Origin of the sequence: Mesorhizobium sp. M0011 (assembly GCF_040324155.1) — a bacterium.
In the GTDB taxonomy this organism is placed as follows: domain Bacteria; phylum Pseudomonadota; class Alphaproteobacteria; order Rhizobiales; family Rhizobiaceae; genus Mesorhizobium.
On sequence record NZ_JAMYVQ010000006.1, the window covers coordinates 1 to 55,132 of the forward strand.

The window sequence follows — 55,132 nt, forward strand, 5'->3', positions numbered from 1 at the left end:
CATCAACATGGACGACCTGCGCGAGCACAAGAAGCTCGCTCTACGCCAAGCCGCATGACCAGCTTCATGATCGCCCATTTTGCAGAACTTGACGCACACAACCTGTCAGAGCAATTTAGATGCCAGACTTTTTGACCCGTTATGGGGCACAGCCGTCGCCTTTGCAGTCGGTTCTACCCCGCCGTAGGAGGCACCGGCCCAGTAATGTTCCACCGGATGAACTCGACTTCCTTCCCGGTGACTTCCCGCAACGCGTTTAACAGCACCTCATGCAGGACGCGCGTCTGCCTGAATCCGATTCTGCCTGAATCCGATTCTGCCTGCCGATCACCGCGCGCAGTTCGGGTTCTCCCCCTCGCGCTTCACGGATTCGATGAACATCAGTTCGCCGAGCCCGTGATGCTCCAAATATTCCAAGTTTGCTGTCTTTTATGACACGCTCGCGACCTGGGTGGATGCCCCAACCCCGGTGAACGTGTTCCGGACCCTGACGGACTTGTAGACGTAGGCGACCCAGAGCCCTGTCAGCACAAACGAGACTATCGGGGCCACCAGCGCATCGCCTGCGAGCACCAGGCTCACCGGAACGCCCAGAACTGACGCAACCCAGATCGTGTCCAGGATGAAAACGACAGGAATCGCCAGCCACTGGAGCAGAAACAATTGCGGAAAGCGGTGGCTTCGCCGCAGCATCGAAACGAGCACAACCAGCTGAAGCGCCAGAAATGCCAGATTGAGAGCAAGTTCGCCATACACCGCCAGGGGTCCGTTCGGGAGGGTCATGAGTTGCTGGTAGCCGTCGGCCGAATTGGCGAAGTCGGCAAGTGTGCGCAACGGTGATAACGTCTGACCGATCGCCAGCAGCATTAACCAGCCGCCGAAGCCCACAAGAGCCTCGGGATTCTGCGACGGCTTCGCGGCTGATCGAACAGCAAAGAAAACAGGCACGCCGATCAACAGCAGCAAGATCGCCCAATGCCAGATAGAAAACGTCCCCATTTACCCCTCCCCCGTTTTTGCTCCTATAAGTTGTATCAGGTTTTAAATTCAACTCAAGAGCCGACATGCATCTGAAACCAGGTCTTATGCGGAAGCAACGCTTTCTCCTGCCCTTTCCTGCCACTCACACCGCAATCGCCGCCACCAGAATCCTGTTCTGCCTCCGTACCGCCGCCCGCAATTCCGCAATCCTAGCCGAATCGCGCTTCACGAATTCGATGAACATCATGTTCATGTTGTTGAAGATCAGTTCGCCGAGCGCTGCCCCGTCGATGTCCTGCCGCACAAGGCCGAGCGCTTGCAGGCGGACGATCAGGGCGCGGATCTGTTCGGTTAGAGCACGGTCGAGCGCGGTGTAGGCTTGGCCGAACGGGCTATCGGGCAGTTGCGTTGAGATCGCCATCGCCTGCCGCCACATCTCCTTGCTGAGATAGTGCAGCGAATGCTCGATATAGATGCCGATCAGCGTGTCCAGCGCGTCGCCGACATTGGCCGGCGGCCTGGCGACGACGCCCTGCCCGGCATTGAGCACCTCGTTGACCTCCAGCGAGACGATGGCGCCGAGGATGTCGCCCTTGTTCTGGTAGTAATTGTAGATCGTGCCGACCGAGACCTCGGCCTGCGCGGCGATCGCCTCGATCTTGGCGCCCTCATAGCCGGCCTCGCGAAACAGTTCCGCCGCCGCCTCGATGATGCGCCTGTGCCGGTCCGCCTTTTGCCTTGCCCGCAATCCGCTCATATCAGCCTCTTGCCATAAAAACAGAATTGACTCAATTTTAGAATTGGTTCAATTTTTTGCAAGAAGCCACAAAGGCAAGGGAGAACACTCGATGTCCGCTAAACCTACATCCAGGAATCCGCTTTCCATCCTGAAGAGCCATCTGCATGCAGCGTGCGCCGCCACGACGCTGCTGCTCGGAGCCTGCAGCGCCGCCCGGGCCGCCGACCTCAACGCGCTGATCTGGTGCGATCATGCCGATCCGGCATTGCTGCAGCCGTTCGAGGAGGCCAATGGCGTCAAGGTCAACGTCAAGGAATTCGAGGGCACCGGCGCCGGGTTGGCCATCGTCGAACAGTCGCAGCCGGGCGACTGGGACGTGATGGTGATCGACAGCATCGACATACCGCGCGGCGTCGAAAAGGGCCTGTTCGAGCCGCTGCCGGAAGACAAGCTGCCACTGGCCGACCTGTTTGCGCAGGTGAAGATGGACGGCTCCACCGTCGTCGGCGGCAAACGCTACGGCATTACCGAGAAATTCGGCTACAACACGATCGGCTACAACAAGACCAAGGTCGACCCGGCCGACATGCAGTCGATGGCCGCGCTCACCGGCGACAAGTACAAGGGCAAGGTCGCCATCTACGACTACTATCTGCCGGTCATCGGCATGGCCGCGCTGGCCATCGGCAAGAAGACGGCCGATCTCACCGAAGCCGACCTGCCCGCCCTCAAGGACGAGCTTTTGAAGATGAAGGCGAACGCCAAGCTGGTCGGCGAAGTGACCGCCAGCCAGACGGCGCTGGCGACCGGCGAGGTCGACATTCTGGTCGGCGGTGGCGAATGGGTGACGGCGGGCCTGGCCAAGGAGAACCCCGCGCTGGACTTCTCCATCCCCAAGGAGGGTGCGGTGCTGTGGTCGCAGTCGCTGGCCATGTTCAAGGATTCCAAGAACAAGGACATGGCGCTGAAGTTCATCCAGTACATTATGAGCCCGGAGGGCCAGGCGCGGCTTGCCACCTCGTCCTGCTATTGGGGCATGCCGGCGAACACCAAGGCAGCGCTCACCGACGACCAGAAGAAGGTCCTGCGTTTCGACGAGCAGCCGGGCTTCCTGGCGCGCGCCCAGGCCTATCCGGCGCCGAGTGCCGATCTCGACAAGAAGATGCAGGACATGTGGACCGAAATGCTGCAGGCGAAATGAGCCGATACCGCTCATGAGCAGCTCGGCAAATAACCCCCTGCCCCGGGCGGCCCTGCCCTGGGCGCTGGTCACGCCGGCGCTCGGCTGGACGCTGCTGTTCTTCGTGCTGCCCTTCATCGCCATGGGGTTTTCCAGCCTGACGGCGCATGAGGGCGGCGGTTTCACGGCGTCCAACTACAGCCAGTTCTTCACCAATCCGTCCTACTGGCAGGCGATGGTGAACTCGCTGCAGGTCACCGCCATCGTCACCGTGATCTCCGTGCTGCTCGCCTATCCCTTTGCCTGGATTCTCGCCGAACAGGTGCCGGAACGCTGGCAGCGGCTGGCGCTGATGCTGGCGGTGCTGCCGTTCTGGACCTCCTATGTCGTGCGCTCCTACTCCTGGCTGCTGGTGCTGGCGCAGAATGGCGTGCTCAACCGGGCGCTCACCGGCTCCGGCCTGTTCAGCGAGCCGCTGCAACTCGCCAACACTCGTTTCGCCACCGTCACCGGCTTCGTGCATTTCTTCGTCATGCTGTTGACGCTGACGATCTTCGCCAATGTCAAGCAACTCAGCCCGAGCTACCGCAAGGCAGCCGCCGATCTCGGCGCCGGGCCGGTGCGCACCTTCCTGCATGTCGTGCTGCCGCTGACCTTGCCCGGCATCATGGTCGGCGCCTTCCTGACCTTCGTGCTGTGCATCGGCGACTACATCACGCCGCAGATCCTGGGTGGCAACAACGAGCTGCTGATGCCGCAGCTGGTGATGATGCAGATCGGCCGGCGCGGCGACTTTCCGCTGGCCTCGGCGCTGTCGATCATCCTGATGGCGGTGGTCACTATTGCCTACCTCGCCTGCGCCCGCTGGCTGAAGATCGAGCGGGCCTGACCATGTCTCGGATTGTCCGCGTCATTTCCTGGCTCTACGCGATCGCCGTCTACGGCTTCATCTTCCTGCCGGTCGTCGTGCTGGTGCTATTTTCGCTGCCGGCGACGTCGTTTCCGATCCCGCCCTTCACCGGGCCATCGCTGCGCTGGTACGATGCGGTTCTTTCGGACACGCGGCTGACCTCGGCGCTGGTCAACTCGCTGCTGGTGGCGTCCATCTCCTCGCTCGCCGCCGCCACGCTCGGTTTCCTATCCGCCTGGGGCTTTGCCCGTTTCGTCCTGCCGGGCTCCGGCCTGCTGCGCGGGCTGATCACGCTGCCGCTGACGGTCAGCTATCTCATCATCGGCATGGGGCTGCTGGTGCTGTTCAACTGGGCCGGCTTGCCGAAATCGCTGCTTGCGGCAGGGATCGGCCATGTCGTGATCAACCTGCCGCTGTGCTTTGCCATCATCTACAGCCAGATGGGCGACCACCAGATCAACATCGAACGCGCCGCGCGCGACCTCGGCGCGCCGGAATGGAAGGTGCTGCTGTTGATCACCGTGCCGGTCATGGCGCCGGCCATCTTCGCCGGCTTCTTCCTGTCGATGACCTTCTCCTGGGACGAGTTCGTGATCTCCTTCCTGCTCACCCGCTTCGACACCACGCTGCCGGTCGAAATCTGGAACCTGCTGCGTTCCGGCCTCAACCCGAAGACCAACGCCGTCGGCTCGCTGGTTTTCGCCGTTTCCATCGTGCTGGTCGTGCTGTTCGAATTGACATTGCTGCGCAGGAGAAAGGCATGACTGCGCCTTTGGTCGATATTCGCTCCGTCTCGCATCGCTTCGGCCAGCATACGGTGCTGAAGGACGTTTCGCTGCAGATCGAGCCCGGCAGCTACACGATCCTCCTCGGGCCCTCGGGCTCCGGCAAGACGACGCTGCTGTCCATTCTGGGCGGCTTCGTCACGCCCAGCGAAGGCAAGGTGTTCATCCGCGGCGAGGACTGCACGTCCGTGCCGCCGGCCAAGCGCCCGACGACGACGGTGTTCCAGGACTATGCGCTGTTCCCGCATATGAGTGTCGGCAGCAATGTCGGCTTCGGCCTGCGCATGCAGGGGGTCGATGGCGCGACGCGGGCGGCAAAGGCGCGCGCGGCGCTGGCCCTGGTTGGTCTCGCCGCTGCTTTCGACAAGAAACCGCACCAGCTTTCCGGCGGCCAGCGGCAGCGCGTAGCTCTGGCGCGGGCGCTGGTGATCGAGCCGGCGGTGCTTCTGCTCGACGAGCCGCTCGGCGCGCTCGACCTCAAATTGCGCCGGCAGATGCAGGACGAGTTGAAAGCAATCCAGAAGCGCGTCGGCACCGCCTTCATCCACGTCACCCACGACCAGGAAGAAGCGATGGCGCTCGCCGACCATTGCGTGGTGATGAATGACGGGCGCATCGAGGACGAAGGCCCGCCCGAGCGCGTCTACGCACGGCCGGCGACACGCTTTTCGGCGACCTTCATGGGCGAAAGCACGATCCTTGCCGGCACGGTCACGGAGGCCGGGGACCGGACAGGCACTGTCGCGACGCCGGTCGGGCCGGTCTCGGTACCCGGCGCCTTGCCGGTGGGCTCTGGCGTTGTGCTGGCCATACGACCGGAGCATCTTGTGCTCGGCACGGCTGCAGGCAGCGTCAAACTCGGTACTGCCAGAGTGAGCGACATCGTTTTCCAGGGCAGCTTCAAACGCGTGCTCGCCGTCTCCGTCGAAGACCCCTCGCTTCACTTCATCGCCAGGCTGCCCGCGACAGCTACCGTCCGGCCGGGCGACACGGTTGCCGTTTCGTGCGATACCGACCAGATCATTCTGCTGACGGATTGAAATGGGCACGCTCGCGGTCATCGAGGCACCAGACTGGTACGAGACCATCCGCATGAGCGATGGCGTGACCTTGGTCCACGAGCCATGGATAAAACCGTTCTTCCGCTGCAACATGTGGCATGTGCGCGGTCGCGACCGCGATCTCCTCTTCGACACTGGGCTCGGCCATTTCAGCCTTCGGCGTCATGTGCCGCTGGTCAGCGAGCGCAAGCTGATTTGCGTCGCCAGCCATACGCATTTCGACCATATCGGCTGCCATCACGAATTTCCGGACCGCTGCGTACACGCCGCCGAGGCCGACATCCTCGCCGATCCGCGCAACGAATGGACGGCAGCCGGCACCTATGCGACCGACGAGATGTTCGATCGCATGCCGCAAGGCTGGGACACGGCGCGCTACGGCATTTTACCCGCACCCGCCGGCCGTCTGCTCGACCATGGCGATATCGTCGATCTCGGCGACCGGGCCTTCGAGGTGATCCACACGCCCGGCCATTCACCCGGCGGCATCGCGCTTTACGAAAACAGGACGGGCATCCTGTTATCCGGCGACATCATCTATGACGGCCCGCTGATCGACGACGTCTACCACTCGGTTGTCGGTGACTATGTCGCCACGCTGCTGTGTATGCGCGACCTCGATGTCTCGGTGGTGCATGGCGGCCATTTCCCCAGCTTCGGCAAGGTGCGCTACCGCCAGCTTGTCGACGAGTATCTGGAACAGAAGCGGCAGGCAGGCTGCCATCTGCGGCAGCCCTGAAAGCGGTTAGCGCATCAGTTCGAAATGCCGCGGAAACGCCTGATGCAGCAGGAGCAGCATGGTCTTGCGCAGCACGTTGGTGTCACGGCTGGACGGATTGAGATGATCCCAATACCAGGCGCCATGAACCAGATAATTCAGGCTCTCCGACAGCGTGTCGATGTCGACGCCGGTATAACCGCCGCTGCGCGAAATCTCGATCAGCAGCTCGCGCGCCTCGGCGGTGTAGGCGAGATCGCTCGGAAGGCCGATCTCGTCGTAGATCTGCATGCTCTTGCGGTCGCTGGAGAACACGACAAAGACCGAAACCCATTTCGGGTGCTGGCGGGCGAAACGTTGCGCGCAATCGACCGCGCCCAGGGCCCGCTCAACCGGAGACAGGCCGGGCGCCCGCACCAACGTCACCCACAGCTCGTCATAGCGATCGCTGAGATACTGCAGGACGGCGCGAAACAGGTTCTCCTTGCTGCGAAAATGGAAGACGACCAGGGCATTGGACGAGCCGACATGTTCGGCGATGCGCTGCATGGTGACGCTTGCCAGCCCCTCCTCCGCGATGAGCTCGATGGTGGCGTCGATGATCCGCTGCACGCTGGCTTCGCCGCGTTCGCGCCGACGGTCCTTGGGCGGCGCGGCATCGTTTGCCGAAACCCCGTCCTTGGCCATTGCGCCTTTGCGTTTTGCCGCCGCGGCCTTTTGTTGCGCCATCTTCGTCCAGTTCCTTTCGGACCTTCTGGCGGCGATCACCGGCCGCCACGGATCCGTCTATTCGAGATGTCCGGCGCCGGCTCACCACAACCGAGACCGCGGATCAAGCACCGGTGCGGCAAGGGCCGCAGCGCCCTGTTATAGCGACGGGCGCGTTTCGGCGTTTGTGTACCACTGCCCCTTGGCCGTCTCATAGGCCATGGCCGCGCGGAAAACATCGGCATCGCAATAGGTGCGGCCAACGATCTGGATGCCTGTCGGCACGCCGCTTGCCGCCCGGCCCGAAGGGATGGACAGAACCGGACAACGGCTCATCATGTTGAACGGCGTCGTCATCACCCAGCCAAGCGACGGGTTCACCTGCTTGCCGTTGATCTCGACCGTGCCCGTGGTCTGATCGAACTCCGCCGGCACGGAGGGAAGCGCGTTGGTCGGGCAGACCAGCACATCATAAGTCTCAAGCAGCGGCCCCAGCGTCTGGTACATCCTGGCCGCCACATCGAGGGTTCCGACAAAATCCGTGGCTTTGGACTTCTGCCCGTCCTCGGCGAATTGACGTGCATAGGTCGTCATGTCCTTGCCGTGCTCCTTGAGCAGCTGCGACAGCGAAGCGCCGAAGAGATGTTCGAGATAGGCCATGCCCGCCCTGAGCACGTCGTCGCCCCAGCCCAGATCGACTTCCTCGACCGTGGCGCCGAGCGAGCGGAACACGTCGCAGGCGGCAAGCGTGTTCTTGCGCACATCGGCGTCCACTTCGAAAGAACCGAGGTCCATCGAGAAAGCAATCTTCCAGCCCTTGATCGGCTTGTAGTCGCTGGGCAGGCGCAGTTTGGGGCGCAGCGTGGCGATGTCGAGCGGGCTTGGCCCGGCCATCACGTTCTGCAGCAGGATCGCATCCCCGACGTTTCGTGCCAAAGGTCCGGTGTGGCAGTAGAAATCGAGGTTGAACGGCGGCTCGTCCGGATTGCGCCCGTAAGGCGGCTTGAAGCCGACAAGACCGCAGGCCGACGCGGGAATGCGGATCGATCCGGCAATGTCCGAACCGGTGGCGATCGACGACGTGCCGGATGCCAGCGTCGCCGCGGCACCGCCCGACGAACCGCCGGGTGTGAAATCCGGGTTCCACGGATTGCGCGTCACGCCCCAGCGTTTCGACCAGGTATAGCCGGCGCAGCTGAATTCAGGCGTCGCTGTGCGGGCATGGACAATGCCTCCGGCCTTGATGATGCGCTCGTTCATCGTCGAGGTATGGCCGCCTATCGCATCCCCAGACAGCAGCGAGCCGTGCGAGGTCGGCTTGCCCTTGATGTAGCTCTCGTCCTTGATGCCGATCGGCAACCCCTCGAGCGCCCCGGTCCGGGCGCCCCTGGCGTATTTCGCCTCGGCCTTCCCAGCCAGGTCCATCGCCTCGTCGAAATGCGTGAAGGTGAAGCAGTTGATCGTCGCCTTGGTTGCCTCTGCGCGGCGGATGGTGGCCTGCATCAGTTCGACAGGCGAAAGCTTCTTCGCCTTGAACAGCCGCAGCGCCTCGCCGGCCGGCATGTAGCAAAGGTCGAGATCGGTCATGGGAAGTCTCCTGCGATCTGCGCATCGCGTTTGGCATGGACGGGAGATGACCGCGCCGCGTGCAGCGGCGCGGAAAACGCGGGTCAGGTCATTTCTGCAGGTCGGTCCAGATCTTCGTGTAGAGCGCCTGCACATCCGGCGGGCAGGCCTGCATGAACTGGCCCTTGGGGGCGAACTCAGCGGGGATGTTCACTTCCGGCGCGGTCTTCATGTCGTCGGGCATGAAGGCTTCCGAGCCCTTGATGCCGTTCGAATAACGCGCAAAGGCTGAGATCAGCGCCGCATTCTGCGGATCCATGATGAAGTTCTGGAACAGCTTGGCGTTGTCGATATTCTTGGCGTCCTTGAGGACAGCGACATTGTCCATCCAGATCGGATAGCCTTCCTTGGGATAGCCATAGACGATCTTGTCGTTCTCAAGCCGCTCGCGCAGCGATATGCCGTTCCAGTTGACGCCCGCGGCGATGTCGCCCCTGCCCAGGCCATCGACGGCCGCATAATCGAGCGAAAGCCATTTCGCCTTCGCCTCCACCAGCTTGTCATGCACCTTCTTCAGCATCTGCATGTCGCTGCTGCAATATTTGCCACCCTCGTAGGCGATGGCGAGGAACATGATGTCACCCATTTCGGGTACGACATTGATCTTGCCGACGAGTTCGGGGGGTGGGTCGAGGAAGATCGCCGATGTGTTCGGGTCGCCGGCATAAACCGACTTGTTCACCGAAATGCCGGTCGTGCCCCACTGCCATGGAACGGTATATTTACGGCCTGGATCGAATGGAACATCGACCCATCTGGGATCGACGTTTTTGAAGTTTTCCATCTTGTTGGGATCGGTCTCCAAGAGCAGACCTTCGCTGATCCAGACCGGCACGACGCTCGCCGAGGGCACGACGATGTCATAGCCGGAGGCGCCCTGCCGGACCTTGGCCAAGGCGGTGTCGTTGGAATCATAGTCGGTGACGGTGACCTTGACCTTGTAGGTCTCCTCGAACTTCTTGATCAGGTCGGGACTGGTGTAGTTGCCCCAATTGTAGATGTTGAGCTCGCCGTCGGCACGGGCCATGCCCGTGACAGTCAGCAGCGACAGGCCGATGGCCGTCGCGGTCAGTTTCCAGTTCATGCTGCATGCTCCCATTGTTGGGACCGGCGGCACTACGGCCCCAAGTCCGTTTCCTGCTGATGAAAAGATGGCCGCGACGATGCCGACCGACGGCACGAGAACGGCCGTCGACATCGCACTCGCGGCATGCGGCGCGCCGGCAACGGCAAGCCGCATCGCGGTCGAGATATTCCCCTCTTCATTGTGGCCATTCACCGGCTGGCGCCGACTGTCCAACTCAATTCTCGACCTCAGGAGTAACTATTACTAAACATACAGTCAATATCTTTCCGCGGATACGGCCATGGCTCGCCGATTGATGCGCCCGATGCGGTGGTGACTGAGTGGGTAGGTAGGAAAGAACCTGGCCGCGACGCCGGGCGCGTCACGTCGTTGGGGCCGAAATGCTCGCGGCCGCAATTCGCGGTGGCCGACCGGCCACTGCTTTTTAAGGAGAGAAACCGCCGCGCGATGTCGCGCATCGAAGCGGCCGCCGATGCTGCCCGTCATCGCGAAGATGATCAGGACATTTCAGCGCTACAGCGCCCTTTGCGGACATGGCGCTCCGGCTGCGTCACCACAGCGCGACGCCGTGGGCTGCGGCCGGAAGCTCGTTTCTTCGGACTGGCGCACCAGTTCGGCAAAGAGCAGCGCGAAGCTTCCCAGCATCAGAAAGACGATGATCAGGCGTGTTACCGGCAAATGTCGGCCTCGACTGGCTAGCCCCCACGCCACCCATCCACTGCCGGCTAACATGACCGATCCGGCTTTACGAGACTTTAAGGCCGGTCTTAACCATCACATTCGCGTAGCCTTTGACATGATACGCGAACGGCAAGTCCGCATCCGCCGTCCCGCGGTCGCCTTGCCATCCGGCATGGGTCGCATCCGGGATGACAGCTCCCTTTGCAGACGTACCCCGCCCATGCTACCCCGGCGCTGGCGCGGCCCTGCCGCTGCCAATCGGTCGTCATCGGGGAGCCATGAACAAAGCCGCCAGCCGCATCGCCTTCGTCTCGTCCGACACCGCTGACGCCAAGACGGCGCTGGAAAGCCTGTCGGCGCGCTATGGCCAGTCTTCCGTCGAGGAGGCCGGGATCGTCGTTGCCCTTGGGGGTGACGGCTTCCTGCTGCAGACCCTGCGCGACACGATGGGGACCGGCAAGAAGGTCTACGGCATGAACCGCGGCACCATCGGCTTCCTGATGAACGAGTATCGTTCCGGTGGCCTGACGGAGCGTCTCGAAGCCGCCGTCGCCGAGACGATCCGCCCGCTGGAGATGCTGGCCGTGACCTCGGAAGGCGAAACGATTTCGGCACTGGCGATCAACGAGGTGGCGCTGTGGCGTCAATCGTACCAGACGGCCAAGATCCGCATCACCGTCGACGAACAGGTACGGCTTGAGGAACTGAACTGCGACGGCGTCATGATCGCAACCCCGGCCGGGTCCACCGCCTACAATCTTTCGGCGCACGGACCGATCCTGCCGCTCGACGCGCCGCTGCTGGCGCTGACCCCGGTCAGCCCGTTTCGCCCGCGCCGCTGGCGCGGCGCGCTGCTCTCCAACAAGGCGACCGTACGCTTCGACATCCGCGAGCCGGAAAAGCGGCCGGTGAACGCCGCCGCCGACCATACCGAGGTCAAGGCGGTGACCTCGGTAACGGTGCGAGAATCACCCACGGCGACAGCAACGTTGTTGTTCGATCCCAATCATTCCTGGAACGAGCGTATTCTCGCCGAACAGTTCCGCTATTGAGCCGGCGCTGCGGCCGACAGGTCGATTAAGCATCCCGATTAAGGTTACAACTTCACAATCGTGCCATTGCTGCCCGTTTCTGTTGACAAATCGAGGGCTTGCTCCTAATTGCAATACCAATCTTGCAGGCGCGTGGCGCTTGCCGCGACAGACGCCATTAGACGCCGTTGCGCTTCCCCGAACCAGCCAAAGACAACAACACTTGTCCTCAGACACCACGACCGCTCAAGAAGCGTTGACCTTCGCAGACCTCGGCCTGTCGCCGAAGGTCCTTTCCGCAGTCACCGACGCCGGCTATACCCAGCCGACGCCGATCCAGGCTGGTGCGATCCCGCACGCCTTGCTCGGCAAGGACATTTTGGGCATCGCCCAGACCGGCACTGGCAAGACGGCTTCCTTCGTGCTGCCGATGCTGACCCGCCTCGAAAACGGCCGGGCCCGCGCCCGTATGCCGCGCACGCTGATCCTGGAGCCGACGCGCGAGCTCGCCGCGCAGGTCGAAGAGAATTTCATCCGCTACGGCAAGAACCACAAGCTCAACATCGCGCTCTTGATCGGCGGTGTCTCATTCGACGAACAGAACAAGAAGCTGGAGCGCGGCGTCGACGTGCTGATCGCGACGCCCGGCCGCCTGCTCGATCACCGCGAGCGCGGCAAGCTGTTGCTCAACGGCGTCGAGATCCTCGTCATCGACGAAGCGGACCGCATGCTCGACATGGGCTTCATCCCCGATATCGAGCGCATCTGCGAAATGATTCCGTTCACCAGGCAGACGCTGTTCTTCTCGGCGACGATGCCGCCGGAAATCACCAAGCTGACCGAGAAATTCCTGCACGCGCCGGTGCGCGTCGAGGTCTCGAAGGCAGCATCCGCCGCCACCAACATCATCCAGCGGCTGGTCAAGTCCGGCTCCAAGCCATGGGACAAGCGCGAGACGCTGCGCAATCTGATCAAGGCCGAAGACGCGGAGCTGAAGAACGCCATCATCTTCTGCAACCGCAAGGTTGAAGTGGCGGAGCTGTTCCGCTCGCTGCTGAAGTATGATTTCGACGCCGGCGCGCTGCACGGCGACATGGACCAGCGCGCGCGCATGCAGATGCTGGCCAATTTCCGCGACGGCAAGCTGCGCTACCTCGTCGCTTCCGACGTCGCCGCGCGCGGCTTGGACATCCCCGATGTCAGCCACGTCTTCAACTATGACGTGCCGATCCACGCCGAGGACTATGTCCACCGTATCGGCCGTACCGGCCGCGCCGGACGCTCCGGAAAATCCTTCACCATCGCGACCAAATCGGACACCAAATACATCGATGCCATCGAACGTCTGATCGGCAACAAGATCGAGTGGCATGACGGCGACTTGTCGACGGTTGTTGCCAGCGAAGGCGGCGAGGATGATGCTCCGCGCCGTGGCAAGGGCGCACCGCGCCGCGCCGGCCGCAAGGACGACGATCGCGGCAGGGAAAAGGGCGGCGAGCGCAAACCGCGCGAACGCCACGCCAAGCGCAGCGAAGACACGGCACCGGAAACAGTCCGCGAGGATCAGCCCGTGGCCGAGGCCGCAGCCGCCGACGTCGGCGAACGGCGCTCGCGCAAGGAAGCGATCCGTTCGGAAAACACCGAGCGCAAATCATCCGATCGCAATGAACAGCGCGCACCGGAACGCGGCGACACGAGGCCGCAGCGCGACAACAGCCGCCCTGCCCGCCAACGACACCAGGAAGACAACGATTCCACCGTCGGCTTCGGCGATGACATGCCGGCCTTCATGCGGATCGTCGCCAAGGTCTGATTCCCGACCGCTTCAAAGGCAAGCCAGCCATCCGGCTTGTCTTCTCGGCAAAGGTTCCTGCCTGACTCGCCCGTTACATCGGCCCAGGCATCATCTTGGTCGGTTTTTCCAGCATCGGAAACTCGGCCTTGTTGCATTTCACGTTCGGATTCGTCGGACTGAACATGCCGTTCGGATTGTCCCCGAGCCAGGCATGCAGGTCGTAGTGGACGAACTCCTTCGGGATGAGAGGGTAGTGCCCCTCCATAGGCCCCATGAAGGTCTGGCCAAACAGCTTCGGGGGTTCCTTGATGTCCGGCGTCAGAGGCACCAGCCATTCCACGCCCACCAGCCGCAAGCCCTTCTTGGTCGGTTCATAGATCAGCACATTGGGGTGCATCGGGTCGAGCTTCTGGCCGACACTCGGGACATTGACGAAGTGGATACCCATGGCGCCCTTCGGGTAGTCCATCGCACCCGCTATCTTTTCTCCGCTGTAGTAGACGCAGCCGACCGTCGACAGATAGAGGTCGCGGACGGCGACGGTGTAATCCTCATATTTGGCGAGCGATTTTTTCAAGGCTTCGATGTCGGCCTTGTTGGCGTCCTCGGCCCGAGCCGAAGCAACGTTCAGCCACGCGCCCACCAAACCTGTCAAAACGAGGACGCCGCAGCGCCCAAGGCTGGCTGTTCTTGTCATGCATTCCTCCCAGATTTCTGATCTGGCCGTGCAAGACCGAGGCGGAAAAATGCTGATTGCGCGGCCAGTGACACCGCCTCATCCCCTCAGGAACAGCGATGATGCTATTCCTTTCCATAGCTCCGGGAAAGCTATATTTTAGCAATAGCTAATTCAACAACGCCAATATCCGCGCAAACAAAAACGGCCCCCATGGGAGCCGTTTCGCTTGATTTGCCGAACGGATCAGGTGAGCGGCGACAGCTGGATTTCGACGCGGCGGTTCTGGGCGCGGCCTTCGGCCGTGGCATTGGATGCGACCGGGCGTGTCTTGCCGAAGCCGGTGACTGCGAAGCGCCGCTGATCCACGCCCTGACCGGACAGATAGTTCGCGACCGCCAAAGCACGACGCTGCGACAGATCGAAATTGTGCTGGTCGCCACCGGTCGAATCGGTGTGGCCGAACACGTCGACCGTGGTCTGCTTGAACTTCTTCAGCACCAGCGCGACAGAGTTCAGGACCTGGTAGAAGCCGGGCTTCACCGCATCCTGATCCGAGTTGAAGGTGATGTCGGACGGCATGTTGAGAATGATCTGGTCGCCGCTGCGGGTGACGCTGACACCGGTGCCCTCGAGCTGCCGGCGCAGTTCGGCCTCGTTCTGGTCCATGGTGGCGCCGATGGCGCCGCCGGCCAGCGCGCCGATGCCGGCGCCGATCAGTGCGTTGCGGCGGTCATTGCCGCCGGCAAGCAGGCCAAGGCTGGCACCCGCCAGGGCGCCAAGGCCGGCGCCGGCCGCCGTGTTGGAAATCTTCTGGTCGCCCGTATACGGATCAGTGGTGGTGCAGGCGCTCACGAGCACAGCCGTCGCCACGACGACGAGCACAGTCTTTTTCATAGGATGGTCCCTCTCCAAGTCACGCCTTGCGGTCGGCGCCAAATCAGCCCTTCCCGCGACTTGTACCACGAATTGCGGCGAAAAGCGGAACGGCAAAAGCGCCGCTCACGGCTTTTCCCAAGGGACCAATACGCGGTTGTGGCACCGTATCGCCGTGCCGGAATGGTCTGGATCAGGCTACCAGAGGTTCTTGCCGTCTATGACAACCACTTCGACCTTGTCGAGATCGAAATCATCGAACAGCCGCGCATTGACGCTGATCTTGGGATTGTCGAAATCCGGCTCGCCGGTCGACCAGTCCGGCGTTTCGGTAAACGTGCCGCAGCCGCAGGTGGCGCAAAAACCGTGCTTTACGGTTTTCGATCCCCAGCGGTAGAAAGAGACGTTCTCCATCGGGCTGGTGAGCTTGAATTGCGAAGGCACGTAGTAGGCCCAGAGCGAGCCGCGCTTCGAGCAGAAAGAACAAGTGCATTGCGTCACCGTCTGCGGTGCCTGCGAAACCTCGAATGTCGTCGCCTTGCAATGACAGCTTGCCTTGATGGTCATCAACGAACTCCTCCTGTCGCCCGCCACCCTGTGCGGCAAAGGCACCATAAAGAGGTGCTCCTGACAACTGTCTGTCAGCAGGCATCACCCGAACCGCGCAAACCCGGCCTGCGGCCCCGGTCACACGCGACCGCGGACGGCCGACCGTCGTCCTGTCGTCAATAGGAGCGCGGCGGCACGAACAGGCAGATCGTCTTGCCGGCGTCGAGACCGGCCTGATGCGCACACCAGTGGAACTCGCCGTCCGGGCTGTCCTTGACGCGCTTGTCGCTCATCGGAACGACCTCACCCGTGCCGGCAATGACATAGCCCTCGGGTTTCTCCAGCACTTCGCCGGTATGGGTCGTGCGACAATCATAGTTGGCGCAGCATGCGAACGGATAACTCCAGCCCTGTGGCTTTGCCGCCGTGGGGGTGGCGTCATGCGCGAAGGCAGGTGTCGTCAGCATTGCCATCGCGCCGATCGCGAACAGGGAAAACAAAAGTCGGCCAGCCGGTTGAACGGCATTGGCCGATCTGAGTGTGGCAGCAGACATGACGCGTTCCTTTCAAACGAGCTCAAGCGTTTAGCTTGCCCGTTCCCGGAACGTATCTTCCCAGTGGCCGGATCGTCGGGTCGCAGATATGCCGCGTCCGGCCATAAATGCTTTTTCTCTCCCAGCCCTTGGATGCTGGGCTGATTCCTTGGTCGGCGCAAGACGATGCATTCCCGACATCGTTCTATGGACGTCAGGTATCCGCTACCGCCGACGAGATGAGGCCAAGGTCAATTCCCGGCAAACGGGCGTCGGATAAACGGAATAGGCCCGCTGTGGTTCCAGCCTACTGCTGGTCAGAGCCGGCAATCACGTGCTCTTGATACTGCGGCAGGTCATCGGTGATGGTGAACCAGCCCGCCTTCGAACCGACGAAGATGTGCGCGGTCGGGCGGATGGATGGGTCGTCGACGAGGGTTCCCATGGCGACATGGACATAGGCCCCGTCGCGCACGAGCGAATAAAGCAAGGAGCCGCACCGGCCACAATGCGCGTTATGGCCGCTTTCGTCGCCGAAGATCAGGAGCTTGTCCTCGCCTTCGGTGAGGACAAGCTTTTCACGCTCGATACCGGCGAAAGGCTTGAAGGCCGAACCGGTGGTGCGCCGGCAGTTCGAACAATGGCAATTCGCGGCATAGATGAATTCGTCAGCGACCTCGTAGTGAACCGCACCGCAGAAGCACTTTCCGGTGAGCTTGCTCGGCAACCCACTCCTCCGTCGCTGTGGTGCGCAGGGGTATATTCAGATTGAGGTCAGCTAACCTCACCTGAACATGGACATATCCTAATCCAGGTCTGCTACGGCTTCGCCCGCGCCGCCCTCGATGCGCTGCGACAACGAGGCTTCCATGAAATCGTCGAGGTCGCCATCGAGCACGCTCGACGGGCTGGTGCTCTCGACGCCGGTGCGGAGATCCTTCACCAACTGGTAGGGCTGCAGCACATAGGAGCGGATCTGGTGACCCCAGCCTATATCGCTTTTCGACGCTTCGGTGGCGTTTGCAACCGCCTCGCGCTTTTTCAGCTCTTCCTCGTAAAGGCGCGAGCGCAGCATCTCCCAGGCCTTGGCCTTGTTCTTGTGCTGCGAACGTTCGGCCTGGCAGGCAACCGCGATGCCGGTGGCCAGATGCGTGATGCGCACCGCCGAATCGGTGGTGTTGACGTGCTGGCCGCCCGAGCCGGACGAGCGATAAGTGTCGATGCGGACATCGGATTCGGAGACGTCGATCTCGATCGTGTCGTCGATGACCGGATAGACCCAGACGCTGGCGAAGGACGTATGCCGGCGCGCATTGCTGTCATAGGGCGAGATACGCACCAGGCGATGAACGCCCGATTCCGTCTTCATCCAGCCATAGGCATTGTGGCCTTTGATCATCAACGTCGCGGACTTGATGCCGGCCTCTTCGCCGTCATGCATTTCCAGCACTTCGACCTTGAAGCGACGGCGCTCGGCCCAGCGCGTGTACATGCGCAGCAGCATCGAGGCCCAGTCCTGGCTTTCGGTACCGCCGGCGCCGGCATGGATTTCGAGATAGGTGTCGTTGGAGTCTGCTTCACCCGACAGCAGCGTCTCGACCTGGCGGGCCTTCGCTTCGCCTTGCATCGAGCGGATCGCGGCTTCCGCCTCGGCGATCACCCCCTCGTCGCCCTCTTCCTCGCCGAGCTCGATCAGGCCGATATTGTCTTCCAGCGCCTGCGTCAGACCTTTCACCGAGGCGATGCCCTCTTCGAGGCCCTGGCGCTCGCGCATCAGCTTCTGCGCTTCCAGCGGCTCGTTCCAGAGGCTGGCGTCCTCGGCGCGCAGATTGAGGTATTCAAGCCGCTTTATGGCCTGATCCCAGTCAAAGATGCCTCCTCAGCAGGGTTATCGCCTGCCTGATCTCGTCGACAATATTCTGCGTTTCCGCGCGCATGGCTGGCTGTTCTGTCCTGTTTGCTGAAGTCGGTTGGCGCGATACATAGGCAGGCCGCCGCCGGCTGTAAAGCAAAATGGGCTGGCGCCAAGGCCAGCCCATCCGCTCATGAAAATCATCAGTAGAGGCCGCCGCCGCCGGACTGAATGGCCTGGTTGGCCTGCGGCGACAACGCGCCCCCCGTGGCATTGGAGCCGTCGGCGCCCATGCCGATCACCCAATAGCTGTCGGCGGGACCGGTACCCGGCTTGAAGGCTTCGATGATGGTGCCGGGATCACCCGATGCGGCACGCATGCCGGTCTTGCGGTTGATGGCGACAAGATTCATGCCTTCGGGCACCTTGAAGTCGACATTGGGCGTGCCGTCCAGCGCCACCCGCATGAAGTCCTTGAAGATCGGCGCCGCGAGACCACCACCGGTGGCGCCATGGCCGAGGCCGCGCGGCGTGTCGTAGCCCATGTAGAGGCCGACGACGAGGTTGGGCGTGTAGCCGATGAACCAGGCGTCCTTTTCGTCGTTGGTCGTTCCGGTCTTGCCGGCGATGTGACGGCCGAGTTCATTGATGGTGGCGCCGGTGCCGCGTTGCACGACACCTTCCATCATCGAGGTGATCTGGTAGGCCGTCATCGGATCGAGCACCTGCTCGGAATTGTCGACCAGTTCCGGCTCCGGCTGGTTTTGCCATTCAGGCGCATTGCAGCCCTGGCAGCCACGTTCGTCCTGCTTGAACACCGTCTTGCCGTAGCGGTCCTGGATGCGGTCGATGAGCGATGGTTTGATCGATTTTCCGCCGTTGGCCATGATCGAATAGGCCGACACCATGCGCATCACGGTGGTTTCGCCGGACCCCAGCGCCATCGGCAGGTAGGGCGCCAGATGGTCGTAGACACCAAAGCGTTCGGCATATTCGACGACCAGCTTCATGCCCATGTCATTGGCAAGCCGCACCGTCATCAGGTTGCGCGACTTCTCGATGCCGGAGCGTAGGGTCGCCGGACCGGCGACGGTGCCGTCATAGTTCTTCGGCGTCCAGCTCGTGTTGCCGCTCTGGATCGTGATCGGCCCGTCCATGATCACCGAGGCCGGCGTATAGCCATTGTCGAGGGCGGCCGAATAGACGATCGGCTTGAACGAGGAGCCCGGCTGGCGCATGGCTTGCGTGGCGCGGTTGAATTCGGACTGCGCGTAGGAGAAGCCGCCGACCATGGCCAGCACGCGGCCGGTGTGCGGGTCCATGGCGATCAGGCCGCCTTCCACTTCGGGCACCTGGCGCAGGCTGTAGGCGCCATCGGCACCATCGTTTTTCTGCACGAAGATGACGTCGCCCGGCTTCAGCACCTCCGCCGGCGACTTGGCCTTGACGGTCTTGCCGGCAACCACATGGCGCATGGCAAAACCCATGTCCTCCTTGCTGATGGTGCCTTCGACGCGCTCCTTGACGATCTCGCCCGACGCCTGCCGTGCCGGCTGCAGGCCGATCGACAGCCCGGTCGCCGAACTGTCGAGCACGACGGCGAGCGACCATTCGGGGACATCCTCCAGCCCCTTGACGGCGCCAAGCGGCACGCCCCAGTCGCCCGAGGCGTCGATCGATGTCACGGGCCCGCGATAGCCGCGCAGCGTGTCGTATTTCATCAACCCGTTCTGCATCGATTTGCGGGCAATGAGCTGGATCTTCGGATCGAGCGTGGTGCGGACGGAGAGGCCGCCTTCGTAGAGCGCATTCTCGCCGTAGCGGGCGATGATCTGGCGGCGCACCTCTTCGGTGAAATACTCGCCGGCGAACAGATAGGTGCCGCTGCGCCGCGGCGTCACGCCCAGAGGCTCGGCCTTGGCCTTGCTGCCTTCCTCACGCGTGACGTAGCCGTTCTCGACCATCTGGTCGATGACCCAGTTTCGGCGCTCGATCGCGCGATCGGCATGCTTGAAAGGGTGGTAGTTGTTCGGCCCCTTGGGCAGCGAGGCCAGGTAGGCGGCCTCGGCCACGGACAGTTCGTTGACCGACTTGTCGAAATAGGTCAGGGCCGCGCCGGCGACGCCATAGGCGCCGAAGCCGAAGAAGATTTCGTTGAGGTAGAGCTCGAGGATGCGATCCTTGGGATAGGCCTGCTCGATGCGGAAGGCGAGGATCATCTCCTTGATCTTGCGCTCGTAGGTCTGGTCCGAGGACAACAGGAAGTTCTTCGCCACCTGCTGGGTGATCGTCGAGGCACCGACCTGACGCCGGCCCGAGCCGAGATTCTGCAGGTTGACGATGATGGCGCGGCCGAGGCCGGTCACATCGATGCCCGGGTGGTTGTAGAAATTCTTGTCTTCGGCCGACAGGAAGGCCGCCTTGACGCGGTCCGGTATGGCCTGGATCGGCAAATACAGGCGCCGTTCGCGCGCATATTCGGCCATCAGCGCGCCATCCGACGCATGGATGCGGGTGGTCACCGGCGGTTCGTATTTGGCCAGCACCTCGTAATCGGGCAGATCCTTCGACAAATGGCCGATATAGATGGCAACGCCCGCCGCGACCAGAAGGGCCAGCGTCGTGCCGATGCCGAAAAAATAGCCAATGAGACGAATCATACCCGCTCCAGTCCTTGGTTCGGGAATTTCCTAGACGAAGCCGCCTTTCGCGCAAGCTTTCGAGCCGGTCCCAATCCGTAATCGAAAACCCTTGTCGCCGCCATGTGGACAAAATACGGCAATGCCTGATTTCGCGGTCGCGAGCCGGAAATAAAAGCACTGGGTGTTGTCGTCGCGCAACGCCGCCTCTGGTTGCAGGCGCCGCCGGTCATGTCAACCTCCGGTTCCCGGTCCGGCCTTGGCCGACGCGAACAGCGCGACGGCGTTGGTTATGCTCTGGGCCGCCTTTCCGCGCCAGTCGGCGTTGAGCAACTGCGCCTCGTCCTTGGCGTTCGAGAGATAACCGAGTTCGACCAGCACCGACGGCACGTCGGGTGCCTTGAGCACCTTGAAGCCCGCCGAACGCTGCGGATTGTTGATCAGGCCGACGCTGGTCGACAGCTGGCCGACCAGCGTGTGGGCGAAACTCATCGAGAAATTGTGCGTTTCGCGGCGGATCAGGTCGATCAGGATGTCGGTGACTTCCTTGTTGTCGTTCTTGATTTCCATGCCGGCGAACTGGTCGGAGAGGTTCTCACGGTCGGCAAGCGCCTGCGCCTCGGGATCCGAAGCCTTGTCGGAGACGGTGTAGACGGTGGCGCCGCGAATGCCCTTGACGCTGATCGTGTCGGCATGGATCGAAATAAGCAGGTCGGCCTCATGCTGACGGGCAATGCGCACGCGATCGTCCAGACGCAGGAATTCGTCTGTGTCGCGCGTCATGAACACATCATAATTGCCGACGGCTGCGAGTTTGTCCCGCAGCTCCGTGGCGAAGGCCAGCGTGACATTCTTCTCGATGGTGCCGTTCAGGCCCTCGGCACCGCCGTCGATGCCACCATGGCCGGGATCGATGACGACGGTGAACCGATGGCCTGGATTGGAGACCGGCCCGGTGCCGACCCGCCCTCCCTTGTCGGTCGAAACGGTCGATCCGGTGGTCAGCGCCTGATTGGCCAGCGCCACATCGAACTCGCGCTCGGATGCCGCCGACATGTCGATGGCAAGGCGGTAGCCGGTGCCGTCCTCGTCCTTGAGCACGTCGAGCTTGTCGACGGCGAACGGTCCCTTGCCGGTGAGGACCAGCCGCGAAACGCCCTCGCCGAGGGCGCCCAGGCGCACGCTCTTGACCAAGCCCCGCGCCTTCAAATCCTTGGCATCAACAGCGAATCTCGTATTCGCGAGATCGATGACAAGACGGTTGGGACCGCGCAGCAGGAACCATTTGATATCGGGTTCGCGATCGAAGTCCATGACGATGCGCATCTTGGTGGCATCGCCGGCCATCTTGTAACCTTTTGCCACGAGCGGAGCGTCGGCGGCATTGGCATTTGAGGACAGGGCAGATGAGACCGCCAGCAGCAGCAAGAGGGCGAAAGCGGCCAGGATCCGGCCGCCGACACGACATCCCTTGTCTGTGAAGTCCGCCAATCCCATCTCTCTTCCAGTCGCTCCCGGTTTGGCGCCCGGCGCCCGGTCATTTCGTCCATATGCCGGTTAGGCCGCGAACTCGATTAACGATTGGTATCCAGAGAAGGTTAACCAAGCCTTTTCATGCAAGGCCGCAAGCCTGGCTTACGCTACGGAACGGCTTTTTGCCGGCATCGGAAATCGGGGTTGCCTTCCATCCCGCCAAATCATAAAAGCGATGGTGGATCACTGCAATCCTGGAACCGCCCTCCTCCGCAGCTTCTTGCTACAGGGTCAGATGTAAAGGCGGCTCCTTTCGCTTCAGGCGAAAAGGGTTCAGGTGATCGCGACGAATTTCGCAGGCGTGCTCCCGTGGCGGGGGAATCGCCTGCGTGAGGAAAACGGCCGGGTTTGTTCCCGCGCCGGCTCTGTATGAGCAAACAAGCTGGTCCGGTTCATCCGGGCTTTGGTTCAAAAGGTTCTGTTGGTGACGATGGCTTCAAGCGCAATCATGGAAAGGTCCGCATCAAACCGCGCCATTATGGCTGCGGGCGGCACCGCCATGGCGCTCAAGCGGCGGCCGGCGGACGTTCAAATATCCGGCACCCACATTCCAGACACGCAGCAGCAGGCTTCGCCTCGCAAGCTGCGGCTGACGGCTGCCGGGGGGAAACGAAATAATGCCCAACAAAATGCTGATAGACGCCTCCCACCCGGAGGAAACACGCGTTGTCGTCGTACGCGGTAACCGTATTGAAGAATTCGACTTTGAATCCCAGGACAAGAAGCAGCTCAAAGGAAACATCTACCTAGCCCGCGTAACGCGCGTAGAGCCCTCCCTTCAGGCAGCCTTTGTCGAATATGGCGGCAACCGTCACGGTTTTCTCGCCTTCAGTGAAATTCACCCCGATTACTACCAGATTCCGGTCGCCGATCGTCAGGCACTGCTACGCGCGGAAGCGCAGGAGGCCGAGGACGAGGAGAACGAGGACGGCGACGGCGATGACCGTCAGAGCCGCGATCGCGGACGGCGCGGCCGCCGGCGCGGCGGAAAGCCCCGTGACCGGGGTGAGCACAAGCGCGATGCAGCCGATTCCGGCGAGGCAAACGACGCTGCCGACGAGGCAGAAGAAGGGGCCGACGCTGGTTTCGAAGAGATCTCGCACACGTCCGAGATCATCGAACATGCGGCCGATACGTCCGAACATGCCGATGCGTCCGAACATGGCGAGGATTCCGCCGAGCAGGACGAAGGCGAAACCCGCGAAGGCGGCCCGACGTCGATCGCCGCCTCGGTCGAGGCCGATGTGATTTCCGAAGCCGTTCCGCAGGCCGAACAAGGCAGCGAAGCGACCTCCGGCGACAATGATCGCGGCATGCTGGAAGAAGTGCAGTCCTCGCATCCGGACGATCACGAGGTCGAATCGGTCGGCGCCGAGGACGCGCTGGAGGAAGTGCGCAACCGCCGCAAGCCGGTGCGCCGCCAGTACAAGATCCAGGAAGTGATCAAGCGCCGGCAGATCCTCTTGGTGCAGGTCGTCAAGGAAGAGCGCGGCAACAAGGGTGCGGCACTGACCACCTACCTGTCGCTTGCCGGCCGCTATTCGGTGCTGATGCCGAACACGGCGCGTGGCGGCGGCATTTCGCGCAAGATCACCAGCGCGGTCGACCGCAAGCGCCTGAAGGAGGTCGTTGCCGATCTCGAAGTGCCGCAGGGCATGGGCGTGATCCTGCGCACCGCCGGCGAGAGCCGCACCAAGGCCGAGATCAAGCGCGATTACGAATATCTGATGCGGCTTTGGGAAAATGTCCGCAATCTCACCTTGCAGTCCACGGCCCCTGCCCTGGTCTACGAGGAAGGCAGCCTGATCAAGCGCTCGGTGCGCGACCTCTACAACAAGGATATCGACGAGATTCTTGTCTCCGGCGAGGAAGGCTATCGCGAGGCCAAGGACTTCATGCGCATGCTGATGCCGAGCCACGCCAAGGTGGTTCAGCCGTTCCGCGACACGACGCCGATCTTTGTGCGCAACGGCATCGAGGCACAGCTAGACCGCATGCTGCAGCCGCAGGTGACGCTGAAGAGCGGCGGCTACATCATCATCAACCAGACCGAGGCGCTGGTTGCCATCGATGTCAATTCGGGCCGCTCCACCAAGGAGCACTCGATCGAGGACACCGCGCTCCACACCAATCTGGAAGCGGCCGAGGAAGTCGCACGTCAGCTCAGGCTGCGCGATCTCGCCGGCCTGATCGTCATCGACTTCATCGACATGGAGGAGAACCGCAACAACCGCTCCGTCGAGAAGCGGCTGAAGGATCACCTCAAGAACGATCGTGCGCGCATCCAGGTCGGCCGCATCTCGCATTTCGGCCTGATGGAGATGTCCCGCCAGCGCATCCGCGCCAGCGTGCTGGAATCGACCATGAAGCCTTGCCCGCATTGCGGCGGCACCGGCCATGTGCGCTCCGATTCGTCGGTCGCGCTGATGGTGGTGCGGGCGATCGAGGAATTCCTGCTCAAGGATTCGCGCAGCCACATCACGGTACGGACGCCGGCGGCGACCGCACTCTACGTGCTCAACCACAAGCGCGGCACGCTGGTGGAACTCGAAAGCCGCTTCGGGCTGACGATCACCGTCGAGGCCGACGATTCGGTCGGTGCGCAGCACTATGCGATCTTCCGCGGCGCGCTGGCTGAAAAGCCGGAAGGCTTTGTCGAGGCGCGCAGCTTCCCGGCCTATGTCGAGCCGGAAGAGCCCGAGGACGAGATTGTCGTCGTCGAGGAAGACGACGAGGCGCCGGTGCAGGCCGAACAGCCACGCCAGCAGCCGCAGCAACAACCCCGACCTGCTGCCGCCGGTGGCGAGGAAGGCGAAGGCCGCGACCGCAAGCGCCGCAAGCGCCGGCGTCGGCGCGGCGGCAAGGATCGCGATCGCGAACATGGCGCCCCGGCGGACGGTGCTTCCGTTTCGGCTCCGGCCGGAGAGTTCTCGGACCCAGACTCGGCCGCCAGCGATGGCGACACAGAAACGGACGACAACGCCCCTGTTGGTGTTGCCGAAACGTCCGAGACAGTTGAGGCTTCAGACGAAGGCCAGGGCAAAAAGCGCCGGCGCGGCAAGCGCGGCGGCAAGCGCAACCGCCGCGAAGACGGTGAAGGCGAGGCTGAGGCAAGCGCTGGCGACGCGGCCGACGCGTCCGAAGTCGAAGTCTCCGCAATCGAGGCCAGCGAGCCGGTGATAGCCGCACCGGCCGAAGAGCCGGTGGCGCTTGCTCCGGCCAATGACGACGCGCCGAGCACGGAGAAGCCGAAGAAGCCACGTCGTGCCGCCAAGCCGAAGAAGGCCGCGGCCGAAATCGTCGCCGAAGAGCCGGCTGCCGAGGCGGAAGCACCGGTCGAGACGCCGGCCACGGCGTCCGACGAAGCAGCGGCTGTGGAGAAGGCACCGAAGGCCCGCCCGTCGCGGCGCAAGCCGGCGGCGGTGAATGCGCCGGTCGAGCCCGTGGTGTCTTCGACCGTAGCGGAAGAACCCGCGGCCAAGGCTGAGGACAAGACCGAGGACAAGCCGAAACGCGGCGGATGGTGGCAGCGGAAGGGCTTTTTCTAAGCCTTTCGGCCACCTGAGCTAGTTCTCTGACAAAAAAATCCCGCGCCGTCTCGAAGACGGTGCGGGATTTTCTTATCTGGCGTTATGCCGGATCGCGAAAGGCTAAAACGCTTCTTTGATTCCAAGCATGTCGTTGTCCCAAAACCGCTGCGCACTTTTGGGCGACATGCATCACGGCGCGAAGATCGACCAGTTCATCATCCTGGCCAGCTTTTCCAGCGCGATCGACCCCAGCTTGGAGTTGCCGTTGGCATTGAGGCCCGGCGACCAGACGGCAAGCGACGCCACGCCCGGCACGATGCCCAATATGCCGCCGCCGACGCCGCTCTTGCCGGGAATGCCGACGCGGAAGGCGAAATCGCCGGAGCCGTCATAGTGGCCGCAGGTCAGCATCATGGCGCCGATGCGGCGCGCCCGCTCGGCCGACACCACGGAATGCCCGGTCGCAGGGTTCTTGCCGCCATTGGCGAGGAAGCGGCCGGCGAGCGCCAGTTGCCGGCAACTCATGGCGATGGCGCAGTGGTGGAAGTAGACGCCCAGCGCCAGTTCCGGCGCATGGTGGAGATTGCCGAAGGATTTCATGTAGTTGGCGAGCGCGAAGTTGCGATAGCCGGTGGCCCGTTCGGATGCTGCGACCTCGCGGTCGATGATGATGGTCTCGTCGTCGGCCAGGAACTGGATGAAGCGCAGGATCTCGCCGATCGCTTCGCGCGGCTGGTGGCCGGCAAGCAGGATATCGGAAATGACGATGGCGCCGGCATTGATGAACGGGTTGCGCGGAATGCCGTTCTCATGCTCGAGCTGCACGATCGAGTTGAATGGATTGCCTGACGGTTCGCGCCCGACCCGCTGCCACAGCGCGTCGCCGACATTGCCGAGCGCCAGTGTCAGGGTGAACACTTTCGAGATGCTCTGGATGGAAAAGGCCTGGTCGGCATCGCCGGCCATCAGCACGCGGCCGTCATTGGTGACCGCTGCGATGCCGAATTTCTTCGGATCGACCTTGCCCAGCTGCGGAATGTAGGAAGCGACGTCACCGCGATCGGTGCGATCGGCCATTTCGGCTGCGACTTCGGCCAATGCCTGTTCAAGTTCCGGCATGTTGCTACCTCAACCAGCGTTCCATGCGCGTTATTGCCTCGACCATGTCGTCGTGGCTGCCGGCGTAGGAGAAACGCATGGTCCGATGCCCAGCCTGAGTGTCGAAGTCGCGGCCGGGCGTTGCCGCCACATGCGCCTCGGCCAGCATCTTTCGCGCGAAGGCCATGCTGTCATCGGTATGCCTGGTGACATCACAGAAGGCATAAAAGGCGCCGTCCATGGGCGCCGCCAGCGGAAAGCCGAGTTCCGGCAGGCGTTTCATCAAGAGCTCGCGATTCCAGGCATAGCGACCCTTGACCGCTTCCAGTTCCTCGGTCGCCCTGAACGCCTCGATCGCGGCGATCTGCGACAGCTCCGGCGGCGAGATGTAGAGGCTCTGGGCGACGCGCTCGACGGGCCGCACCAGGTCTTGCGGCAGCACCATCCAGCCGATGCGCCAGCCGGTCATGCAGTAATATTTGGAGAAGGAGTTGATCACCGTCACATCGCCGCCATAGGCAAGCGCCGTGGTGTCGGGGGCGGCATAGGCCAGCCGGTGATAGATTTCGTCGGAGATGACGGCGATGCCGAGCTCTTGTGCCGTCCTCACCAGAACCGCCAGTTCATCGGCCGGTATGACCGCGCCGGTTGGATTGGCGGGGCTGGCGAAGAGAACGCCTTTCAGCGGCTTTTCACGATGCGCGGTCTCGAGATGGCCGGCATGCAGGTAGGCGGCGTCGCCGAGCTCGATCTCGACCACGTCGATGCCGAGTGCGGCCATGATGTTGCGATAGGCCGGGTAGCCGGGTGCCGCGATGGCGACGCGGTCACCCGGATCGAACATCGCCAGGAAGGCAAGGTTGAAGGCGGCCGACGATCCAGTGGTTACCGCGATCCGGCCGGGCTCGATATCAAGCCCGTAATGATCGGCGTAGTGTCCGGCGATCGCCTTGCGCAAGCCTGCCAGTCCCAGCGCGTCGGTGTAGCCGATGCGTCCATCCTGCAGCGCCTTGGCGGCTGCGGCGCGAACCAGAACCGGTGCGGGATCGGAGGGCTGGCCGACGGCCATCGAAACAACCGGCACGCCCTGGGACTTCAGCCGGTTTGCCTCTGCCAGAATGTCCATCGCATGGAAGGGCTCGACATTGCCACGACGTGAGAGCGAAACGACCATTTAACCAGTATTCCCGATGACTGACGGCGCCAGGCACTGGCGCATGTGCCGCACAAATGCCCGATTGATGTGAGGATCACAAGTTGAGGAAGTTTCCGGCGCCGACTTTTCATCTTTCGCCCGCTCGTCTACCAGTGGAGCCATCATGTTGAGCCGACCCAGATCGACGATTGCCCAGGCAGCGCGCGTCTTCGCGACGCTTTCGCTTGGCGTTGCCGTTGCAATGGCGAGCTCGGTCAGTGCCTTCGCCCAGAACGTGCCGGTGGTGCGCGACGCCGAGATAGAGGCGCTGGTGCGCGATTACGCGCGGCCGATCTTCAGGGCGGCCGGCCTGGCGAATGACGGCATCGACATCGTTCTGGTCAACGACCAGAGTTTCAACGCGTTCGTCACCGGGCGCCGGCTGTTCATCAACACCGGCGCGCTGATGACGGCTGAAACGCCCAACGAGATCATCGGCGTCATCGCGCACGAAGCCGGCCATATCGCCGGCGGCCACCAGCAGAAGCTGCGCGACCAGCTCGAACGAGCCAAGACGATGGCCGTCATCGCGACATTGCTTGGCGCCGGCGCCATTGTCGCCGGTGCCACAACCAGCAGCCGCGGTCTCGCCGGCGCTGGCATGGGCGTGGCCGCTGGCGGCGGCGAGATGGCACAGCGCAGCATCCTCGCCTACCAGCGCACCGAGGAGATGACGGCCGACCGCTCGGCGATCACTTATCTCAACGCCACCGGCCAGTCCGGCATGGGCATGCTGAAGACATTCCGCCGCTTCCAGACCGCACTGTCGCTTTCGGGCGCCCAGGTCGATCCGTATCGGATCAGCCATCCGATGCCGCAGGACCGCATCGCCAATCTCGAAGTGCTGGTGAAACAGGACCCCAATGTCGACAGGCCGGACCCGCCCGCGCTGCAGCAGCGCCATGACATGATGCGGGTGAAGATCGCCGTCTACATGGAAGGCCAGGCGGCCGCGTCGCGGCTGATGCGAAAGATGCAAGGAACCCTCGCCGCGCAGTACGGCGACGCCCAATCTACCTACCTGTTCGGCAACATCGCCGCCGCTCTCGCCAAGACCAATGCATTGATCAAAGCGCAGCCGAAGAATGCCTACTTCCAGGAACTGCGCGGCGACATCCTGATGAAAGCAAACAAACCCAAGGAAGCTGCGGACGCTTACGCCAAGGCGGTCAGCCTCGATTCGGCTCGGTCCGGTCTGCTGCCGGTGTCCGTGGGTCAGGCGCTGATGGCCGCCGGCACGCCCGACTCCCTCAAAAAAGCCGTCGTGCAGATCAACAATGGCCTCGGTCGCGACAAGGAAAATTCAGCCGGATATCGCTATCTGGCACAGGCCTATGGCGAGCTGGGTGACATACCTGGCGCGGAACTTGCCACCGCCGAAAGCCATTTCTATTCCGGCAACTACAAGGATGCGAAGATTTTCGCCATGCGGGCGCAACAGCAGATGAAACGCGGCGAGCCGCGCTGGCTTCGCGCCCAGGATATCATAAACTACAGGCCGTCAACCAAGATCAAGTGAACCTTCCGGTCGCGCGCCACGACATAGCCAGACCGGAAAACAGGTAGAAGGAACAGGAACGATGAAAAAGGCACTGCTGCTGGGCACCACGGGGGTTGCGGTCGCCCTGGCCATGCTGGCTTTCGGATTCGTTGCCGGAAACCCGCAGATCGCCAAGGCCGGTACCGCGCAGCCGGTCGAGACGGCGGCGGCCGATACCAAGATCGACCGCACCGAGGTCGAAGGCATCATCCGCGACTATTTGCTGAAAAACCCGGAAGTCCTCCTGGAGGTCCAGGATGCGCTTGAGGCCAAGCAGAAGGAAGAGCAGCGCATCGCTCATCTCGGCGTGATCAAGGATGCCAAGGACCAGATCTTCAACTCCGCCTTCGACGGCGTCGTCGGCAATCCCAACGGCAAGGTCACCATCGTCGAGTTCTACGACTACAATTGCGGCTTCTGCAAACGCGCCATCGACGACATGCAGGCGCTGACCAAGACCGATCCGGACCTGCGTTTCGTGCTCAAGGAATTCCCCATCCTCGGACCGGATTCGCAGAAGGCGAGCGTGGTCTCGATGGCCTTCCACCTGATGCACCCGGAAAAGTACGGCGAGTTCCACAATGCGTTGCTCGGCGGCCAGGGGCGCGCCACCGAGGCGGCGGCCATGAAGGTCGCGCTATCGCTCGGTGCCGACGAAGCGGCGCTGCGCGAGAAGATGAAGGACCCGACAATCAACGAGGCCCTCGCCAAGACCTACGATCTTGCCAACAAGCTGGCGATCACCGGAACGCCGTCCTATGTCGTCGGCAACGAGGTGGTGTTCGGGGCGCTCGGGCAGGAAGTGCTGGCAGAAAAGATCGAGGCGGCGAAAGCCGCGCTCTGATCTTGCTCGCCAGCTATTTCTCACGGGCACATTTCCGCCTGTTGTGGACAGTGAAAGAACGCACTTGCGCTCTTTCCGCGGGCGGCTATGCCCATTATAGAGGGCCCAGCGCGCCGGCTTGATGACGGCGCCGGGAAAGGTCGGCTTTTGAAAACGGTTTTCGTCCTGAACGGTCCCAATCTCAACGCGCTCGGCAAGCGCGAGCCGGGCATCTATGGCGGCAAGACGCTTGCAGCGATCGCCGACGACTGCAAGCAGGCAGGCACGGCGCTGGGGTTCGAGATCGATTTCCGCCAGTCGAACCATGAGGGCGACCTTGTCGACTGGATTCAGGAAGCCGGCGACAAGGCTGTCGGCATCGTCATCAATCCGGGCGCCTACAGCCACACCTCGATTGCCATCCACGACGCCATCCGCGCCGTCGCACCGTTGCCGGTGGCCGAAGTTCATCTTTCCAACATCCATGCGCGGGAACCATTCCGCCACGTCTCCATGGTCGCGCCGGTCGCCGTCGGCATGATCTGTGGCTTTGGGCCGCTCGGCTATACGCTGGCGCTACAGGCGCTGGCCGCACGCCTATGACCGGCCAACAAACAGAAGGCTCGAAAATGTCGATAAAGAAGACCGGTGTTGACCAGCAACTGATCCGCGATCTGGCGGGCATACTGAACGACACCAACCTCACCGAGATCGAGGTTGAACTGGGCGACCTGAAGGTGCGGGTCTCGCGGCAGGCGCCAGCTGTTCATGCAATCGCAGCGCCGCAGCAGGCCTATGCGCCGGCAGCAGCGCAAGCTGCCTCCGTAGCTCTGCCCGTTGTGGCAGATATTTCCAAGAACGCAGTCACCTCGCCGATGGTCGGCACAGCCTACCTGGCGCCGTCGCCGGACGCCAAGGCATTCATCGAAGTCGGCCAGAAGGTCAAGGAAGGCCAGACGCTGCTGATCATCGAAGCAATGAAGACGATGAACCAGATCCCCTCGCCACGCGCCGGCACGGTGACCGCGATCCTTTTCGAGGATTCGCAGCCGGTCGAATATGGCATGCCGCTCGTCGTGATCGAGTAGAGCGGGCCTGATGTTTCAGAAGATCCTCATCGCCAATCGCGGCGAAATCGCCCTCCGGGTGCTGCGCGCCTGCAAGGAACTCGGCATCCAGACGGTGGTGGTGCATTCGACCGCCGATGCCGACGCCATGCATGTGCGGCTCGCGGACGAGAGCGTCTGCATCGGTCCGCCGCCATCGCGCGACAGCTATCTCAACATCCATCAGATCGTTGCGGCCTGCGAAATCACCGGCGCCGACGCCGTGCATCCGGGCTACGGCTTCCTGTCGGAGAACGCCAAATTCGCCGACATACTGGCCGCGCACAACATCACCTTCATCGGTCCGTCCGGCGACCATATCCGCATCATGGGCGACAAGATCGAGGCCAAGCGAACCGCCAAGCGCCTCGGTATTCCGGTTGTGCCCGGTTCGGACGGCGCCGTCACCGATCAGAAGGAAGCCAGGCGCATTGCCGCCGAGATCGGCTATCCCGTGATCATCAAGGCATCGGCCGGCGGTGGCGGACGTGGCATGAAGGTCGCCCTCACCGAGGCTGACCTGGAGGTCGCCCTGCAGACGGCGAGCACAGAAGCCGGTGCCGCCTTCGGCGACGATGCCGTTTATATCGAAAAATACCTGGAAAAGCCGCGCCATATCGAAGTCCAGGTGTTTGGTGACGGCTTTGGCCGCGGCGTGCATTTCGGCGAGCGCGACTGTTCCTTGCAGCGCCGCCACCAGAAGGTCTGGGAAGAAGCGTCCTCGCCGGCCCTCAATGCCGAAGAGCGCGCCCGCATCGGCGGCATCTGCGCCAAGGCCATCGCCGACCTCGGCTATTCCGGCGCCGGCACCATCGAATTCCTCTACGAGAATGGCGAGTTCTATTTCATCGAGATGAACACGCGCCTGCAGGTCGAGCATCCGGTGACGGAAGCGATCACCGGCATCGATCTCGTGCATGAGCAGATCCGCGTCGCCTCCGGCGGCGGCCTCTCGGTGAAGCAGGAGGACATCAAGTTCAACGGCCACGCCATCGAATGCCGCATCAACGCCGAGGACCCGCGCACCTTCACCCCCTCGCCGGGCACGATCACCCATTTCCACACACCGGGCGGCTTGGGCATCCGTGTCGATTCCGGCGTCTATTCCGGCTACAAGATCCCGCCCTACTATGACAGCCTGATCGGCAAGCTGATCGTGCATGGGCGTAATCGCGTCGAGTGCATGATGCGCCTGCGCCGCGCCCTGGACGAGTTCGTCGTCGACGGCATCAAGACGACGTTGCCGCTGTTTCGCGATCTCGTCGGCAATGCCGACATCGCCAATGGCGATTATGACATCCACTGGCTGGAAAAATACCTGGCCAAGGAAGAGTAGCGCGGAGACGCGATGACCCGCCCCTACGCGCCCGGCTATCGCATCCCCACCGACCTGCTGCTCAAGGCCTACGCCTCGGGCGTCTTCCCAATGGCAGAAAGTGCCGGCGACCCGGAGGTGTTCTGGGTGCGGCCGGAGACGCGCGGCATCATTCCGCTCGATGGTTTTCACGCGCCGAAGAGCCTGAGGAAAACGATCAAGAAGAACCCCTTCGACATCCGTTTCGATTTCGATTTCGAAGCGACCATCGACGGCTGCGCCGAAAAGCGCGTGGAACGGCGCTCGACCTGGATCAATGCGCCGATCCGCGAAGCCTATGTCGAGTTGCATCGGATAGGCCATTGTCATTCGGTCGAGGCGTGGCGCGAGGACCGGCTGGTCGGTGGCCTCTATGGCGTGTCGCTCGGCCGGGTGTTTTTTGGCGAGAGCATGTTCGCCAGGGAGACGGACGCTTCCAAGACCTGCCTTTTCTATCTCGTGGAGCGCTTGAAGGCACGCGGCTTCGCGCTGCTCGATACGCAGTTCACCACCGAGCACCTCAAGCGCTTCGGCGCCGTCGACGTGCCGCGCGGCAAATATGAAAAGATGCTAGCCGACGCGCTGAAGGGCGAGGCCGTATTCTATCCCTGACGCCAATTCTATCCCTGAAGATTGAGCCTACTTCCCAGTGGCGGCTTCCAACGGCGTCTGCGAATGGAACATCATTTTCCAGCCGTTGACGCGATGGACATAGCCGGTGCTGACCAGCGCGGCGTAAGGTTCGCCGTTCTCGCGTGTCGCATGTGCCTCGTAGGTCAGCATGATGATGTCGCTGCCCGGCTCGATAATACCCTTGAGGTCGATTTTCAGGTCGCGCCAGCGGTTGGGCTTGGTCGCGGTCTTGGCGAGATCGGCATTGTCCATCGCCTGTGCCATCTGCGGAAACGCCACCAGGCATTCGGTGTCGGCATTGGCCGTATAGTAGGCCGCGTCGCCCGTCCAGAATCCCTTTTCGAGTTCCAGCAACTCTGCCTTGCCGGCCGTGATCCGCTTGCTGTCTGACATCGGAAGATCCTCCCTGCGCATAAATGCGCGCTCATCCGTGCTCCAACGTATGGTGGCAAGGACGGTTCCGGAGGATCAGTTGGTGTCGGTCGTATCGGGGTCCGAAGCGTCCGGCTCCGTCACGCCAGGCTCTGTCACGTCCGGAGCGGTCGCGGCTTTCGGTTTGGCCGCGGCGGGCTTGGGCGCCTCGGCTTTGGTCGAGTCTGCCTTGGCGCCATCGGGCGCCGGCACATCCGACTTCTGCTTGCAGGCCTTCAGCCAGACGTCGTAGACGGCATGCTCGACGGCATTGAGGCCGGGGCTTTCGGCAAACATCCAGCCGGTGAAGATGCGGCGGATCTTGCGGTCCAGCGTGATCTCGTCGACCTCGACGAAGGAATCTGTCTTCGGTTCTTCGGTCTGTGGCCGCGAATAGCAGACGCGCGGCGTCACCTGCAAAGCACCGAACTGCACCGTCTCGTCGATATAGACATCGAAGGTGATGATGCGGCCGGTGATCTTGTCGATACCGGCAAACTCGGCAACGGCGTTGGTAACCCGGTCCGATCCCGGGGCTGGCGCCGGCGCGGGGGCGGCGGGGGTCGGCGAAGCGGCAAACGCCGCGGTGCTGACGGCAAGACCGGCGGCTAGCGTCAGACCGCCCATCGATGTCAGGTTGAAAAAGCTCATGCAAGGATACCGGTGGTTCGCGCCCGGGTGATTCTGTCGATCGCCAAGGCTAGTCGCCGTTTTCTGATCAGCAAGCAGCTAAACACCAATTGTGGCGATAAAGCACTGGCCTGCACCCTACCATTACGACCCGGGCGTCCAGGCGTCGTAGTCGCCGGTGACCTGCGGACGATGCTGATTGGTCAGCACCGAGCCCTTCGGGCGATAGGCCGCCGGGCTGCCGGTCAGATTGGGCTGATGCGGCTTTTGCCAGTCGCGCGGCTTGTAGTCCTCGCTGGACGGCGCGACGTCGACGCGGTGGTGCATCCAGCCGTGCCAGCCGGGCGGTATCGCCGAAGCTTCCGAATAATTGCGGTAGATGACCCAGCGGCGCGTGCGGCCTTCCGAATCGATGCCGCCTTCGTAGTAGAAATTGCCGGTTTCGTCCTGGCCGACCTTCTTGCCGTACCGCCAGGTGTGCAGGCGCGTTCCAATCGTCTGGCTGTTCCACCAGGTGAAAAACTGCGTAAGGAAAGTCTTCATTTCAAAACCCTCGCGCCGGCAGCGCCCGTTTTCCTGCTTATGGCGTCAGGCCTTGCCGAAGGCAAGGCTTTTGCCACGGCGTGCGCGCAAATGGCTTGCCGGAAACCCGACACAAGCCTGTGATCCTGCCGGTCACTGCATGCACGCTTGCCAAGCCTTTACGGTATTTCTAAAGCTCTGCGCGCCCATGCCTGCATCCAGCCCGGCTTGAGGCCAAAGGAGGTGACGATTGGCCACGGAATTGCCGACCACCGACATTCGCATCAGCGCCGAGGCGATTCGCCACCGCAAGGGCGGCACGCCGATCGTTTGCCTGACCGCCTATACCTATCCCATCGCCCGTCTGCTCGATCACCATGTTGACCTGCTTCTGGTCGGCGACAGTGTCGCCATGGTCCTGCATGGCCACAAGACGACGCTGGGCGCCTCGCTGGAGATGATGATCGCACATGGGCAGGCCGTGATGCGCGGCTCGGCCAGGGCCTGCGTCGTCGTCGACCTGCCGGCCGGCAGCTATGAGGTTTCGGCAGCACTTGCCGTGGCCTCGGCGCGGCGGGTCGTCGACGAAACCGGCTGCCAGGCGGTGAAGCTCGAAGGCGGCCTCGACATGACCAGCCAGATCGAGGCCATCGTCGCCGCCGGCATTCCGGTGATGGGACATATCGGCCTGCAGCCGCAATCGGTGGAGAAGGACGGCGGCTACAAGATCAAGGGCCGCACGGAGGAGGCTGTTGCGGCATTGCTTCGCGATGCGCTTGCCGTCGAGAACGCCGGCGCTTTCTCGGTCGTCATCGAAGGCACGGTCGAGAGGGTCGCCGCCGAAATCACCCGCCGCATCGCCATTCCAACCATCGGCATCGGCGCCAGCGGCGACTGCGACGGCCAGATCCTGGTCATCGACGACATGGTCGGGCTGACCGTCGATCGCGTGCCGAAATTCGTCAAGGAATACGCGGATCTGCGCAGCGTGATCTCGCGTGCAGCTGAAAGCTACGCAGCCGAGGTGCGGGGCCGGACATTCCCCGGCCCCGGCCATGTCTTTTCGGCGACAAACAGCAGGGACGACGCATGAGCCAACCCGTCGTCGTCGACAGCGTGGCCGCACTTCGCGCGCAAATCCGGGACTGGCGGCGCGACGGCCTTCGTGTCGCCATGGTGCCGACCATGGGTGCTTTGCATGACGGACACATCTCGCTGGTCAGGATCGCGCTCCAAAAAGCCGAGCGCTGCGTCGTGTCGATCTTCGTCAATCCGACGCAGTTCGCGCCGAGCGAAGACCTCGACAAGTACCCGCGCCAACTCGGCCGCGACCTCGACCGGCTGGGCGCGGCAAAAGCCGACCTTGCCTTCACACCGACGGTTGGCGAGATGTATCCCGCCGGCTTCGCCACGAAAATCTCGGTAGGCGGCCCCTCCGGCGGGCTCGAATCGGACTTTCGGCCGACCTTTTTCGACGGCGTCGGGACCGTGGTGGCAAAGCTCCTGCTGCAGGCAACGCCCGACTGTGCGGTCTTCGGCGAGAAGGATTACCAGCAACTTTGCGTGGTGAGGCAGCTCTGCCGCGACCTCGACCTGCCTGTCGAGATCATCGGCGCACCGACGATCCGCGACGCGCATGGTCTCGCCATGTCGTCACGCAACGCCTATCTCGATGAGGCCGAACTGAAGATCGCCCGCCAGCTCAACGTGATATTGCGCAATACGGCTGCGGCCCTGGCGGCAGGCGCCGGCCAGAGCGACGCAACCGAAGAGGCCAGCCGCGCCCTCATCGCCGCCGGCTTTCAGAAGGTCGACTATGTCGAGGCACGCCAAAGCCTGACGCTTGCGCCATGGCGTCGAAACCGCGAAGGGCGTCTTCTTGCGGCAGCATGGCTCGGCAAGACGAGGCTGATCGACAATGTGGAGGTTCCCGCTGCCTAGCGAGAAGGCTTCGGCCAGATAGACACGGGCCGCGACCAAGGTCGATGGTCCCGCACTCCCGGCGGATTGCCGCCGCGCCTAGCTCTCGCTCTTTTGTCCGCCGGCCCTGACGATCAGGTGTCCCGCCACGATCCCAACCACCCCGGCAAGGGCTTTCACCAATGCATCGATGAGGCGTGCATGGCGACCGGGATCAATGAGCTGAAGCAGTTCCAGCATGCCGGCGGTCACAGCCACAAAGATCACGACCTGATACAGTCGGTTGGGAAAGCCGATCGCCAGGGCGAAGCCCAGCAGGACATAAGCCAAGGCACGCTCGACATTCGCTTCAGCGAGGTGCGGCCGCATCTGGATCGGCGACAAGGTCGCGAAAATGATGATGGCGAGCAGCGCCAGCGCTGTAATGCGGGACAGTTTGGTCATGCCCTTGCATATCCGTCGTGAGCCGGCACAGCAAACGCCGCGATGACGCATGGCTTGATCGCTCTATTCATCCCGGTGGTCTATCCCAGCGGTTTCTCGAAACTCAGCGTCGTCGGCCTTGAGGTATCACGGGACTCTTCCGCGGCACTGACAGGCAAGAACCCTTTCGACCGATAGAAGGCGATGGCACCGGCATTGGCTTCCTCGACCTCGACGCGCAGCGTTCGCGCTTCCGGGAAACTGGCTTCGACCTCGTCGAGCAGTGCTTGCCCGATCCCCCGCCGCTGACAGTCCGGATGGACGTAGAGCTGGTTCAACAGGATGATTTTCGCATCGGCGGTGGCGGCGGCGAAAGCCATGCCGCCGATCCGCTTGCCGTCATCGGCCACCAGGAATTCCGAGTTGGGCCGCGTCAGCCGCGAGCGGAGCGAAGCGATCGAGTGCCATTCGTCGGTGATCTCGGCGACTTTGGCAGCGCCATAAATGGCGTCATAGGTCGCATGCCACGTTTCCACCAGCAGCGTCCGCACAGCGGCAAGGTCGCGTTCACCTGCGGTGCGGACGAACACGGCGCTACTCGATGCCCAGCTTGGCCTTGACGAGGTCGTTGACGGCTTGCGGGTTGGCCTTGCCGCCGGTCGCCTTCATTACCTGGCCGACGAACCAGCCGGCCATGCTCGGCTTGGCGCGCGCCTGTTCGACCTTGTCAGGGTTGGCGGCGATAACGTCGTCGACGGCCTTCTCGATGGCGCCGGTGTCGGTGACCTGCTTCATGCCACGGCTCTCGACCAGTTGGCGCGGGTCGCCGCCCTCATTCCAGACGATCTCGAACAGGTCCTTGGCGATCTTGCCGGAGATGGTGCCATCCCTGATCAGATCGATGACCGCACCGAGCTGCTCGGGCGAAACCGGAGCGTTTCCAATGTCTTTTCCGGCCTTGTTCAATTGCCCGAGCAGATCGTTGATGACCCAATTGGCGGCAAGCTTGCCGTCGCGGCCGGCGGCCACCTTTTCGAAATAGTCGGCGATCGGCTTTTCCGAAACCAGGATCGAGGCGTCATAGACGGACAGGCCGAGCGACGCGATCAGCCGCGCCTTCTTGTCGTCCGGCAGTTCCGGCAATTCCTTGGCCAGCGCATCGACATAGGCCTGGTCGAATTCCAGCGGCAAAAGGTCGGGATCGGGGAAGTAGCGGTAATCATGCGCCTCTTCCTTGGAGCGCATCGAGCGCGTCTCGCCCTTGACGGCGTCGAACAGCCGCGTCTCCTGATCGATCTTGCCGCCATCCTCGAGGATGGCGATCTGCCTGCGCGCCTCGTAGTCGATGGCCTGGCCGATGAAGCGGATCGAGTTGACGTTCTTGATCTCGCACCGCGTGCCGAACTCGCCGCCCGGCTTGCGCACCGAAACGTTGACGTCGGCGCGCATCGAACCTTCGTCCATGTTGCCGTCGCAGGTGCCGAGATAGCGCACGATGGTGCGCAGCTTGGTGACATAAGCCTTGGCTTCGTCGGCCGAGCGCATGTCCGGCTTGGAGACGATCTCCATCAGCGCCACGCCGGAGCGGTTGAGATCGACATAGGACATGGTCGCATGCTGGTCGTGCATCGACTTGCCGGCATCCTGCTCCAGATGCAGCCGCTCGATGCCGACCTCGATGTCCTCGAATTCGCCCTGGCGGTCCGGGCCCACCGAAACGATGACCGTGCCCTCGCCGACGATCGGCTGCTTGAACTGCGAGATCTGGTAGCCCTGCGGCAGGTCGGGATAAAAATAGTTTTTCCGGTCGAAGACCGATTTGTGGTTGATCTGCGCCTTCAGCCCCAAGCCGGTGCGGATCGCCTGCTTGACGCATTCCTCGTTGATGACCGGCAGCATGCCCGGCATGGCCGCATCGACAAGGCTGACATTGGCGTTGGGTGCCGCGCCGAAGGCGGTCGAGGCGCCCGAAAACAGCTTTGCTTCCGAAGTGACCTGCGCATGGACCTCGAGGCCGATGATGATCTCCCAATCGCCGGTGGCGCCGGGGATCAAGCGTTTCGCGTCGGGGGTACGGGTATCGATGAGGGTCATGGCGGCCTGCGAATTGCGGTGACTGAACTCACGTTTGAACGTGAATTTCACGTCGAACGTGGAAGTCATTCGCTAGTGCAAACCGCCAAAAGAGACAAGCGCAAAGCCGCAGGCTGGCCTTTTCAGCGGCTTTCGCCCCGGCGCGGGCTCTAATTCGTCCGGTCCAAACTCGACAACAGGCAGCATTTGGCTCCGCCGGTCGGTCCTCCGGCCGGCGGTTTCCTTCACCGCTCAGGCGGTGGCGATATAGGCCCTGATCTCGTCGGCCTCGCGTTCGACATCCTCGATGCGGCGCTTGACCACGTCGCCGATGGACACGATGCCATCGAGCATGCCGTCCTTTTCCACCGGCAGATGGCGGAAGCGGCCCCGGGTCATGATCTCCATCACCTCGTTGACGGTGTGGTTTTCGTTGCAGATCTTCACCTTCGGCGTCATCGCCGAACGCACGGCGATGTCGAGCGCTGCGCCACCTTCGCGCGCGACTACCCGCACGATGTCACGCTCCGAAAGGATGCCGACGATCTTGCGGTCGCCATTGGTGATAACCAGCGCACCGATCTTGTGTTCTGCCAGGATGCGGATGGCTTCGCTCAGCTTTTCGTTCGGCCCGAGCGTGAACACCTCATGGCCTTTTCTCTCGAGAATTGCCTTAACCGTCATGGCGTCCTCCTCTGCTTCGCCTGCCGGTTCCTGCCCTGACCGGCCTTCACATAAGAGTGAACATCGTGCGCCGTGATCGGTTGCATTTCAAGTGCGGTGGTCGACCGTCTCCCACTCGGGCGCCTGCCATCGCCTGTCGAACCAGCGCAGGCCGAAGAAGCCGGCGACGAAGCCGCCAATATGGGCCTCCCAGGCGATCTGGCCGTCCACTCCCGGGGCAAAGCCGAGAAGGCCGGTGGCGAGGTTGATGATCATCCACATGGCGAGGAAGATCACGACACCGCGCAAGCGCAGTACGAATGCGATCGGCAGCACAGGGCCGGCGAAGGCAGCCTTGCCGGCCGAACGGTCGGTGCGAAAACCAAAACGCGCCGCAGCCCCCATCATGCCCGAAATCGCGCCGGAAGCGCCGACCAGCGGCGCTTCTCCGTAAGGATGCATCGCCCAGAAAAGTGCGACCGAAGCCAGCCCCGTCACGGCAAAGAACAGAGCGAACCAGAGTGTGCCCAGGCGATTTGCCAACGGCGAACCGAAAGCGGCGAGCCACACCATGTTGATGGCAATGTGGGCAAGGCCGCCATGCATGAAGGCATAGGTGAAGGGCCGGGAAAAAAGGAACCAGTCGAAGCCGTATTGGCCGGTGTAGAGAACAGGGATGAAGGCCCCGTCATACAGCAGCGTCATCTGCTGGGTCTCGCTCAACACATACTGCTGCAGCAGATAGACGGCCACGCAGATGCCGATCACCGCCAGCACGACGGGCGGCAGATTGAACACCGGCTCGCGCCGTCGTCGCTGCGCGTCGTCCATCTGTTCCGTGTCCGAAGGGTTTACCGGTTCGTTCATGCGCATCTGGTCCAGGAATTCCTGCGCGTCCTTTAGAGCAAGGATGTCCGGGTTGGAACAATTCTGTTTTCTCAACAGCGAACGCCCGGCACCGCATCGTCTTCATTTGCTACGAAACCGAAAGGAAGCGAAGTGGAAATGCTCCGGGATTTGAAAAACTCGCAATGAGCGTTCTCGGAAGCGATGGGCCTCCTCCCTAGAATGCGGCCAATTTCAAAGGGGTCTCCACATGATCAAGCATATTCTTTCGCTGGCGGCAGCCGCCGGCATAGCCGGTCTCGCCACCGCTGCTTCGGCGCAGGGCATATCCGGCGCGCCGGCACCCTTCGATAAGGGCGGCGTCAAGATCGCCGTCGTCAGCTTCCTCGGCTCCGGTGACTGGCTCCAGGCATTCGAGGCCGGCGTGAAGCGCCAGGCCGATGCGCTCGGCATCGAGGCCAACATCTCGCAGGCGCGCAACGACATCAACACCGAGCGGCAGTTGATCCAGCAGGCGATCAATCTCGGCGTGCAAGGCATCATCATCAACAACGGCCAGCCCGAAGCCATCAAGGACGTCGCACAGGCAGCGCTTGACGCCGGCATTCCAGTGGTGGCCTACGACACCAACCTCGACAACCCCAAGATCCCGCAGGTCGAGCAGTCCGATGCCGACATGGCGCGCCTCGTGCTCGACCAGGCGGTCAAGGACCAGGGCGAGAAATTCGACGGCGGCGTCCTCTATGTCGCCGGCTTCGCACCGCTCGACCGTCGTTATGCGGTGTGGAAGGATTTCGGCAAGAAGTACCCAGGCATCAAGGAAGTCGCCACCTGGGGCGTGGTCAACGACACCGTTGCCGCTTCGGTCGCCGACCAGACCAAGGCCGTGCTCACCGCCAACCCGACGCTTTCGGTCGTCTTCGCCCCATGGGACGAGTTCGCCCGTGGCGTGAAGCTCGCCATCGACGAGCTTGGCGTGGCAGACAAGGTGAAGATCTACGGTGTCGATATCTCGACCTCGGACATCCAGGCCATCCTCGAGCCGAACAGCCCGTGGGTGGCGACGGCGGCAACCAACCCGGCCGTCGTCGGCGAGGCTTCGGTGCGCGCGCTGGCCCAGCTGATCGCCGGACAGAATCCCGGCCATTCGGTGCTGATCCAGCCGACGCTCGTCACCAGAAAGGACCTCGTCGACAACAACATCAAGACGATCGAGGACCTGCAGGCGAAATTCCCGGCCTTCAAGGACAGCGATGCCGCAAAGGCACCGTGGATCCCGGCGACGAATTGAGCTTCAGCGCCTTCACAAAATCAGCGATCCAAACAATCATCCCCCGGCCTGCTGGGGGATGATTGCGCCTGCCTCCGCCACACCACCCGCTGCGACAGGCAAAGTACGCCGGACCGACCTTTTGAAAGACAATTATGGTTTCTGTCCCCACCCCCGACTATTCCAGGAACATGCGCCTGATCGGTCATTCCGACCAAGGCGGGCGGCCGGACGGATTGCAGGTGATGGTGCATCGCGGCTTCGCCTATGTCGCGCATCCCTGGTCACAAGGCTTTTCCATCATCGATGTACGGGATCCCAAGAATCCGGGCGGGACGGTGTTCGTGCCCGCGCTGCCGAATACCTGGACCATCCATCTGCAGACGCATGAGGATCTGCTGTTGGTCGTCCATGCACGCGATCTGTTCGCCGACGCCGCTTTCGCGTTCGACGAGAAGGTCTACTACACCCAGTCGATCGGCGAGACGATCGGCACCGTGTCTGGTTCGGGCGCGGCGCGGACCTGGTCGGCCGGCATGGCCGTCTATGACATCTCGAAGCCGACGCAGCCTCGCCAGATCGGCTTCTTCCCGGTCGACGGCATCGGCATCCACCGCATCTGGTACGTCGGCGGGCGCTACGCCTACGTATCGGCGCTTCTCGACGGCTACAGCGACTACATCCTGCTGACGGTCGACCTTCAGGACCCGGCACGGCCAGTCGAGGCCGGTCGCTGGTGGATTCCAGGAATGCATCTTGCCGGCGGCGAGACACCCGGCTGGCCCGACGGCCGCCGCTATGCGTTGCATCATGCGGTCGTCGAGGGTGATACCGCCTATGCCTGCTGGCGCGACGGCGGGTTGACCGTCCTCGATGTCGCCGACCCTGCCCTGCCGAGGCTGATCAGCCACAGGAACTGGTCGCCGCCCTATGGTGGCGGCACCCATTCGGCGCTGCCGCTGCTCAAACGCGGCTTGCTCGTTGTCGCCGACGAGGCCGTGCTCGACCATGAGGAGGATGGGCGCAAGCTCACCTGGATCTTCGACATACGCGATCCGGCGAACCCGATTTCGATCTCGACCCTGCCGACCCCGGACGAGACCGATTACACCGCCAAGGGCGGACATTTCGGTCCGCACAATCTGCACGAGAACCGGCCGGGCAGCTTTGTGTCAGACACCCTGATCTTTGCAACCTACCAGAATGCCGGCGTGCGCGTTTTCGACATCTCCGATCCCTATCGCCCAAAGGAGACCGGGGCGCTGGTGCCGCCGGCTCCCAGCCGCATGGTCGACAAACGTCCGAATCGGCCGCAAGTGATCCAGTCGACCGACGTATTCGTCGACGCCAACGGCATCGTCTATTCGCCGGATTACAATGCCGGACTGGCGATCATGGAATATGGCGGCTGACAATTACGACCGTGCCCCGTTGGCTTGCTTGCCTTTCCCAGTTCCCGCTCAACCTGTAACCGGCTGAACCAATTGTCCCTCACCGCCGCCCCCATTGCCGTCGCTGTCGCCGGGATCGAAAAATCCTTTGGCCCGACGCGCGCGCTCGCTGGAGCCGATCTTACCGTGGCAGCCGGGGAGGTCGTGGCCCTGATGGGCGCCAATGGCGCCGGCAAATCGACTCTGGTGAAAATCCTTTCAGGCTCGCATGTACCCGACGCCGGAACGATCACCCTGGGCGGCAGGATCGTCGCCCTCGCCTCGCCCAGCGCCGCCAAGGCCGCCGGCATCGCGACCGTCCATCAGGCGACGGATCAGGCGGGGGCTGCCGGACTGACGGTCGCGGAGAATCTTCTGCTCGATGAACTTTGCCAGCCGGGCGGGCGCTTCTTCGTCTCGGCCCGGTCGATCCGCAGGCGTGCGCGCGCCATCGCGGCGCTGATCGATCTCGACCTGCCGCTCGACCGCGACTTCGTCGACCTGCGGCCGGCGGAGCGGCAATTGATCGCCATCGCCCGCGCCGTCGCGGCCAAGGCCTCCGTTCTAATCCTCGACGAGCCGACATCCAGCCTCTCGGCCACGGAAGCGGACCGGCTTTTCGCCATCATCCGGCGGCTGCGCGCGGGCGGCATGGCAATCCTCTACATCTCGCACAGGCTGGGCGATCTTGCCGCCATCGCCGACCGCGCCGTGGTCATGCGCGGCGGTCGCATCGTCGGCGCCTTTGCCAAACCGATCGATTTCCCGGCCGCCGTTGCTGCCATGATCGGGCGGACGCTGGAAGCCGCCACCCATGACGGCAAGATTTCGGCGGCCCCAATCATCGCCTCCATCAAGGGCGCGCAACTGATTCCCGGTGCGAGGCCTTTCGATCTCGATCTGCGCTCCGGCGAGGTCATCGCGCTGACCGGCACGCTTGGCTCGGGCAAGACCCGGCTGCTGCGCACGCTTTTTGGTCTGGAAACGCTGGCGCAAGGCAGCTTCGTGCTCGATGGAAAACCGTGGCTTTCCAACGGGCCGGCGCGATCGATCGAAAACGGCGTCTTCATGGTCGCCGAGGACCGCTGGGCATCGTCGCTGCTACCGCCCGAGGTTCCCGGCGCCTCGATTGCCGGTACTATCGCCCTGCCACATCTGAGGCGCTGGTTTCCGGACGGCCTGCTGCGGGTCGCGCGCGAGCGCAAGGTTGCCGCCGAGGCGATCGCCCGGCTCGGCATCAAGGCGCGCGGCCCCGATGACACGCTCGACGAGCTTTCCGGCGGCAACCAGCAGAAGGTCGTGCTCGCCCGATGGCAGGCGGCACCTTGCCGGCTGCTGCTGCTCGACGAGCCCTTCCAGGGCGTCGACATCGGCGCCCGCGCCGACCTGATCGCCGCAATCCGCAACAGCCAAAGCGGTTCCGCCACGCTGATCGCGACCAGCGATACCGAAGAAGCGCTGGAGGTTGCCGACCGCATCCTCGTCATGCGCGATCACTCCCTTCACGAGGCCGGCGACGGCCATGGCCCGCTGACAGACCAGATCGGCAAGGTCGAGAGCGAAAAGGCCGGAGAGCATCGATGACGAACCCGACGACGGTCCAGCAGGCCGCTCCGCGCACATCGCTTTTCCGCGAAACGCGCCGTTACGCGCTGTTCGTGCTGCTGGCAGTGATGGTGATCGGCTTCTGGTACGCGCAGCCCGCCTTCATCCGCTCGGCCAACCTGTTCTCCATCCTGCAGGCGGTTTCGGTCGTGGCGATCCTCGGCGTCGGGGTCTCGATTACGATGTCGGCCGACGGCTTCGATCTCTCGGTGGGCAGCATCGCCGCCTCGTCGGTGATGGCGGCAAGCTATGCCATGGTCGTATGGCAGCTGGCTGCGGCCCATACCATGGGTCTGGTCTTGCTGATGGGCGCCTTCATAGGCCTCCTGAACGGACTGCTGATTGTCCGCATCGGCGTCCCCGATCTTCTCGCCACGCTGGCGACAATGTTCCTGCTCGCCGGCCTGCAGCTGATCCCGACCGGCGGCCGCTCCATCACCGCCGGCATGGTGCTGCCCGACGGCTCGTCCGTTCCCGGTGCTTACGATCCGGCTTTCCTGATCCTTGGCCGGTCACGGCTCTTCGACACCGTACCCCTGTCTGTCGTGGTCATGGCGGTGGTCGCCATCCTCGCCTGGTTCCTGATGGAGCGTACGCGCTGGGGACGCGTCTTCTATGCGATCGGCGGCAACGAAACGGCCGCGCATCTATCCGGCGCGCCGACCAAGGCATATCGACTCTGGGCCTATATCCTGTCCGGCACGCTTGCTTCGTTGGGAGGGCTGATCGTCGCTTCGCGTGTCGGCCGCGGCGACGTCTCGGCCGGCAACTCGCTCCTGCTCGATGCGGTGGCGGCCTCGCTGATCGGCTATGCCGTGCTCGACAAGCGTCGCCCGCATGTGATCGGCACGGTGGCCGGCGCAATTTTCGTCGGCGTCCTCCTGAACGGCCTCACCATGCTGAACGCGCCCTACTACACGCAGGACTTCGTCAAGGGTGTCGTGTTGGTTGGCGCTCTGGCGCTGACCTTCGGCCTGGGGAAGAAGCGATAGTTCACACCAGCCGACCACGGAACGCAGATTTTTCGTCGCATAGCGATCGGACGATGCCGCCTTAGCGACCGCCGGGATGGTTGCCAGCACTTGTCGGCAGGTAGAAATACACGCCGCCGTTAACCCCGAATCGCCTGGCGCGAATCAAAAAAAAGCCGTTCAAGGTTTCCCTTGAACGGCTGGTCGAGCCCCCTGCTCCCCTAAAACTCTTGACTGAAGTGCTGCCGATCGTCGCGAAACGACCGCTTCTGGAGTGGTTTTTGTGTGCCACGGGGCTCGCTTCGACGCAACGTAAACCACTTGTTAACCTTAACGGCCCCGACCCGTGAACAAGTGTTAACGACGCTGGCACGCTTCCTGCTCCGCAACGCATGTAGGTCATCGGAGGGCGCCCTTCTGTTCACCGATGGGACATCAGACGACAGAATGCGCGGAGCAGCATAGCATGAACCAGAATGGATCGATCACGCTGTTCCAATATTGGAACCGTCTGCGTGACGGACGCCCTGCCCCGAAGCGTTCAGAGGTCGAGCCGGCCGACATCAAGTCGCTGCTGGCCGACACCTTTATCCTGGAACGTGACACGCGCGGACAGGCCGTGTTCCGGCTCGCCGGCACGAGGCTTTGCGCCTGCTACGGCCGCGAGCTCAAGGGGTTTTCCTTTCCGTCGCTGTGGCGCGAGAAGGATCAACGGCTCGTCTCGCGGCTGATCCACGGCGTCTTCGAGCAGAAGTCGGTCGTGCTCATCAGCTATGAGGGCTTCAGCCGCAACGGGCGCTCCAACAACTTCGAACTGCTTGCCCTGCCGCTTGACGGCGGCGTCGAAAATCCACGCTGCCTGGGCGTCATCAGCGCCGTGGAGAAGCCCTTCTGGCTGGGCGCCGACCCGATCACCGATGCGTTGATCGATTCGATCCGCGTCATCGATCCGGAGAAGGAGCTTCTCAACAACCGTCCGGCGATCGATGTTCCCTCGCTCGTTCCCGATGAACTTGGAGCACCCGAGACGATCTCGGCGCTCGGCCGGGCGCGCCGCATCCGCCATCTCGTCGTGTTCGATGGCGGGCGCGAGGAATAGTCCGTTTGCGGCCTGATGCACGTCGCCCAAAACCGCGCCGCTGTTTTGGCACCACGGCCTGCAAAAAGGAAACCCTGGCGCGCCCGCTTTTTCCCTTTGTTAACCCGCTTTGTTGTACTTCTCTGATGAAGTTCCTCGCATCGGCGCGCGGGATGCCAAACGGGGTGTAGGCAGTCATGAGGTCAGCGGCGGTCGACTATGCGCCGTCCCAAGCTGAAAGGCGTAACTTTCAGCGCGTCCGGGTCAAAATCTACGGACGCTTCATGCTGGAAGACCGCACCGAACACCCCTGCCAGGTCGTCGACATGTCACCGGGCAACGTCGCGTTTCGCACCGACCGCATCGGCATGCCCGGCGAAAAAATCATTGCCTACATCGATCATATCGGCCGCATCGAAGGTGTCGTCACGCGCACCTTGCAGGACGGTTTCGCGATGACCGTCATCGCGTCGGATCGCAAGAAGGACAAGCTGGCCGCGCAATTGACCTGGCTCGCCAACAAGCATGAACTCGACCTGCCGGAAGATCGCCGCCACGAGCGCGTCGCGCCGCGCAATCCGACCAGCGTGCTGCAGCTCACCGACGGTCGCCAGTACCAGTGCCGTATCATCGACCTTTCGCTCTCCGGCGCCGCGGTCGAGATCGACGTCAAGCCGGCGATCGGCATCCAGGTTATGCTTGGCACCATGCGCGGGCAGGTCGTGCGTCATTTCGAGGACGGCGTCGCCATCGAATTCGCTGTGATCCAGCGCCCCGAAACGCTCGATTCCGAATTCAACACGCCACGCACCTGAGCAGGCCCGACAGCGACACTCCAGGAAACCGGCCCTTGTGGCCGGTTTTTTGTTTTCGACGCCATGACCGGCACGCTTAGGCCACTTTAGGCGGGGCTTGGAGCCCTCCGCGCGCCGAGATGGCGCCTCAAGATCCAAACGAATTAATACTCAAATGATTCAAATTTTACGTTTATTCTACTGGAGTTTTACTAAATATCTACTTCGCGCTTTTGCGTCAAATAAATCCACATGTGGCAATGTCTCCTTCGAACGGGGAGACTACAACAATGAAGAAAACGAGGGGCAAGCTGTTGCTGGTGGCAATGGCGATGCAGCTTTCCGCTTGGGGATCAGCATATGCCGCGGGACCGACCTATATGCACACCGGCGGACGCACCACCCAGCCTGTCGGTCATTATGAGTTCTGCCAGCGCAGTCCTGGCGAATGCAGCGAACGGACCCCGAAGGGTGCACCGGTCGAACTGACCCGCAAACTGTGGGCGACGATCGTCAACATCAATAATTCGGTCAACACCCGCATCAAGCCGCGCACCGACATGGAAAACTACGGTGTCGAGGAATATTGGGCCTATCCGGCCAATGGCTATGGCGATTGCGAGGACTACGCGCTGGAAAAGCGCCGCGAGTTGATGGATGCGGGCGTGCCGGCCGGCAATTTGCTGATGACGGTGGCGCGCCAGCCGAATGGCGACGGCCACGCGGTGCTGACCGTGCGCACCAGCCTCGGAGAATTCATCCTCGACAATCTCGAGACCAAGGTCCTGTCCTGGACGGACACCGACTACACCTATCTCAAGCGCCAGTCGGACCAGAATTCCGGCGTTTGGGTGACGATCAATGACGGCCGCTCCGACGCGGTCGCCAGCGTCCGCTAGAACAGAGCTCAAGCGCGCCGCGTGAATGCGAGGCGCTTCAGGAGAAACCCGGTCGAGTCCCCACCCTCCCCGTCCCCAACGACCGGGTGAAAGGAGCCGGCCCCGTCCCCGGGCCGGCTCCGCCATTTCTGGCGGAGGCTGCTCGTTAGACCTTCTTCAATCCCGCCTTGAAGCGCTTGCCATTGGCGACATAATGCGCCGCCGAGCCGCGCAACCTTGCCACGGCCGCGTCGTCCAGCACCCTGATCGCCTTGGCAGGTGAACCGACGATCAGCGAATTGTCCGGGAATTCCTTGCCTTCGGTGACCAGCGCGCCGGCGCCGACCAGAGAATTCCTGCCGATTTTCGCGCCGTTCAGCACGATGGCGCCCATGCCGATCAGGCTGTTGTCGCCGATCGTGCAGCCATGCAGCAAGGCGCGGTGGCCGATCGTGCAGCCTTCCCCGATCGTCAGCGGGAAGCCGGGATCGGTGTGCATGACAGTATGTTCCTGCACATTGGTGTCGGCGCCGATGACGACGGGCTCATTGTCGCCGCGGATGACGGCGCCGAACCAGAAGCCGGCATTGCGTCCGACCCTGACGTCGCCGATCAGCGTCGCATCGGGCGCGATCCAGTTCGAGTCAGCATCGGCGAAGCTGGGCTCTGTTCCATCGATCGCATAAAGCGGCATTTCTGGTCTCCGAATCGTCTCAGCCTGGCAGCTCGGACCCTAGGAGACGGACCGTCCATGAGGCAATGGCAAGCACGACGACGCCCAGCGCCAAGGTCCACGCAATTGCCGTGCAGCCGCAGGACATCAGCGCCAACGTTGAAATGCGGCGCTGACGCCGAGCATCGATGGCATCGTTCACCAGCATGAAGGGTCCGGCACAGGCCGTGGCGAGCAACGAGCGCAAGACATGTGACGGCGACACATAGGGTTCGGTGAAGGCGACCTTGCGGCCCGACACCAGTTCCATGGCCGATCCGGCCAGCCCGCAGGCCGTCAACCCGACGGCAAAAGCAAAGAGTGTGAGTTCCAGCGGTCCCATCTTAACTTTCCATTTACCATGAAATTGCACAGTCGTTCCATGCAGGCTGCAAGAGCCGTGCCGTGCGATGTGTGCCGCCCAGGGACACTGGAGGCGGACGGGCGGCCCGAGATTCGAGGACTGAGATGAAGCAGGCAGCGCTCGCCAACGAACTTACCGTGGTCGATTCCACGCTGATGAAGCGGGTGCTCTACGGGTTCGCGGTGCTCGCCCTGTTGTCGGTGGCGATCAGCCTTGGCGGCAAATGGTTCGGCCACTCGATCGCCATGGCCGGATACACCGACGACGCAACGGTCCACCAGGTGGTGATCGGCAACAATGTCATCGCTGTCCCGGCCAACGCCATCCGTTTCGCCCAGGCCCGGCGCGACGGCATCGCCTCGCGGCTCGACCTCTATCTGCGCTATCCCCAGATGGACGGCTACAGCGAGCCGGCGCGCAACGATTTCAACCACACGGGCACAGTCAAGAACATCGTCTTCCTGTCCTTCGAACAGCAGATGATGTCGCGTGACATGAGTGGCCGCTTCGCGCCGATCTACAGCGCGTTGATCACCCGACCCGGCATTGCCGGGCCTAGCGGCACGATGATCTATGGTTTCAACGAGAAATCAGGCTATCTGAACGAGGTTCTGGTTGTCGGCAATCGCCCCGGAAGGGAGCCGTTCGTGGCCCGTTGCCTGAGCGGGCCGAGTGCCGAGCAATCGCTGGCGCCTTGCGAGCGCGACATTCAGGTCGGCGACGAACTCAGCCTCACCTATCGCTTCCCAAGGGAGTTTTTGGGCGACTGGCAGGCGCTCGACGCGGCAATCGCCACTGAAGCCGGGCGCGTTCTGAAGGCGGGAGGCTAAAAACGCTTCAAGGGAACCGGCTGGCCGGCCGCATGAGCCGACCGACCGCAAGATTTGCTGGCTCAGGCCAGATCGATGTCGAGAATTGCCATCGAAAAATTGTAGTCGCCGTCGTCCTCGTCCTTGAAGACGATGCCGAGGAATTCGTCGCCGACATAGACCTCGGCCGAATCGTCCTTGCGCGGCCGCGCCTTGACCTCGAGCTTGGGGTTTTGGAAGACGCGCTTGAAATAGGCGTCCAGCTTTCTGATTTCGTCCGGCTTCAACAGTCTTCTCCGATCATCGGGCTTGCTCGTTCGAACGCGCTTCTGGCACGTCGACAATGGCCATGTAAAGGCAAGCGGCCTGATTAAGGTCTGTTGATATTCACGTGAGGCCGGCCTGCAAATGGCGGTTTCCTGCGCTTCCGGTGCTCACGTACCCAAACGTACGCTCCGCTCCGGTTCTCGGAACCCACCATTTTCGGCTCGGCCTGACCTGAATCTCAACAGACCTTGGGCGAGAAACAATCGCCCATGTCTGCCCACGGCCGCAGGCAACGGACATATGACAATCAGATGTCGAAGCTGACGACCTGATCCATTGTCTGCGACGGTAGAAGCTGGTCCATCTGGCGCGACGGCTGATCGCAGCCGGTCTCGCCGACGACGCGGGCCGGCACGCCGGCAACCGTCTTGTTGTGCGGCACCGGCGACAGCACCACCGAGCCGGCCGCGATCTTCGAGCAATGGCCGATTTCGATGTTACCGAGAATCTTGGCGCCGGCGCCAATCAGCACGCCATAGCGGATCTTGGGGTGACGGTCGCCGCCGGCTTTGCCGGTACCGCCCAATGTCACACCATGCAGGATCGACACGTCGTCCTCGATGACCGCCGTCTCACCGACCACGAGGCCGGTGGCGTGGTCGATGAAGATGCCCTTGCCGATGCGGGCGGCCGGGTTGATGTCGGTCTGGAAGACAGAGGACGAGCGGCTCTGCAGGTAGAGCGCGAAATCCTTGCGCCCCTGGTTCCACAGCCAATGCGCCAGCCGATGGGTCTGGATGGCGTGGAAACCCTTGAAATAGAGCACAGGCATGATGAAGCGGTCGCAAGCCGGATCGCGATCGTAATAGGCCTGGATGTCGACACGCACCGTCGTCGGCCACTCCTTGTCGTCGGCCAGCATGGACTTGAAGGTCTGGCGGATGAGATCGGAGCCGATGTCCTGGTGCGCCAGCCGCTCGGCCAGCCGATGAATGACCGCCTCCTCCAGGCTGTCCTGGTTGAGGATGGTCGAATAAAGGAATGCAGCGAGCAGCGGATCGCGGTTGACAGCCTCCATGGCCTCGTCGCGGATCGAACGCCAGATCGGATCGACCGGCTTCAATGCGCTGTGTCGGGAAATGCTGATGCTGTTCATCGCCGTCTGGTCCTGCGTCCTGCCTGGCTTGCCTGTTGTGCTTGCCTGTTGCCTGGCCGCACATATAAGCCAGATCATAGCACGATTGAACTCAATTTTCCTTAGTGCTTTGTCAAATGGATTTGGTTCGCGGGAATTCAAGCAGCCATGGAAAACGAACCCTTGATCGACGACGCGCTGAAAAGCGAGCTTTCGGCTCTCTACCGGGCGCCAGGCCGCCACTATCACAACCTTTCCCATATCAAGGCAATGCTGGCGGTCGCTGGCGACTATCGAAGGTTGCTCGGCGACCCCGAGGCGATCGAAGCGGCGATCTGGTTCCACGATGCCATCTACGACAGCAAGGCCAAGGACAATGAGGCGCAAAGTGCGGCCCTTGCCGAGAAAGAGCTGGCGGGCCGCGCGGATCCTTCACGTCTCGACCGCATCTCGGCAATGATCGTCGCCACCGCCACGCACCAGGTGCCGCCGTTCGACGACGCGGCGGCCACACGGGACGCAAGTCTTTTTCTGGATATGGACCTGTCGATCCTGGGAGCCGCGCCGGACGCCTTCGACGCCTATGAGCGCGCCGTGCGGCGCGAGTATCACTGGGTGGAGGAGCCGATGTGGCGAGCCGGACGCAGTGCGGTGCTGAAGAATTTCCTCGCCCGCCCACACATTTTCCACACCGAGGAATTCCGGCAACGCTTTGAACGGCAGGCCCGGGAAAACATGGCGCGGTCGCTGGCGGCTCTCACCACAGGCTGAGGGCAGTCACGTCCCGCGTCCCTCGCCGTCCGCTCAGAGCGGATTCTCGGCATAGAACTCCAGCACGCGCTGCTTGAAGGTCTTGTCCCCGACGGCCAGCATATGATCCCGGCCCTCGATGTGAAAGGCGCTGGCGTTCGGCATCAACGCTGCAAGCTCGTCGGGCGAGCCGCCAATGTCGTCGGTGGTTCCGACGGCGACAAGCGTCGGCTGGGCGATGCGCGCGATATCCTGCTCGCTCAGCAATTCGCGCGATTTGGCGATGCAAGCGGCCAAGGCACGGCGATCGCTGCGGGTCTGGTCGGCGAAGGCGCGAAACGACCGGCCGCGCGGATGGCTGGTGGCGGCCGGATCATCGGCAAGCAGGGCGGCGGCGATCGGATCCCAATCGCCGACACCGTCGACCATGCCGATGCCGAGACCGCCGAAGACCAGCGTCGCCACCTTGTCCGGATCGGACAGCGCCATGAACGCCGCGATGCGGGCGCCCATCGAATAACCCATGACATGGGCGCGCCCGATGCCGAGATGGCCGAGCAAGGCAGCGGCATCGGAAGCCATCTTGACCGGCGTGTAGTCGGCCTCCTCATAGCTCTTCGACGACGAGCCGTGGCCGCGATTGTCGAAGGCGATGGCGCGGTAACCGGCATCGTTCAGCGTCTTGAACCAGCCGGGCGACACCCAGTTGACATAATGGCTCGAAGCGAAGCCATGGATCATGAGCACCGGATCGCCTTCGCCCGATGCCGGCTGGCGGTCGAGGAAGGCAAGCTCGAAGCCGTCATGGGTGAAAAACTGCATCTGCGATCCCGCCTGTGTGCTCAACCGGCACCGCCATTGGGTGCATCGCCATTGTCGGCTGGTGGCATGCCGGGGCCGGATACCGTGCCCACGGCCGGGTGGCGCAAAAGGTCGCCATACTCGATGCCGTTCCTGGCGGCAGTGCCGGCCTTGAGCTCGAGCACGAAGCGCACCGGCACGCCGGGCGAGATGACGGCGTCCGATTGCGGCTCGCCGTGCTTGACCGCCCGGATCTTGCCATCCTGGCCGACGAAAATCAGATCAAGCGGCATTGGCGTGTTGTGCATCCAGAAGCCAACCTGCTGCTGGACCTCGAAGACGAACAGCATGCCGTGGTTGTCCGCCATGTCCTGGCGGTACATCAAGCCGGCCGCGCGCTCCGCAGCGGTGTCGGCGACTTCGATGGAAAAAGAGCGATCACCGCCTTTCGTCACCACGACCAATGGCGCCGGATCGGCCGGAAGGATCATCGCCCGGCTGTCCGCCGAGGTCGGCTTTTCGGAATAGAAGTAACCACCGGCGGCGGCGATGAAGGCAATCGCGCACATCGCGCCCGCGGTCAGCCAGTTCCTGTAAGCCATTCGAGATCCTCGGCCGGAAACGCCCTAGTGCGACACCGGCAAGGTCCCCATATCGGGGTGAATTTCGGCGGCCATAAGGCCTTTGTCGCCGCGCCCGAAACGAACCAGCACGACCTGTCCGGGCCGAAGCTCGGTGATACCGTAACGGCGCAAGGTTTCCATATGGACGAAGATGTCCTCGGTGCCCTCGCCGCGGGTGAGAAAACCAAACCCCTTGGTGCGGTTGAACCATTTCACCAAGGCGCGTTCGAGACCGCTCTCCGGCGTCACCGCGACATGGGTGCGCTGCTCCTGCATCTCGGCCGGGTGGACCGCGGTGGTGACGTCCATGGAGAGCACCCGGAAGGCCTGCAATCCGCGGTCGCCATGTTTGACGAGGCAGACCACGCGCGCGCCCTCCAGGGCCGTCTGAAAGCCGTCCTTTCGAAGACATGTCACATGGAGGAGGATGTCGCCCGAAATGCCGTCATCCGGGAGGATGAAACCATAGCCCTTGGCCACATCGAACCACTTGATGGCGCCGGCAATTTCTCGCAGGTCGGCGGCGTCGCCGCCTTCGTCACGCTGCGGGGCGTCGCCAAGGGGTCCGTCCCGCCCCATGAAAGAGGCCTTTTCCCCCATAAGAATGCCCCCTCTTTTCAAGAACACCGCAACTGATTCTTGCCAACAGATTAACACTGCGGCTTCCGGTCTGTGCAAGACCTGCCGTGCCTTTTTTCACGGTTCATTTGGGCAATACCGGATTTGTTCTTTGCCGGCATTGCGCACCGCCGCATGATTGCCCTTTGACAGGGCCGACCCTATGTTGCGCCGCAACGCAATTTATCAAGGAAATCACATGCGCTATCTGCACACCATGATCCGCGTCACCGACGTCGATGCCTCGCTCGACTTCTACTGCAACAAGCTCGGCCTCAAGGAAGTGCGCCGCTACGAAAA

General features: G+C 62.7%; 58 protein-coding genes (1 of these 58 cut by a window edge). 28 read left to right on the plus strand and 30 right to left on the minus strand.

Features of this window, described 5'->3' with window-relative positions:
- Window positions 1-429: 429 nt before the first annotated feature.
- On the minus strand, window positions 430-999 hold the full coding sequence (locus NKK51_RS08580) for a DUF2569 family protein (RefSeq protein WP_128305852.1): 570 nt from the start codon (window positions 997-999) through the stop codon (window positions 430-432).
- 124 nt (window positions 1,000-1,123) lie between these two features.
- On the minus strand, window positions 1,124-1,738 hold the full coding sequence (locus NKK51_RS08585; RefSeq protein WP_352552280.1) for a TetR/AcrR family transcriptional regulator: 615 nt from the start codon (window positions 1,736-1,738) through the stop codon (window positions 1,124-1,126).
- 91 nt (window positions 1,739-1,829) lie between these two features.
- Between NKK51_RS08585 and NKK51_RS08590 the strand changes: the two genes are divergently transcribed.
- From NKK51_RS08590 to NKK51_RS08610, 5 genes are read left to right on the plus strand one after another with little or no spacing between them, the layout of a single operon-like run.
- Entirely contained in the window at window positions 1,830-2,921 is a 1,092-nt protein-coding gene (locus tag NKK51_RS08590) for a polyamine ABC transporter substrate-binding protein (RefSeq protein ID WP_352552282.1), read from the plus strand.
- A 13-nt stretch (window positions 2,922-2,934) separates the two neighbouring features.
- The gene (locus tag NKK51_RS08595) at window positions 2,935-3,789 is read left to right on the plus strand and encodes an ABC transporter permease (RefSeq protein WP_352552284.1); all 855 of its coding nucleotides are present in this window, start codon (window positions 2,935-2,937) and stop codon (window positions 3,787-3,789) included.
- 2 nt (window positions 3,790-3,791) lie between these two features.
- Window positions 3,792-4,574, plus strand: coding sequence for an ABC transporter permease (locus tag NKK51_RS08600; RefSeq protein WP_352552286.1), 783 nt, complete (start codon window positions 3,792-3,794; stop codon window positions 4,572-4,574).
- A complete protein-coding gene (locus NKK51_RS08605) occupies window positions 4,571-5,635 on the plus strand; it encodes an ABC transporter ATP-binding protein (protein ID WP_023812111.1) in 1,065 nt (354 codons plus the stop codon). The genes NKK51_RS08600 and NKK51_RS08605 overlap by 4 nt, the downstream gene beginning before the upstream one ends.
- Window position 5,636: 1 nt before the next feature.
- A complete protein-coding gene (locus tag NKK51_RS08610; protein ID WP_023812112.1) occupies window positions 5,637-6,395 on the plus strand; it encodes an MBL fold metallo-hydrolase in 759 nt (252 codons plus the stop codon).
- Window positions 6,396-6,401: 6 nt separating this feature from the next.
- On the opposite strand, the gene NKK51_RS08615 is transcribed toward NKK51_RS08610, so the two are convergent.
- The 3 genes from NKK51_RS08615 to NKK51_RS08625 all read right to left on the minus strand — a co-directional run bounded on the left by NKK51_RS08615 (window position 6,402) and on the right by NKK51_RS08625 (window position 9,792).
- Window positions 6,402-7,103, minus strand: coding sequence for a TetR/AcrR family transcriptional regulator (locus NKK51_RS08615; protein WP_023812113.1), 702 nt, complete (start codon window positions 7,101-7,103; stop codon window positions 6,402-6,404).
- A gap of 138 nt (window positions 7,104-7,241) precedes the next feature.
- Complete coding sequence (locus tag NKK51_RS08620; protein WP_352552289.1) at window positions 7,242-8,669, minus strand: amidase; 1,428 nt, start codon at window positions 8,667-8,669, stop codon at window positions 7,242-7,244.
- A gap of 88 nt (window positions 8,670-8,757) precedes the next feature.
- Window positions 8,758-9,792, minus strand: a complete 1,035-nt coding sequence (locus NKK51_RS08625) for an extracellular solute-binding protein (RefSeq protein WP_352552290.1) — start codon at window positions 9,790-9,792, stop codon at window positions 8,758-8,760.
- On the opposite strand from NKK51_RS08625, the gene NKK51_RS08630 reads away from it, so the two are divergent.
- The 4 genes from NKK51_RS08630 to NKK51_RS08645 all read left to right on the plus strand — a co-directional run bounded on the left by NKK51_RS08630 (window position 9,764) and on the right by NKK51_RS08645 (window position 13,320).
- Window positions 9,764-10,042, plus strand: a complete 279-nt coding sequence (locus NKK51_RS08630; RefSeq protein ID WP_352552292.1) for a hypothetical protein — start codon at window positions 9,764-9,766, stop codon at window positions 10,040-10,042. The two genes, NKK51_RS08625 and NKK51_RS08630, sit on opposite strands and share 29 nt — an antisense overlap.
- Window positions 10,043-10,242: 200 nt before the next feature.
- Window positions 10,243-10,494, plus strand: coding sequence for a hypothetical protein (locus NKK51_RS08635; protein ID WP_352552293.1), 252 nt, complete (start codon window positions 10,243-10,245; stop codon window positions 10,492-10,494).
- Window positions 10,495-10,754: 260 nt separating this feature from the next.
- On the plus strand, window positions 10,755-11,528 hold the full coding sequence (locus NKK51_RS08640) for an NAD kinase (protein WP_352552294.1): 774 nt from the start codon (window positions 10,755-10,757) through the stop codon (window positions 11,526-11,528).
- A gap of 202 nt (window positions 11,529-11,730) precedes the next feature.
- Window positions 11,731-13,320, plus strand: a complete 1,590-nt coding sequence (locus NKK51_RS08645) for a DEAD/DEAH box helicase (protein ID WP_352439940.1) — start codon at window positions 11,731-11,733, stop codon at window positions 13,318-13,320.
- 73 nt (window positions 13,321-13,393) lie between these two features.
- Here NKK51_RS08645 and NKK51_RS08650 read toward each other — a convergent pair whose 3' ends face one another.
- The 8 genes from NKK51_RS08650 to NKK51_RS08685 all read right to left on the minus strand — a co-directional run bounded on the left by NKK51_RS08650 (window position 13,394) and on the right by NKK51_RS08685 (window position 21,924).
- On the minus strand, window positions 13,394-13,999 hold the full coding sequence (locus NKK51_RS08650) for a hypothetical protein (protein ID WP_127291379.1): 606 nt from the start codon (window positions 13,997-13,999) through the stop codon (window positions 13,394-13,396).
- A gap of 225 nt (window positions 14,000-14,224) precedes the next feature.
- The gene (locus tag NKK51_RS08655; RefSeq protein ID WP_013531371.1) at window positions 14,225-14,875 is read right to left on the minus strand and encodes a YiaD family glycine zipper/OmpA-like lipoprotein; all 651 of its coding nucleotides are present in this window, start codon (window positions 14,873-14,875) and stop codon (window positions 14,225-14,227) included.
- Window positions 14,876-15,052: 177 nt separating this feature from the next.
- Window positions 15,053-15,421 carry a GFA family protein gene (locus NKK51_RS08660; RefSeq protein WP_023812121.1) on the minus strand — a complete coding sequence of 123 codons (369 nt, stop codon included), beginning with the start codon at window positions 15,419-15,421 and terminating at the stop codon, window positions 15,053-15,055.
- 158 nt (window positions 15,422-15,579) lie between these two features.
- Window positions 15,580-15,957, minus strand: a complete 378-nt coding sequence (locus tag NKK51_RS08665; RefSeq protein WP_352552297.1) for a hypothetical protein — start codon at window positions 15,955-15,957, stop codon at window positions 15,580-15,582.
- Between the two features lie 286 nt (window positions 15,958-16,243).
- A complete protein-coding gene (locus NKK51_RS08670; RefSeq protein WP_352552299.1) occupies window positions 16,244-16,663 on the minus strand; it encodes a GFA family protein in 420 nt (139 codons plus the stop codon).
- Between the two features lie 78 nt (window positions 16,664-16,741).
- Window positions 16,742-17,873 (minus strand): peptide chain release factor 2 gene (gene prfB, locus NKK51_RS08675; RefSeq protein ID WP_352552301.1). Its coding sequence is split into 2 segments (ribosomal slippage): window positions 16,742-17,806 and window positions 17,808-17,873, totalling 1,131 coding nucleotides; the frame shifts between segments, so codons are not numbered across the junction.
- A gap of 118 nt (window positions 17,874-17,991) precedes the next feature.
- Window positions 17,992-20,448 (minus strand): penicillin-binding protein 1A, encoded by a 2,457-nt coding sequence (locus NKK51_RS08680; protein ID WP_352439937.1) that lies wholly within the window; start codon window positions 20,446-20,448, stop codon window positions 17,992-17,994.
- A gap of 213 nt (window positions 20,449-20,661) precedes the next feature.
- Window positions 20,662-21,924, minus strand: a complete 1,263-nt coding sequence (locus NKK51_RS08685) for an N-acetylmuramoyl-L-alanine amidase (protein ID WP_352552303.1) — start codon at window positions 21,922-21,924, stop codon at window positions 20,662-20,664.
- A gap of 653 nt (window positions 21,925-22,577) precedes the next feature.
- Here NKK51_RS08685 and NKK51_RS08690 point away from each other — a divergent pair.
- Window positions 22,578-25,508, plus strand: coding sequence for a ribonuclease E/G (locus NKK51_RS08690; RefSeq protein WP_352552305.1), 2,931 nt, complete (start codon window positions 22,578-22,580; stop codon window positions 25,506-25,508).
- A gap of 171 nt (window positions 25,509-25,679) precedes the next feature.
- Here the strand turns inward: NKK51_RS08690 and NKK51_RS08695 are convergent, their stop codons facing one another.
- Together NKK51_RS08695 and NKK51_RS08700 are read right to left on the minus strand one after the other, a co-directional pair.
- Window positions 25,680-26,609, minus strand: coding sequence for a glutaminase (locus NKK51_RS08695; RefSeq protein WP_352552307.1), 930 nt, complete (start codon window positions 26,607-26,609; stop codon window positions 25,680-25,682).
- A 4-nt stretch (window positions 26,610-26,613) separates the two neighbouring features.
- Window positions 26,614-27,762, minus strand: a complete 1,149-nt coding sequence (locus NKK51_RS08700; protein WP_352552309.1) for a pyridoxal phosphate-dependent aminotransferase — start codon at window positions 27,760-27,762, stop codon at window positions 26,614-26,616.
- 145 nt (window positions 27,763-27,907) lie between these two features.
- On the opposite strand from NKK51_RS08700, the gene NKK51_RS08705 reads away from it, so the two are divergent.
- The 6 genes from NKK51_RS08705 (at window position 27,908) to aat (ending at window position 33,218) form a co-directional block, all read left to right on the plus strand.
- Window positions 27,908-29,302 carry a M48 family metalloprotease gene (locus NKK51_RS08705; protein WP_352552310.1) on the plus strand — a complete coding sequence of 465 codons (1,395 nt, stop codon included), beginning with the start codon at window positions 27,908-27,910 and terminating at the stop codon, window positions 29,300-29,302.
- Between the two features lie 61 nt (window positions 29,303-29,363).
- Window positions 29,364-30,167: a DsbA family protein gene (locus NKK51_RS08710; RefSeq protein ID WP_128304043.1), complete on the plus strand. Its 804-nt coding sequence runs from the start codon at window positions 29,364-29,366 to the stop codon at window positions 30,165-30,167.
- A gap of 147 nt (window positions 30,168-30,314) precedes the next feature.
- The gene (gene aroQ / locus NKK51_RS08715; RefSeq protein ID WP_013531359.1) at window positions 30,315-30,749 is read left to right on the plus strand and encodes a type II 3-dehydroquinate dehydratase; all 435 of its coding nucleotides are present in this window, start codon (window positions 30,315-30,317) and stop codon (window positions 30,747-30,749) included.
- A 26-nt stretch (window positions 30,750-30,775) separates the two neighbouring features.
- Window positions 30,776-31,234, plus strand: a complete 459-nt coding sequence (accB, locus tag NKK51_RS08720; protein WP_023812132.1) for an acetyl-CoA carboxylase biotin carboxyl carrier protein — start codon at window positions 30,776-30,778, stop codon at window positions 31,232-31,234.
- A 10-nt stretch (window positions 31,235-31,244) separates the two neighbouring features.
- Window positions 31,245-32,588, plus strand: coding sequence for an acetyl-CoA carboxylase biotin carboxylase subunit (gene accC, locus NKK51_RS08725; protein ID WP_352552312.1), 1,344 nt, complete (start codon window positions 31,245-31,247; stop codon window positions 32,586-32,588).
- A 12-nt stretch (window positions 32,589-32,600) separates the two neighbouring features.
- Window positions 32,601-33,218, plus strand: a complete 618-nt coding sequence (gene aat, locus NKK51_RS08730; protein ID WP_023812134.1) for a leucyl/phenylalanyl-tRNA--protein transferase — start codon at window positions 32,601-32,603, stop codon at window positions 33,216-33,218.
- A gap of 27 nt (window positions 33,219-33,245) precedes the next feature.
- On the opposite strand, the gene NKK51_RS08735 is transcribed toward aat, so the two are convergent.
- From NKK51_RS08735 to NKK51_RS08745, 3 genes are all read right to left on the minus strand, one after another.
- The gene (locus tag NKK51_RS08735) at window positions 33,246-33,632 is read right to left on the minus strand and encodes a hypothetical protein (RefSeq protein WP_352552314.1); all 387 of its coding nucleotides are present in this window, start codon (window positions 33,630-33,632) and stop codon (window positions 33,246-33,248) included.
- Between the two features lie 75 nt (window positions 33,633-33,707).
- Complete coding sequence (locus tag NKK51_RS08740; RefSeq protein WP_023812136.1) at window positions 33,708-34,301, minus strand: DUF2155 domain-containing protein; 594 nt, start codon at window positions 34,299-34,301, stop codon at window positions 33,708-33,710.
- 123 nt (window positions 34,302-34,424) lie between these two features.
- Window positions 34,425-34,823: an NADH:ubiquinone oxidoreductase subunit NDUFA12 gene (locus NKK51_RS08745; protein WP_013531353.1), complete on the minus strand. Its 399-nt coding sequence runs from the start codon at window positions 34,821-34,823 to the stop codon at window positions 34,425-34,427.
- Window positions 34,824-35,052: 229 nt separating this feature from the next.
- On the opposite strand from NKK51_RS08745, the gene panB reads away from it, so the two are divergent.
- Window positions 35,053-35,895: a 3-methyl-2-oxobutanoate hydroxymethyltransferase gene (gene panB / locus NKK51_RS08750; protein ID WP_352552316.1), complete on the plus strand. Its 843-nt coding sequence runs from the start codon at window positions 35,053-35,055 to the stop codon at window positions 35,893-35,895.
- Window positions 35,892-36,743: a pantoate--beta-alanine ligase gene (gene panC, locus NKK51_RS08755; RefSeq protein WP_352552317.1), complete on the plus strand. Its 852-nt coding sequence runs from the start codon at window positions 35,892-35,894 to the stop codon at window positions 36,741-36,743. Before panB ends, panC begins: the two co-directional genes overlap by 4 nt.
- 78 nt (window positions 36,744-36,821) lie before the next feature.
- On the opposite strand, the gene NKK51_RS08760 is transcribed toward panC, so the two are convergent.
- From NKK51_RS08760 to NKK51_RS08780, 5 genes are all read right to left on the minus strand, one after another.
- Window positions 36,822-37,166, minus strand: coding sequence for a VanZ family protein (locus NKK51_RS08760; RefSeq protein ID WP_023812139.1), 345 nt, complete (start codon window positions 37,164-37,166; stop codon window positions 36,822-36,824).
- Window positions 37,167-37,246: 80 nt separating this feature from the next.
- Window positions 37,247-37,735: a GNAT family N-acetyltransferase gene (locus NKK51_RS08765; RefSeq protein ID WP_128304039.1), complete on the minus strand. Its 489-nt coding sequence runs from the start codon at window positions 37,733-37,735 to the stop codon at window positions 37,247-37,249.
- Window positions 37,736-37,739: 4 nt separating this feature from the next.
- A complete protein-coding gene (gatB, locus tag NKK51_RS08770) occupies window positions 37,740-39,239 on the minus strand; it encodes an Asp-tRNA(Asn)/Glu-tRNA(Gln) amidotransferase subunit GatB (protein WP_352552538.1) in 1,500 nt (499 codons plus the stop codon).
- Between the two features lie 231 nt (window positions 39,240-39,470).
- The gene (locus NKK51_RS08775) at window positions 39,471-39,902 is read right to left on the minus strand and encodes a CBS domain-containing protein (protein ID WP_352552319.1); all 432 of its coding nucleotides are present in this window, start codon (window positions 39,900-39,902) and stop codon (window positions 39,471-39,473) included.
- An 87-nt stretch (window positions 39,903-39,989) separates the two neighbouring features.
- Window positions 39,990-40,748, minus strand: a complete 759-nt coding sequence (locus tag NKK51_RS08780; RefSeq protein ID WP_352552539.1) for a rhomboid family intramembrane serine protease — start codon at window positions 40,746-40,748, stop codon at window positions 39,990-39,992.
- 229 nt (window positions 40,749-40,977) lie between these two features.
- Between NKK51_RS08780 and NKK51_RS08785 the strand changes: the two genes are divergently transcribed.
- The 7 genes from NKK51_RS08785 to NKK51_RS08815 all read left to right on the plus strand — a co-directional run bounded on the left by NKK51_RS08785 (window position 40,978) and on the right by NKK51_RS08815 (window position 48,774).
- Complete coding sequence (locus tag NKK51_RS08785) at window positions 40,978-42,018, plus strand: substrate-binding domain-containing protein (protein WP_023812144.1); 1,041 nt, start codon at window positions 40,978-40,980, stop codon at window positions 42,016-42,018.
- Window positions 42,019-42,152: 134 nt separating this feature from the next.
- Entirely contained in the window at window positions 42,153-43,409 is a 1,257-nt protein-coding gene (locus NKK51_RS08790) for an LVIVD repeat-containing protein (RefSeq protein WP_352552321.1), read from the plus strand.
- 72 nt (window positions 43,410-43,481) lie between these two features.
- A complete protein-coding gene (locus NKK51_RS08795) occupies window positions 43,482-45,011 on the plus strand; it encodes a sugar ABC transporter ATP-binding protein (protein ID WP_352552322.1) in 1,530 nt (509 codons plus the stop codon).
- The gene (locus NKK51_RS08800) at window positions 45,008-46,024 is read left to right on the plus strand and encodes an ABC transporter permease (RefSeq protein ID WP_352552324.1); all 1,017 of its coding nucleotides are present in this window, start codon (window positions 45,008-45,010) and stop codon (window positions 46,022-46,024) included. Before NKK51_RS08795 ends, NKK51_RS08800 begins: the two co-directional genes overlap by 4 nt.
- 445 nt (window positions 46,025-46,469) lie before the next feature.
- A complete protein-coding gene (locus tag NKK51_RS08805; protein WP_352552325.1) occupies window positions 46,470-47,102 on the plus strand; it encodes a PAS domain-containing protein in 633 nt (210 codons plus the stop codon).
- Between the two features lie 176 nt (window positions 47,103-47,278).
- Window positions 47,279-47,896, plus strand: a complete 618-nt coding sequence (locus NKK51_RS08810; protein WP_023812149.1) for a PilZ domain-containing protein — start codon at window positions 47,279-47,281, stop codon at window positions 47,894-47,896.
- Window positions 47,897-48,165: 269 nt separating this feature from the next.
- Window positions 48,166-48,774 carry a transglutaminase-like cysteine peptidase gene (locus NKK51_RS08815; RefSeq protein ID WP_352552326.1) on the plus strand — a complete coding sequence of 203 codons (609 nt, stop codon included), beginning with the start codon at window positions 48,166-48,168 and terminating at the stop codon, window positions 48,772-48,774.
- Between the two features lie 145 nt (window positions 48,775-48,919).
- Here the strand turns inward: NKK51_RS08815 and NKK51_RS08820 are convergent, their stop codons facing one another.
- Together NKK51_RS08820 and NKK51_RS08825 are read right to left on the minus strand one after the other, a co-directional pair.
- On the minus strand, window positions 48,920-49,447 hold the full coding sequence (locus NKK51_RS08820; protein ID WP_352552328.1) for a gamma carbonic anhydrase family protein: 528 nt from the start codon (window positions 49,445-49,447) through the stop codon (window positions 48,920-48,922).
- A gap of 19 nt (window positions 49,448-49,466) precedes the next feature.
- The gene (locus NKK51_RS08825; RefSeq protein WP_127291442.1) at window positions 49,467-49,808 is read right to left on the minus strand and encodes a DUF6949 family protein; all 342 of its coding nucleotides are present in this window, start codon (window positions 49,806-49,808) and stop codon (window positions 49,467-49,469) included.
- A gap of 125 nt (window positions 49,809-49,933) precedes the next feature.
- On the opposite strand from NKK51_RS08825, the gene NKK51_RS08830 reads away from it, so the two are divergent.
- Window positions 49,934-50,659, plus strand: a complete 726-nt coding sequence (locus NKK51_RS08830; RefSeq protein ID WP_352552330.1) for a hypothetical protein — start codon at window positions 49,934-49,936, stop codon at window positions 50,657-50,659.
- Window positions 50,660-50,721: 62 nt separating this feature from the next.
- On the opposite strand, the gene NKK51_RS08835 is transcribed toward NKK51_RS08830, so the two are convergent.
- Window positions 50,722-50,925: a DUF3126 family protein gene (locus NKK51_RS08835; protein ID WP_013531334.1), complete on the minus strand. Its 204-nt coding sequence runs from the start codon at window positions 50,923-50,925 to the stop codon at window positions 50,722-50,724.
- A 287-nt stretch (window positions 50,926-51,212) separates the two neighbouring features.
- Window positions 51,213-52,061 (minus strand): serine O-acetyltransferase, encoded by an 849-nt coding sequence (gene cysE / locus NKK51_RS08840; protein WP_013531333.1) that lies wholly within the window; start codon window positions 52,059-52,061, stop codon window positions 51,213-51,215.
- Window positions 52,062-52,208: 147 nt separating this feature from the next.
- On the opposite strand from cysE, the gene NKK51_RS08845 reads away from it, so the two are divergent.
- Window positions 52,209-52,811 carry an HD domain-containing protein gene (locus tag NKK51_RS08845; RefSeq protein WP_352552331.1) on the plus strand — a complete coding sequence of 201 codons (603 nt, stop codon included), beginning with the start codon at window positions 52,209-52,211 and terminating at the stop codon, window positions 52,809-52,811.
- A 33-nt stretch (window positions 52,812-52,844) separates the two neighbouring features.
- Here the strand turns inward: NKK51_RS08845 and NKK51_RS08850 are convergent, their stop codons facing one another.
- The 3 genes from NKK51_RS08850 to NKK51_RS08860 are packed head-to-tail and all read right to left on the minus strand — an operon-like array spanning window position 52,845 to window position 54,793.
- A complete protein-coding gene (locus tag NKK51_RS08850; protein ID WP_352439922.1) occupies window positions 52,845-53,612 on the minus strand; it encodes an alpha/beta fold hydrolase in 768 nt (255 codons plus the stop codon).
- Between the two features lie 20 nt (window positions 53,613-53,632).
- Complete coding sequence (locus NKK51_RS08855) at window positions 53,633-54,193, minus strand: DUF192 domain-containing protein (RefSeq protein ID WP_352552333.1); 561 nt, start codon at window positions 54,191-54,193, stop codon at window positions 53,633-53,635.
- Window positions 54,194-54,217: 24 nt separating this feature from the next.
- The gene (locus tag NKK51_RS08860) at window positions 54,218-54,793 is read right to left on the minus strand and encodes a cold-shock protein (protein WP_348625598.1); all 576 of its coding nucleotides are present in this window, start codon (window positions 54,791-54,793) and stop codon (window positions 54,218-54,220) included.
- Window positions 54,794-55,031: 238 nt separating this feature from the next.
- Here NKK51_RS08860 and NKK51_RS08865 point away from each other — a divergent pair, with 238 nt between their 5' ends.
- On the plus strand, window positions 55,032-55,132 hold the 5' end (the start) of the coding sequence (locus tag NKK51_RS08865; protein WP_352552334.1) for a VOC family protein. The gene runs 340 nt beyond the window's last position; 101 of the gene's 441 nt are visible here — the first part of the coding sequence; the start codon lies at window positions 55,032-55,034; its stop codon lies beyond the right edge, outside the window.

Coding starts and splice junctions, on each gene's coding strand:
- NKK51_RS08580 (WP_128305852.1), bottom strand. CDS start 999: ATGGGGACGTTTTCTATCTGGCATTGGGCGATCTTGCTGCTGTTGATC.
- NKK51_RS08585 (WP_352552280.1), bottom strand. CDS start 1,738: ATGAGCGGATTGCGGGCAAGGCAAAAGGCGGACCGGCACAGGCGCATC.
- NKK51_RS08590 (WP_352552282.1), top strand. CDS start 1,830: ATGTCCGCTAAACCTACATCCAGGAATCCGCTTTCCATCCTGAAGAGC.
- NKK51_RS08595 (WP_352552284.1), top strand. CDS start 2,935: ATGAGCAGCTCGGCAAATAACCCCCTGCCCCGGGCGGCCCTGCCCTGG.
- NKK51_RS08600 (WP_352552286.1), top strand. CDS start 3,792: ATGTCTCGGATTGTCCGCGTCATTTCCTGGCTCTACGCGATCGCCGTC.
- NKK51_RS08605 (WP_023812111.1), top strand. CDS start 4,571: ATGACTGCGCCTTTGGTCGATATTCGCTCCGTCTCGCATCGCTTCGGC.
- NKK51_RS08610 (WP_023812112.1), top strand. CDS start 5,637: ATGGGCACGCTCGCGGTCATCGAGGCACCAGACTGGTACGAGACCATC.
- NKK51_RS08615 (WP_023812113.1), bottom strand. CDS start 7,103: ATGGCGCAACAAAAGGCCGCGGCGGCAAAACGCAAAGGCGCAATGGCC.
- NKK51_RS08620 (WP_352552289.1), bottom strand. CDS start 8,669: ATGACCGATCTCGACCTTTGCTACATGCCGGCCGGCGAGGCGCTGCGG.
- NKK51_RS08630 (WP_352552292.1), top strand. CDS start 9,764: ATGGCCGTCGCGGTCAGTTTCCAGTTCATGCTGCATGCTCCCATTGTT.
- NKK51_RS08625 (WP_352552290.1), bottom strand. CDS start 9,792: ATGAACTGGAAACTGACCGCGACGGCCATCGGCCTGTCGCTGCTGACT.
- NKK51_RS08635 (WP_352552293.1), top strand. CDS start 10,243: ATGTCGCGCATCGAAGCGGCCGCCGATGCTGCCCGTCATCGCGAAGAT.
- NKK51_RS08640 (WP_352552294.1), top strand. CDS start 10,755: ATGAACAAAGCCGCCAGCCGCATCGCCTTCGTCTCGTCCGACACCGCT.
- NKK51_RS08650 (WP_127291379.1), bottom strand. CDS start 13,999: ATGACAAGAACAGCCAGCCTTGGGCGCTGCGGCGTCCTCGTTTTGACA.
- NKK51_RS08655 (WP_013531371.1), bottom strand. CDS start 14,875: ATGAAAAAGACTGTGCTCGTCGTCGTGGCGACGGCTGTGCTCGTGAGC.
- NKK51_RS08660 (WP_023812121.1), bottom strand. CDS start 15,421: ATGACCATCAAGGCAAGCTGTCATTGCAAGGCGACGACATTCGAGGTT.
- NKK51_RS08665 (WP_352552297.1), bottom strand. CDS start 15,957: ATGTCTGCTGCCACACTCAGATCGGCCAATGCCGTTCAACCGGCTGGC.
- NKK51_RS08680 (WP_352439937.1), bottom strand. CDS start 20,448: ATGATTCGTCTCATTGGCTATTTTTTCGGCATCGGCACGACGCTGGCC.
- NKK51_RS08685 (WP_352552303.1), bottom strand. CDS start 21,924: ATGGGATTGGCGGACTTCACAGACAAGGGATGTCGTGTCGGCGGCCGG.
- NKK51_RS08690 (WP_352552305.1), top strand. CDS start 22,578: ATGCCCAACAAAATGCTGATAGACGCCTCCCACCCGGAGGAAACACGC.
- NKK51_RS08695 (WP_352552307.1), bottom strand. CDS start 26,609: ATGCCGGAACTTGAACAGGCATTGGCCGAAGTCGCAGCCGAAATGGCC.
- NKK51_RS08700 (WP_352552309.1), bottom strand. CDS start 27,762: ATGGTCGTTTCGCTCTCACGTCGTGGCAATGTCGAGCCCTTCCATGCG.
- NKK51_RS08705 (WP_352552310.1), top strand. CDS start 27,908: ATGTTGAGCCGACCCAGATCGACGATTGCCCAGGCAGCGCGCGTCTTC.
- NKK51_RS08710 (WP_128304043.1), top strand. CDS start 29,364: ATGAAAAAGGCACTGCTGCTGGGCACCACGGGGGTTGCGGTCGCCCTG.
- accB (WP_023812132.1), top strand. CDS start 30,776: ATGTCGATAAAGAAGACCGGTGTTGACCAGCAACTGATCCGCGATCTG.
- accC (WP_352552312.1), top strand. CDS start 31,245: ATGTTTCAGAAGATCCTCATCGCCAATCGCGGCGAAATCGCCCTCCGG.
- aat (WP_023812134.1), top strand. CDS start 32,601: ATGACCCGCCCCTACGCGCCCGGCTATCGCATCCCCACCGACCTGCTG.
- NKK51_RS08735 (WP_352552314.1), bottom strand. CDS start 33,632: ATGTCAGACAGCAAGCGGATCACGGCCGGCAAGGCAGAGTTGCTGGAA.
- NKK51_RS08740 (WP_023812136.1), bottom strand. CDS start 34,301: ATGAGCTTTTTCAACCTGACATCGATGGGCGGTCTGACGCTAGCCGCC.
- NKK51_RS08745 (WP_013531353.1), bottom strand. CDS start 34,823: ATGAAGACTTTCCTTACGCAGTTTTTCACCTGGTGGAACAGCCAGACG.
- panC (WP_352552317.1), top strand. CDS start 35,892: ATGAGCCAACCCGTCGTCGTCGACAGCGTGGCCGCACTTCGCGCGCAA.
- NKK51_RS08760 (WP_023812139.1), bottom strand. CDS start 37,166: ATGACCAAACTGTCCCGCATTACAGCGCTGGCGCTGCTCGCCATCATC.
- gatB (WP_352552538.1), bottom strand. CDS start 39,239: ATGACCCTCATCGATACCCGTACCCCCGACGCGAAACGCTTGATCCCC.
- NKK51_RS08775 (WP_352552319.1), bottom strand. CDS start 39,902: ATGACGGTTAAGGCAATTCTCGAGAGAAAAGGCCATGAGGTGTTCACG.
- NKK51_RS08780 (WP_352552539.1), bottom strand. CDS start 40,748: ATGAACGAACCGGTAAACCCTTCGGACACGGAACAGATGGACGACGCG.
- NKK51_RS08785 (WP_023812144.1), top strand. CDS start 40,978: ATGATCAAGCATATTCTTTCGCTGGCGGCAGCCGCCGGCATAGCCGGT.
- NKK51_RS08790 (WP_352552321.1), top strand. CDS start 42,153: ATGGTTTCTGTCCCCACCCCCGACTATTCCAGGAACATGCGCCTGATC.
- NKK51_RS08800 (WP_352552324.1), top strand. CDS start 45,008: ATGACGAACCCGACGACGGTCCAGCAGGCCGCTCCGCGCACATCGCTT.
- NKK51_RS08805 (WP_352552325.1), top strand. CDS start 46,470: ATGAACCAGAATGGATCGATCACGCTGTTCCAATATTGGAACCGTCTG.
- NKK51_RS08810 (WP_023812149.1), top strand. CDS start 47,279: ATGAGGTCAGCGGCGGTCGACTATGCGCCGTCCCAAGCTGAAAGGCGT.
- NKK51_RS08815 (WP_352552326.1), top strand. CDS start 48,166: ATGAAGAAAACGAGGGGCAAGCTGTTGCTGGTGGCAATGGCGATGCAG.
- NKK51_RS08820 (WP_352552328.1), bottom strand. CDS start 49,447: ATGCCGCTTTATGCGATCGATGGAACAGAGCCCAGCTTCGCCGATGCT.
- NKK51_RS08825 (WP_127291442.1), bottom strand. CDS start 49,808: ATGGGACCGCTGGAACTCACACTCTTTGCTTTTGCCGTCGGGTTGACG.
- NKK51_RS08830 (WP_352552330.1), top strand. CDS start 49,934: ATGAAGCAGGCAGCGCTCGCCAACGAACTTACCGTGGTCGATTCCACG.
- cysE (WP_013531333.1), bottom strand. CDS start 52,061: ATGAACAGCATCAGCATTTCCCGACACAGCGCATTGAAGCCGGTCGAT.
- NKK51_RS08845 (WP_352552331.1), top strand. CDS start 52,209: ATGGAAAACGAACCCTTGATCGACGACGCGCTGAAAAGCGAGCTTTCG.
- NKK51_RS08850 (WP_352439922.1), bottom strand. CDS start 53,612: ATGCAGTTTTTCACCCATGACGGCTTCGAGCTTGCCTTCCTCGACCGC.
- NKK51_RS08855 (WP_352552333.1), bottom strand. CDS start 54,193: ATGGCTTACAGGAACTGGCTGACCGCGGGCGCGATGTGCGCGATTGCC.
- NKK51_RS08860 (WP_348625598.1), bottom strand. CDS start 54,793: ATGGGGCGGGACGGACCCCTTGGCGACGCCCCGCAGCGTGACGAAGGC.